Raw genomic sequence first — 57,671 nt, 5'->3', positions numbered from 1 at the left:
TAATATCTTCGAACGTTTTATAAAAGCTAGCCAGATGCTCGGCGGAAGTGTTCTTAGACATATGTGTCTTGGGATGGAGGAATACAGCTTCCAGTTGTAACGGTGTGTTCCCAATTAAACGAAGGAGCTGTGTTTCCGTTGTTTCCTTAGTCGGCATTAAATTTAAGATCGCAATTCGCAGAGGGCGAATATCCTGATGGTACGCAATGCTTTCATCCATGACGAAAATGTTCTCTCCAGCAAGAACTTCCTTCGCTGGTAAATTGTCCGGCACTTTGATCGGCAAGTTAATTCCTCCTTTTGTGCAATTAACGCAAATAAAAACGACCCCAAATGAGATAGGGTCGTGTAATGGATCGTACGCGCGCCCCTCTCATCTGTCAGAAACGTCTCCGTTTCCGCAAGATTTAGCACCGTGCGTATAATATCTACGTCGGTTGCCGGGCTTCATAGGGCTAGTCCCTCCGCCTGCTCTTGATAAGATGGCAATTTCTATTCGGTTGTTGGGTAAAACTAACCTTAATGTACCTGAAAATCAGAACTCAGTCAAGATGCGTTTAGCCTAATGTCTTTGTCATATTTTCTCCTTGAAAGGTGTAGGGGGTGAGGATTATACTTAACACGTCAATAGTGAGCAATTATCAACAATCATTCGACTATAAAGGGGGGAGCCGGACATGGAAGGCGATAAACCCAGGCCCAAGGACTATCACATGAAAAAAGCAGGATGGTATTCCGCAGTAAGGACCATTTCTTTGTCCGGCTCCTTCGGCTAAGATTTCTCTTTCCAGTGGAGAGCGTCCTGCATGAACCTGATCGGACATGCAAAGGAGCGAATCCCAATGAAAATTAGATGGGTTAACAATGGTGTATTTACACCAATCGAAAGCATTAATGATACTTTGATTCCGCCAAAGAACGGCTTCTATTGGATAGATGCAGACGTCGATGATCTCATTATCCTTCAGCCCCTGTTTGGTCTGCACGACCTGGCTGTTGAAGACTGTTTAACGGAGGAAGAGCAACGCCCTAAGATTGAACTTTATGAAAATCAATACTTCCTCGTTATTAACAGCATTCGCTTCGATGACGAAGAAATTTTCCTTCGCGCCTTGAATATTTTCCTCGGGCGTCATTATTTAATTACGGTAACCCGTCAGAAGATTAACGAGCTCCGCAGCGTCAAACCCATATTGTGGGAGCTTGAAGTTAACACATCGGACCGATTTCTTTATCATCTTGTCGACATCGTTGTCGACAATTACATTTCCGTTGGAGATCGAATCGAAGCCCGAATCGAAAGCCTTGAAGAAGATATCCTCATGCATACGAAGAAATCCCACCTCACAGAGATCATTGGACTTCGAAGCGAAATTCTGTGGCTTAAAAAAGTTCTCGGACCGCAGCGCGAGCTGATTGCCACGTTGAACAAAAAAGATTTGCGACTGATTGATAATGAGCTACAAAAGTACTTCGGAGACATTCATGAGAATGCAGTTAAAATTTATGAAACCTTCGAAACCTACCGTGATCTCATGGGCAATTTACGCGAAGCTTATCAGTCCAGCGTAGCTAACCGCGCGAATGAAATTATGCGTGTTTTCACAGCCCTAACGACGATCTTCATGCCACTTACATTCATTACCGGAATATACGGAATGAATTTCGATTACATTCCAGGCATGCATTTCGGTTCTGGCTCGGTTGTCTTGATCGCTTGTATGGCCGTGATTGGATTTGGAATGTTCTACTATTTCCGTAAGAAGGATTGGTTGTGACACATACATTGCCCCCATATCATCGATAGCCCGTTTCCGAATTCGGAAACGGGCTATTTCTATTCGGGACCTTAGATCGCCGTTTGATTAACTCTTCGGTGTCTAATCCGCATCATTCGGAGCTTCTCATATTGTCTTTCCACATCTGCCTCGCTCGAGCTGACTTCACCATACACTTTGCGTAGTAATGGCTTTAGATAGCGGTCCCCCAATTGTTGGATGGCCGTCTCAATCTGAAGTGATTCTTCAGAAGTTAACTCCAGCAGCTCTATATCGACTACCGGAAGTACATCATAGCCTTCCTCATCCAAGTGCTCAATTCTCTCCAGCAGCTTACGTCGCGGACATTTCAAGTCCTCTTCCAGTTGCTCGAGTGTACGACCTTCGCGAATCCCATTCAACAGTGATCTCTTATCCTTCACAGACGCGAGTGCTTTGCCGTACTTCTCTTCCTTAATTTGAAACAGCCAAGTAGATAATTGAGCTTCGCTTATCGCAGAGGATACCCAATCATTCAACGGATAGGTATGAGTTCTCTCCACCCCTTGAAGCAATTCAGTAATATCATTACCGTACCGTTCGATTTTAACTTTCCCAAAGCCAGGAATTTGCTCTAATTCTTCAACTGTTTGCGGTAAAAATACAGCCAATAGCTGAAGCTCGCGGTTAGTCGCGATCAGGTACGCTGATTTTTTCTCCTCCACAGCTTTGGCTCTCCGCCATACCCTTAATTCTGCCACTACATTCTCAGCATCCTGCATATCCGCATAGCACTGAAGGAGCTGAGGAGCCTGACGTCGTTCCCAGAATGGCGTTTCGTCTAACATTCCATCAAACAACGGTCGAAAACCATCTCTCATCTTGCACGCTACCCCATGGCGAAAAGCAGCCAATAATTCTTCCCAGCTCATGCCTTCATACCACACATCTTCAACCTCTGAGGACTCGTTCTGAATCGCTCTCCAACCTGCCGTCCATACACCTTGTAGCTCCCCAATAAATACTTGAGCCATTTCCTCCACTTGACCTGTTGCACGTTCGAATTGATTCAGAAATACGACTTGCATCCTGATTCCTCCCTATGCCGCTTTTGCGGCTTAATTTTAGAGCGTTCAAGCCGCATAGCCGGACCAGGAAACACAAAAAAAGCACATCCCGCCGGTCGGCGATGAGGTGCTTCCTCTCGTGCAAACATGAACAATTTCAGATTAACAAAATTATCCACGTTAGGCAAGACCACTTTGTTCATTTATAATAATAGAAGCAGCGACGCCAAGGAGGATTTATCCATGAACATGAAAGATTTCGATTTCTTATCCGATACTACGGAACAAACAACGACGCGTTATGTTACTTTCATCACCCCTAGCTTGAAGCGTTTTGATCTTGCAATCTTATCTACGAATCATTTCTATGGTAAGAAGCTCGTTACAGATATGATGTTCGGAAACAGTGCTGTACTCGGTCCAGATGATCTTGAAGAGGAAGGTGTGCTTGAAAGGGTATTCCGAATTAACGAGGAAGAAGCCACTGAGCTCGCCCAATTCCTCACGCTTGTGCTCGGTGCAGTACACTTTACCGATTAACAAACGATGGAGTCGGACATTCTACTGGAGATTACCTATACCGATAGGAGGTACCCAGTATGGATCCGTTTCGCCTAGAGAGAAAACAGCCCACAACCGATCTTGCGACGGTTGAGTCCCAACGAAATGAACTCCTTCCAGAGGAATTCCCTGAAGGGCCTTATGGCTCCGATATTGTCGCTGTGAATTTAGGCAAAAGCGAGTCTTGGCGTGATGATCAGAAGCCTAAAAGCGCCTTTGCCTATGAAAATCATGAGCTGCACGCCGGATTAGATCGTGGTTATCCTGGGGATTATGATGCTCATAGTGAGAACGACGAAGCTGACCTAAAGTAACCATCAAGTAACCCCTCATCCCCCTATTGGATGAGGGGTTACTTGATTACTTAAAGCGCACACAGCCCGAACATCAAAAATCAAAGTAGTCCTTAGCATTTCGATAACAAATATTTTCTACCATACCACCCAGTAGATCCATATCGTGAGGCACTTCTCCGCGAACAACCCATTCTCCGAGCATATTGCACAGGATTCTGCGGAAATATTCATGTCTTGGATAGGAGAGGAAGCTACGGGAATCCGTCAGCATCCCCACAAATCGGCTAAGGAGTCCCACATTTGCGAGAGCGTTCATCTGCTCCAGCATACCGTCCTTCGTATCGTTGAACCACCACGCCGAGCCTAGCTGAATTTTCCCAGGCCTATTTCCATCTTGAAAACTGCCCATCATCGTACCTAGCACATAATAGTCTTTTGGATTTAACGAATAGAGGATCGTTTTTGGCAGAGAGCCTGTCGCTTCAATACCATCAAGCAGCTTCATTAATGGGTATGCAAGCTGTCCATCATGGATAGAATCATAGCCTGTATCCGGGCCCAGTTGATCAAATCGGCTACTGTTATTATTCCGTGAAGCATGAATATGCAACTGCATCGTCCAGCCTTGTTTCGTGTATTGCTCGCCCAGATGAATTAACGTATAGGTTTTATACTTCTGCTCGTCCTCCAAGCTTAACGTTTGTCCGCTCAGGGCTTTAGAGTAAATGGCCGATACCTCATCAAATGAAGCATCCGCATAATGGACTTGATCAAGGGCATGATCCGAAAGCTTACAGCCTACTTTGGCAAAGTGTTCAATTCTGTTATCTAGGGCAAACAAGAACTGTTCATAACTATCCACCGGTAAAGATGCCGCTTGTGCTAACTTTTTCACCCATGGGACGAAGGTTGTCCGGCGTATCTCCAATCCTTTGTCAGGACGAAATGAAGGAAGAACAAGACAATCGAAATCCGAAAATCCCTTAATCCCTTCATGGAATTCAAGCGTATCCGTTGGATCATCTGTCGTGCAGATTACGCGAACCTGCTGATTCCGAATGAGTTGTCTAACCGAAAATCCTTCAGACTGTAAAATCGCGTTTGCCTTTTCCCAGATCAAAGGTCCATTCTTCTCATTAATCGTCTCTTCAATGCCAAAATATCTTCGAAGCTCCAGATGCGACCAATGGTAGAGTGGGTTACCTAACGTCATAGGTACTGTTTTCACCCAAGCCATAAACCGATCATAATCGCTTACCCCTGGACCACCCGTAACTAGAGGCTCCGGTATACCGTTTGCGCGCATAGCCCGCCACTTGTAATGGTCCCCATAAAGCCATATTTCCGCTAAGTTGCTAAACCGCTTATCCTCGTAAATTTCCTGAGGGTTCAAATGGCAATGATAATCGATGATCGGCTGCTGTGCCGCAAACTCATGATACAATTGTTCAGCTACCGTATTCTGCAGCAAAAAGTTATCATCCATAAAGGTTTTCACTTTAGTGACCCGCTCCTTTAATAAAACTTCTAGACCATCAACGCAGACAGCTTGCCCCGTCCGAATAGAATAGCGCATATAAGGATAATTTAAAGCAAATGAACATTTATTTCTCCGTTTTTCCTGCTAACATTCTTCAATACTCCGCGTATCTTGCTATAATAGTAGGATTGAAAGGAGCTGTTTTGCGTTGACCCTCTTACCCGATATGATGAAATATGGCACCTTTTCAGATCCCTCCTATATCGAATACATGAAGCGGACGGCCCCATTCACTATGCCAACCCACCATTTTCATCCCTACTACGAAATCTATTACCTTCTATCTGGGGAAAGAATCTATTTTGTTAAAGACTCCACCTACAAGGTTATAGCAGGTGACATCGTCTTTATCGATAAGAATGTGGTTCACAAAACTCTCCACTCAGGAAAACCAGAGCATGATAGAATTGTTATTCATATCGATGATCGTTTTTTTACCGAAGCTTTTAAAGCGCATGTCCCGCTTCTGCTTAGACCCTTCCAGCAGCAAAGTCCGATAGTCAGATTGCCCGAGGAACATCGTGAGCATTTGGATCAGCTTATTAAAAGAGTGCTTGAAGAGCTTCATAACAAACCCACCGGGTACGAAATATATCTTAATCAGGCGATTATGGACTTGCTCCTTATTTCATCTCGCTATGTAGCAACCACGGTTCCTTCAGAGCCTGTTTACGAGTCCCCCTTGCATCGTAAAATTTCAGACGTTGTGCGTTACTTAAATGCGAATTACGCCGAACAGATCCGCATCCACGAGCTTGCCGAGCGGTTTTTCATCAGTCCTTACTATTTGAGCCGAACTTTCAAAGAAGTAACAGGCTTCACCATCATTGATTATTTAAATTTAACACGCATCCGAGAAGTACAACATCTACTTAGGGAAAGCAATCTACCGATAACAGCAGTTGCTGCACAGACTGGCTTTGATAACTTCTCCCATTTCGGTAAAACTTTCAAAAAAATAACCCGGACTTCCGCCCGGGATTATCGTAAGATACATCGTTCATCCACTCTACTTTAACATGCAGAGCTAGGGTATTGCTTCACCGGAATGACACGATTTTCTTCGCTATTTGATTGTCCGTCTATATAATCAGGAAACTGCAATTAAACGATTAACTTCTTTAACCAAACTACCAAATTCCAATTCCTCAAATAACGCATTGATCTTAACATGATCCGGTTGCCAGAAGCATTCATCCGGTGAACAGGTAACCGGTGCCTCGCAGTTGATGGTGGCTAGATCGCGGCAAAGATGAAGCATTTCAAGATCTGCTTCAATCTTCGCCTTTACACCCTTAGGCAACTGCTCAAGGTTGTCCAGAATACCTTCAATGGACTCATATTCTACAAGCAGCTTAGTCGCCGTCTTCTCACCGATCCCCTTAACTCCAGGATAGTTATCCGAAGTATCCCCAGTAAGACCTTTCAAATCTATAAACTGCTTAGCAGTCAGCTGCTTCTCTTCTAGTAGCTTCTCCGTATCGTAGACGGCATAGTTGGAAGGTCCCTTTTTCATAATAATGACCTTCACACGCTCTGCAACAAGCTGTAGCATGTCGTGATCTCCGGTCAGCACGCAAACTTCCATATGCTCGCTTAGCTGCTTTGACAAGGTGCCGATACAATCGTCAGCTTCATACCCTGGAAAGCTGATGTTCGGAATATTCAAACCCCTAACGACATCCTTCACCAGGTCAAATTGCGGAATCAGGTCGGCTGGAGCCTCGGGACGATTGCCTTTATAATCTGAAAACTTTTCCGTACGTAAAGTTTTACTCCCCAAATCCCAAGTGCATACAATATGCGTTGGATTAAAGGTTTTGCAAGCATCAAGTAAATATTTTATAAAGCCATACACTGCGTTTGTTGGCAAGCCTGCTTTGGTCTTGCGAATATATCCCCCATAGGAATTGGCGAAATATCCTCGGAATAACAAAGCCATCCCGTCAACTAACATAACTTTTGGTTCAGACATGAATTAATTGCCCCCATTCATTTCGATGGTTGTGCGGTACGGATAAAGTGACCGATCCGCCTAGCGGCTTCTAACAACAGATCTTCGTGTTCGACTAGTGCTAATCTAACGTAACCTTCACCTAACTGACCGAATGCGTTACCTGGAATGGAAGCAACACCTGTTGATGTAAGTAACGACTGTGAGAATGCTCGGGATGACCAGCCTTCAGGAACTGCGGCCCATAAGAACATCGTCGCTTGTGGAGATGGAACAATCCAACCTTGCTCCCGGAGAGCTCTAACGAATACATTCCTGCGTCCCTCATATAAACCAGCAATCGGTTTCGGAGCATGGATATCCATCTCAAGCGCAGCTATTCCAGCTTCCTGTGCTCCTAGGAATACACCAAAATCAATATTGTTCTTTAATGCGCGTAATGAAGTCAGCACTTCCCGATTACCGACAGCGAAGCCAAGTCGTGTACCTGCTAAGTGATAGGATTTAGAAAGGGAATGGAATTCAATCGCGATATCCGAAGCATTGGGTATCTCAAGGACGCTTGGAGGTCGTATACCATCGAATGCCATCTCGCTATATGCATTATCATGAACGAGAAGTACACCGTGCTTACGCGCGGTATAAACCGCTCGTTCGAAGAAATCCAAATCAGCTGTAGCCGATAACGGATTACTTGGGTAATTCAAAATCATAAACTTAACCTTGTCCCAGACTGATTGGGGGATCGCCTCGAAATCAGGCAAATAACCGTTCTCCTCTAGCAAAGGCAATGGAATTGCCTCGACCCCGGCGACAGCTAGTCCTGCTCCGTATACTGGGTATCCCGGATCAGGCAGCAGCGCTGCATCCCCAGGATTACTAATCGCCAGCGGTAAGTGAGCGAGACCATCCTGCGTTCCCATAAGGGATAACACTTCTGTGCGTGGATCAAGCTCAACCTGGAAGCGATGGTAAAACCACTTCGCAACCGTCTGTCTGAATGTAAGAGTGCCTTCGGTTCCTGGATAACGATATAGATCTGGGCGTAAGCAGGCATCTGCCAAAGCCGCACGGAGCGACTCAACGGGAGGCTGATCTGGGCTTCCGATATCGAGATTGATTACAGATAGCCCCTTACCGATCGCTTGTTGTTTCCACCCCGACACTTCGGCGAAGATCGCCGAGCCAAGCCGATCGAGTCGATCAGATCGAAACTGAAGTCTACTCATGAATTGTACCACATCGGACCGAAATCCTGTTCCCGGAAACCAATGGATACTTTATTTCCATTTGTTACGATTGGTCGTTTAATCAGCATGCCGTTGGTGGAAAGCAGTTGTATCTTCTCCTCATCCGTCATGGTCGATAGCTTGTCCTTCAGTCCCATTTCCCGATATACCTCGCCAGATACATTAAACCATTTCCCGATCGCTAATCCACTCAGCGGAATAAGCTTGCTAAGCTCCTCCTCAGTAGGCGGAGTCGTTCTAATATCCTGCAATTCCAATTCATATCCTTGCTGCTTCAATGCTTTGATGGCACTTTTACAAGTACTGCAGGTTGGTAAATGATAAACCTTCAACTGTTCCGCCACGTCATGATTACTCCTTACTATTTATGATCAGATAGCTTGATAACTCTTGTTCCAACTGCTGCATATCATCCGGCAACGCGGCTTCCAGCTTCATATCCTCACCCGTAATTGGATGCTTAAAGCCTAATCGGAATGCATGCAATGCCTGCCGGTTAATGACTGCGGATAACTGCTTGGTCATATCGGACGATAGCCATTTCTCCTCTGAATAATAGTTGTCGCCAATAATCGGACAGCCAATCGAGGTCATATGAACTCTAATCTGATGTGTTCTCCCTGTACCCAATCGAATATTAACCGCACTAGCTTGATTAAGATATGTTTCAGTCACTTTATAGAACGTTTGTGAAGGTGCTCCATCCTCTCGAACAACTCGCCGATGCGGATCCTCTGTCTGCCTACCGATAGGAGCATTAATTTCTCCTTCATTCTCAGGAGGACAGCCATAAACAAAAGTACGATATTCCTTTAGAACCGTTCCTTCCATCATTTGAGCGGATAATTGCTGTTGGGCTAATGAGTGCTTGGCAATGACAACTAAGCCTGATGTATGCTCATCCAATCGATGCACCGGACGAAACCGAATTCGCTCCCCGCGTTCCTGCCAATAATGCATCACCCCATTGGCGAGTGTGTTCAAATAGTGACCTGTAGTCGGATGAACAATAACACCCGCTGGCTTATTTAGTACGAGAAGGTGTTCATCCTCGAAGACGATATCCAAATCCATAGGCTGAGGAAGTATCGTCTCTGAGCTTTCTGTTTCCATGCGCAAACGAATAACGTCCCCCTCGGAAATCTTGTGATTCGGCCATACTTTCTCACCATTCACAGATAGTCCTTCTTCGGAAGATTTCAAGCGCACCATTAGTCTTCGTGAGATCCCAATTCGCTTTCGAAGAATATCCCTTAATTGACGTCCTTCATCGGAAGCATTGGCGATAAATTCTATTGGAGCATAGTAGCTAGTGCTACTAGTATCTTCAGATGTCATGGGTTAAGACCTCCGGTGAAACACATCCGCGCTTCGCTCATACTCCACATCAAGTAGCTCAAGACGGGCATTCGCCGCGCGAGCCATTGTGAACAATAAATCGGACAGACGATTTAAGTATTTACGCACTTCATCCGGACAAGCTTGCTCCCCTGATAGGGTCACGACTCTTCTTTCCGCACGGCGACACACCGTTCTACACACATGCAGTAAAGATGCTGCTTCGCTACCGCCCGGCAATATAAACTTCGTAATCGGTGGCGTCTGTGCCTCATACAGATCGATCCAGCTTTCCAGACGTTCCGTCATCTCAGCCGTAACCTTCATCTTCTGAGGATCTGGAATGGCATAACAAAGGTCTGAGCCACAATCAAACAATTCATGCTGAATAATCGTAAGATGCTCCTGAAAATCCTTCCAATCGGCGGTCGTTTCTCTAGCGAGCACCGATCCCACTTGTCCAACAAAGCAATTCAATTCATCTATTGTTCCGTAAGCTTCTACACGGTTATCATCCTTCATCACGCGTGCGCCAATGACAGATGTCTTTCCTTCATCACCGGTCCGAGTATATATTTTCATCGGTTACCTTCCCCCTCTTCAATCGATAGCCCTTCACTTCAGTTGCCATTCCGGCCGTCATTCGGTATAGGGTAGTACTTATATCCAACAGCTTTCGGTTCGCAGATGCCAGCCTGAATGCATATCCCTGTTCTTGCAAGCTCATCGATAATCCTGCAGTAATATCCTCCGTAACGACAATCATCTTTCCTTGAAAAGAAGTAATAGACGCGATCACTTCCTGCCACGCCGCATCGATCCGAGCTTCCTCATCCGGATTATCCGCCTCTGCTCGATGATACATACACCGAAGCCAACCAGATAAGCTATCTAGAACGATAACACGACGATCCGCTCGGAAAATATTAGATTCCAAATTGATCGCATTCAGCTTATTCGCCAAAGTATCATCCGCATCCATAAATACCCAAGGAAAATGTTCGCGGCCATCCTTGTCCTCTTGTTGATCTAAAGTATTCCACTGAGGAAAGGAAGGACAAGACAACCGAATACCTTCGCGACCTACAGAACGGGCCAGTTCATCGGCAAAAGCCGATTTGCCACTGCAGATTCCTCCGGTAATTAACCAAAGCATTGCTCGCCCTCCCCTCTTCCTATCGTATGATAAATATAGCATAAACACGATAACAAAAAAGAGGCCGGTGAACGTATCACCGAACCTCCTCCCGACTTACGTGAACCTGCTTCATATATTCGTTGATTTTCAGATCCAGCTGTCGGCTTAGCTCCATGACTGAATCGGCAACAAATGAATGCTCTTGTAGGAAAGTTTTAGTCATTGCCATACGTAATCTATCGATTTCTTCCACCAAATCCGTCACCTGGTTCGGATAATTAGAGATGTCGAGTGCATCGGCATTCAACGACGACATGGATATTGAATTATGTTCTGCCGTGGCCATGTACATTCCCCTTCTCCTGACGAAAATCGAAGCTTAGCGGGTTGAAACCATGGTTATTATAGCAAAACATTTAATCATTGAACATCTTTTTTGAACATTTTCAATTTTTATCCAAATTTCTAAGGAATACATGAATTCGTTCAAGAGCCTCTGTCAGTTGAGTAACTGAAGTCGCATAGCAGCAGCGAAGGAACCCTTCCCCACCTTTACCAAATACATGACCAGGAACCGCGGCCACTTTTCCATCGAGAAGCAACTTCTCGGCAAATTGCGCTGAGGTAAGCCCTGTCGACTTAATGGAAGGAAACGCATAAAATGCGCCTTGTGGCTCATGGCATTCCAATCCCATGTCACGGAAGCCTTGCACGACTAAACGGCGTCTTTGATTATAAGATTCCATCATTCGATCCTTCTCTTCCAAGCCGCCTTGAGTCAAGGCTTCCAATGCAGCAACCTGCCCCATAGTCGATGCGCACATAATCGTGTATTGGTGGATTTTGAGCATCGCGCTAATCAGATCTGGATGACCACATGCATATCCCATCCGCCAACCTGTCATCGCAAACGCTTTAGAGAAGCCACTTACCAAAATCGTACGATCCTTCATCCCTGGTAAAGCTGCGAAGCTCGTATGAACACCATTAAAAGTCAGCTCTGCATAAATTTCATCGGAGATTACGATCAAATCGTTTTCTTCGACAATTTTTGCGATTGGCAGCATTTCTTCATAGGTCATAATCGCTCCCGTTGGATTACTTGGGTAGCAAAGCACAAGGATTTTGGATTTCGGAGTGATTGCCGCCTGCAAGCTTGCCGCAGTTAACTTGAACTCATCCTCTGCGAATGTCTCGATCCCCACTGATACGCCACCACTTAATGATGTAATCGGTGAATACGAAATATAACTCGGTTCCGGTACGAGGATCTCATCGCCAGGCTCGATCAAGGCACGCAACGCAAGGTCGATTCCTTCACTGCCTCCTACTGTAACGATCATTTCGTTAGCTGGATCGTAGGTAAGATGAAATTGATTATATAAGTACTGCCCAATTGCTTCGCGTAGCTCTATCATCCCTGCGTTAGGCGTATACTGTGTTTTCCCTTTCTCAAGAGAATACACAGCAGCATCCCTTACCCGCCAAGGGGTCACGAAGTCAGGCTCACCAACCCCCAGAGAGATGATGTCTTTATCTTTGCTGGCACTAACCAGATCAAAGAAGCGTCGGATTCCCGACGGTGGAATCGCACGCGCATGCGCGGCTAAATAATGCTGCATTCCGCCGCTATGTGTTTTTTCATTCTGCTGAATTTGCGGCTTTTCCTCATCTTTTATCATGGGGCATTCGCTTCCTTTTCAATTAACTACAATATTATGGAGATACGAGCAGACGGTGATCATCTTCGAATTCTTCAAAAATAATGCCGTTCTGTTTGTATTTTTTTAGAATAAAGAAACTTTTCGTCGAGATAACGGATTCTATCGTGGATAACTTATTAGAGACAAAGGAGGCAACCTCTTTCAGATTTTTCCCTTCAATCTCAACGAGTAAATCATAGGCTCCTGACATCAAATATACCGACTTCACTTCCGGATATAAATAAATGCGTTCCGCGATGTTCTCAAAGCCGCGGCCTCTCTCAGGCGTACATTCGACCTCAATAAGTGCTGTTACTTTCTCATCGTCTACCTTGCTCCAGTTAACAATAGCCGCATACTTAACGATGACATGATCCTGCTCCATTTCCGCTATTGCGGCGGAAACGTCCTCTTGTTCTGCCCCTAACATCGTAGCAATTGTTGCAGCAGACAATCGGGCGTCTTCCTTGAGCAGATCCAAGATGCTTAATTTGAATTCGTTCATCATGATCCCTCCTGAATTACTCTTCATCATACATCAAAGGGAGGTTGCCTGAAAAGGTTAAATCCGTTGAAACTTAAAATTCCCCGTTCGGTATCCTACACCGAACGGGGAAAGGTGCATACTCATAAGAATACCGGAAGCTAATCGCTATTGATAAGCTGGCATTGTCGGGTTAGCAGACGCACTCGGAGGAATTTGCGACTGAGCGGATTGCGTTTGCTGTACGAACTGGTTTGTTTTTTGTTGCGTTTGCTGATACTGCTGCAATTGCTTATCGACTTCCTGTTTCATAACTGGAGAAGAGGCATTATACATATTATTTTGCTGCATAACCGTATAGAGCTCACCTTGCAGCGTTAGTGTGCTGTTTAACATTTGAGTAAACATTTGTCTGATATCAGGGCACACACTTTCCGTTGCGGCTGTCGCATATTCTCGGGTTACTCTTTTGAGGTCAGAAAGTATCGTATAAGCCATATCCTCGTCAGGCAAACTGGGTTTGTTGAACATACTTTTCCTCCTTAGGATTGCGGTTGAGTAGGAGCCATAGACTGATGCTGCTGGATTGCGCTTAACAACGTTCCGTAATGTTGCGTGTGCACGCTAATCATATGGGCGCATGCTTGCTGTACTTGCACGTTAGTGATCGAAGCTGCGGCTACCGCGCACTGCTTAATCAACAAATCTTCGTTGGACATGGAATCGGCGATATATTCCAGTTCTTTGGCGGTCATGGCTTGCATCATGTACGAAATTCCCTCCTGTACAATCATTTAGACATCAAGTGATAGTCTGTCATGATGGAGTTAAGGTTATGCACAGCCGTACATATCAAAAAAAACATTCACGTAAGCACGCGAATGTTTTTCAGATATTCATTCATTTCCTATTTAGAAAATTTCCATACTCAAATATCGCTCACCCGTATCTGGGGCAATACACAATACTCGTTTCCCTGGTCCTAGACGACGTGCAATCTGTAATGCTGCCCATACGGATGCCCCCGAGGAAGGACCCACCAATAATCCTTCTTCGCGTGCCAGCCTCCTCGTCGTTTCAAGCGCGTCCTCATCTTTTACTTGGATGATTTCATCATACACGGATGTATTCAGAATTTGCGGTACGAATCCAGGGCTTGTACCCACGAGTTTATGAGGACCAGGCTGCCCACCAGATAATACGGGTGATCCTGCTGGTTCAACAACTGCGATATGCAATTGTGGGAGCTTCTCTCTTAATACTTCACCCGTGCCTGTAATTGTACCACCAGTACCTGCAGTCGCAACAAAAGCGTCGAGAAGTCCACCTGTTTGTTCGATAATCTCTATTGCCGTGGTTGTACGATGAATATTCGGATTGGCACTATTCTCAAATTGGTTGGGCATGTAGCTTCCCTTATGATCCGCAATGATTTCACGCGCTTTGGCAAGAGCACCAGACATCCGCTCGGCCGCAGGAGTCAGTACGACTTCTGCACCATATGCTCGTAGCAGCGATATACGTTCAGCCGTCATATTATCCGGCATTACGAGTATAAGCTTATAACCTTTGGCTGCAGCATACATGGCTAGCCCAATTCCAGTATTGCCGCTAGTTGGTTCTACGATAGTACTTCCTGGACTAATCAATCCACGAGCTTCTGCATCCATCATTAAGCCTAACGCAGCCCGATCCTTGACGCTACCGCTCGGATTCATTTTCTCCAGCTTGACGAATACTTGGGCATCCTCAGGACCGGTTAAACGTTGTAATTGAACGGCAGGAGTGTTTCCGATCAATTCAATGACAGATTGGACGATCCGACTCATGCTTCATTCCCCTTCTTATGAAGAACTGTAGGCTCTTGACTTAAACGTCGAACAATTTCTTGACGATGCGAATCTCCAAGGAAGGATTGCACTGTAAAACAAGATGGACAAACATACATTGTTAGTGTAAATGGGGCATCGATTAAAGCTTCTCCCAGCACCACTGATACTCTTGGCTTGAATTGATCTGCAGAGATGATCTGTTCCCCGGATTCCACCATAAATTCACGACAAACGGGGCACTCCGGTACGAGCTCTTGCTCATTAAGCAATTGTTCAACCGTCTCCTCGAATTGTTGTAATTCATCGTCCTCCTCCATTAATTGTTCATCATCCACCCAACTGATATCTTCATCGATAGAGATTAAGGGAGCGTCCTGATTGTCAGCCTGATCCTCGACGTCTTCTTCATACTCTTCTTCCTCATCACCAATATCAAGCTTTAAAGTTCGATAGCCATCCATCTCATTATCGCAAACCGGGCATATTTTATCAGGCTCTTGGCCCTCTTCCTGCATAACTTCACTTTGACACCAAGGACATATTGCAACAGACATAATGGACTAAGCCTCCTTCATCATATAAATAACACCAACAACAATAAATAATACAGCTAATGCTAAAAGCGTACCCCATAAATATTTCATAATCTCTTTATTCCTCCGATTAAATGACAGCAGCGCCAATAATATAGGACAGCGATACTGACAATATCATTGCAAGAAAACCAACAGCACGGTTGTCTTTCCCGATTTCATCGTCTATCCGGAATACAGGAGTAAAAAACTCGAATAGAAAATAAGCAACAAGCAGCAACACAAAACCGACAGCGGCCCAAGTTAGGCTTTCATATATCGTATCATTTGCTTGGATCGAGAATCGAAAAATATTACAAATCCCAAACATCTTTCCCCCTGTCGCCATTGCAACAGATAAGTTACCTTTACGAATTTCGTCCCAGCTCTCGTATTTGGTCACCCATTCGAAACAAGATAAAAACACGATGAGGGCAAGTATACCTACCGAAAAATAAGCCAGAACAGCCAGAAAAGGATGAGACATTAAGGAATCTACCATCTCCTGCACGACCAACGACCTCCCGTTAATGAAGCTCAGCTACGGAAACACCCGCGCCGCCTTCCCCGAATTGGCCCAACCGGTAGCTTTTCACGTGTTTATGGCGACGCAGAAATTCTTGAACGCCGGTGCGCAAGGCTCCAGTTCCCTTACCATGGATAATATAGACCTGCCCTAAATTGGACAGAAAAGCCTCATCCAGAAACTGATCCACTTCCATAATCGCCTCATCCAACATCATTCCACGCAAATCCAGCTCCGAGCGAATATTCTCATCACGTGAACGTTTTACGATCGTCGCTTGTACAGGCGCTTTGTTCGAAGCCGTTTTGCGAACAGGCTCAAGATCAACGAGCTGAACCTTCATCTTCAATATGCCAAGCTGCACGACAGCTTCAGAGTTGCTAGTTAATTCGACAACATGCCCTTTTTGTCCATTTAAGCTATGAACCTTCACTTCGTCCCCAAGCTCAATCTTAACCTGCTTCGCTCCTGAAGCTCTGTTCGGCTTCGCGACCTGAGCAGGAATCGCATCCTCAAGGCGGCGGCGCGCTTCAATAAGCTTGTGCTCCTTAAATGAAGCTCCTTCTTCCATCGCGATACGACGCAAGTCAGAGATAATTTCCTCAGCTTCTCTTTTGGCTTTCGAGATCGCACTACGTGCTTCCTCCCGAGCCGACTCCAACAGCTTAGCCTTCTGCTCTTGGAATTTAAAGCGCTCATCCTGTAGTTCCTTCTGGAGCTTTTCTATGTCCCGGCGCAATTTTTCAGCATTATGTCTTTCAGCCTGTGCATGGAGGCGATCTTCTTCTAAGGAAGCAATCATGGAATCAACTTTCAGCTCGTCTTCGCTAACCTCTCCTCTAGCATGGTCGATAATGCTTGTCGGAAGCCCCAGCCTCTGTGCAATGGCAAATGCATTACTACGGCCTGGAACACCAACAAGTAATCGGTAAGTTGGTCGAAGTGTAGCAACGTCAAACTCCATGCTTGCATTAATAATACCATTCCGATTATATGCATATGCCTTGAGCTCGCTATAATGCGTCGTTGCGATTAAGCGACAGCCAAGCTTCTGCAAATGCTCCAATATCGCAATCGCCAGCGCAGACCCTTCCGCAGGGTCAGTTCCAGCACCAAGCTCATCAAGAAGAACAAGGCTTCGATCCGTAACTTGGCCAAGCATTGAAATCAAATTTGTCATATGGCTGGAAAAAGTACTCAAGCTTTGTTCTATGCTCTGCTCGTCGCCGATGTCCGCATAAATCCCGTCAAAGACACATAATTGACTACCATCTTCAGCAGGAATAAATAAGCCTGACATCGCCATAAAGCTAAGTAAACCAATCGTCTTCAGAGAAACGGTTTTACCGCCTGTATTTGGCCCAGTCACAATAATCGACGTGTACTCTACTCCCAGCTCGATATCAATAGGAACCGCTTGTTTAATATCAATTAAGGGATGACGAGCTTTGCGTAAATGAAACCGACCCTCATCATTCATTTCGGGAAGTGTCGCCGATAATGCATTCGCTAATGAGGCTTTGGCGAAAATAAAATCGATTTGCCCTAGAATTTCCGCGTCTCCAGTTAACAGATCAGCACGTTCACCGGTCTGTTCGCTAAGCATGCGCAATATTCTTTCAACTTCGTTCTGCTCCTTGATCTTTAATTCCCGAAGCTTGTTGTTCATCTGAACTACTGCTTCCGGCTCAATGAACAAGGTCGCACCACTACCAGATTGATCATGCACAATGCCGCCAAAATGGGAACGGTATTCCTGCTTGACCGGTATAACATATCGATCATTTCGCATTGTAATTAATACGTCCTGAAGCATCTTCTGAATCGAGCTAGAGCGAATTAAGCTATCCAGCTTTTCCTTCGCGCGTCCGGCATTAATTCGAATGTCCCGACGCACAGAAGCAAGCTCAGGACTCGCGGAATCCAACACTTCCCCCTGCTCATCGATACACCTGCGGATTTCATCCTCAAGTGACTTAAAGTCGGTTAACGGTTCGCATAGATCACTAAGCAATGGAAGCTCTGTTTCTTCTCCCGCTAAGGAAATGTATCGAATCAAACGTCGAGAGCCCATAATAAACTGTGCTACTTCCATTAATTCAGGGGGTTGGAGTATACCTTGCAGCTTCGCTCTGTACAACGAGGAACGAATATCTGTAATCCCCCCGAATGGAGGTACTCCTTTGAACATAACCGATCGTACAGCTTCATCCGTCGCAGCCAGTCGGCGCTCAACAATGGGAAGCTCGCGGGAAGGCTGGAGCTTCTCAGCTTCCTCTCGACCAAGGCTAGTCGAGGTTAGCCCGGTAAGACGATTGATGATTTTTTCGTATTCTAATGTATGTAAGGCCTTGTTATTCACGGCGTAATTCATCTCCTTAGCCTATATTATATCCGAATCGACCGTTCTTGCGAAACCTTACACTCATATTGCTTGAAACAAAGGACACACTAAGGACAAAGGAGGTCGAAAAGATGAATTTTCTTGGAACAGTCGTTCGCTTTATCGTTTCTGCCATCGTACTGATGGTAGTCGGATGGCTCGTCCCTCAATTTACGGTAGGTGGCTTCTGGAGCGCTCTTATGCTCGCAGTCGTCATAGCCGTATTAGGATGGGTCATTGAAGGTATTTTCGGCAAAAAAGTTACCCCTTTCGGCAGGGGAATTGTCGGATTTCTGGCGAGCGCGCTCGTCATCTGGTTAGCACAATTTGTCGTAGGTAATCTTCACGTTACTGTAATCGGTGCTTTGCTAGCTGCATTGGTAATCGGGATCATTGACCTATTCATTCCTGTCGCTACTCCGTATGAAGCCGTTCATCACAGAAATCGAGACTAAGCCAAAGCAACTTGGAAATGTTCATGAATCGACAAAGGCGAATTTCCAATGGAAATTCGCCTTTGTTCTATGTTCATTTGTCCATTAGTTTCTAGGTCACTCCTATCCGAACCGGAGGATTATTGCTTAATAATAGGATAAATGTCATTGATCAGACATGTGTGATGTGGTTTGGGCATTCTTGCCTATGTTACACTAATCGTCGAGCGGGGATTGTTCAAAGAGAAATAGAGAGTCAATGATCTCAGCAAATTGATAAGTATGGAGGGTAAAATCATGCACAAAAAAATCGCTTATATTCTTACACTTACTGCTTTGGTGCTCGCACTCTCAGCTTGTGGCGGAAACAAGAATGAAGCCGCTAATAATTCGAAGCCTTCGTCTGAAGCTGCTGCTTCACAGGAAGTTATTATCAAAGCTAAAAATTGGGAATTCGACAAGACCGAATACTCCATCCCTAAAGATACACCTATTAAGCTAACTTTAGAAAATGAGAGTGGCGCGCACGGTATTGAAATTGTTGGTCAAGATATCAAAATTAGAGGTAACAAATCAGAAGTTATCACATTACCAGCAGGTACTTATGATATCAAATGTAACATCGCTTGTGGTACCGGTCATGGTAAAATGATAACGAAGCTTGTCGTTAGCTAAGTTATTAACAAAACCAATCTATAAAGGCTATTTTCCTGAACATTCAGGAAAATAGCCTTTTTTGTAATCTTAAGTTAACTGATTATTCTTGCTCAAGTAGGTCGATCCACTCGTTATACTCCATCTTCAGCTTCGCATACTCATTGCTCAGTTCAAAATGCTCCTGCTTGACCATTTCCAGCTCAGCTTGTAAGCGATCGCCACGTTCTGTCTGCTCGAGCAGTTCATCCATTGAAACGGTTAGATCCGGATCCATAATCGGTGCGGCAGCAGCTTCAGCAAGTGCCGCCCTCAATTCACGTTCCGCACGCGCGGCAGCTTCACGCAGACCTTCTTCTGCTAAACTAAGCTGAGTGACTCGGGCTTCTAGCTCCTCCGCTCGCTTCAATGCTTCACGTAAACCTTCCTCCACTTTGCTTAGTTCAGCGACTCGAGCCTCAAGTTTCTCCGTGCGTTCTACCGCTCCACGAAGACCTTCTTCCACTACGTTAAGCTCAGAGACTCGGGCTTCCAGCTCCTCCGTACGTATCGTTGCTTCAAGTAGTTCCTCTTCCACTGTGCTAAGCTCGGCTACTCGAGCTTCCAGCTCCTTCGCTCGCTCTACCGCTCCTCGAAGACCCTGTTCCGCTTCGCTAAGCTCGGCTACTCGGGCTTCCAGCTCATCCGCTCGCTCTACCGCTCCACGAAGACCCTGTTCCGCTTCGCTAAGCTCGACTACTCGGGCTTCCAGCTCATCCGCTCGCTCTACCGCTCCACGAAGACCCTGTTCCGCTTCGCTAAGCTCGGCTACTCGGGCTTCCAGCTCATCCGCTCGCTCTACCGCTCCACGAAGACCCTGTTCCGCTTCGCTAAGCTCGGCTACTCGGGCTTCCAGCTCATCTGCTCGCAATGCAGCTTCAAGTAATTCCTCTTCCACTGCGTTAAGCTTAGCTACTTGTGCTTCCAGTTCCTTCGCTCGCTCAATCGCTTCACGTAAGCCCTCTTCTGCTACGCTAAGCTCAGCTACTCGTGCTTCTAGTTCCTCCGCACGCTCCTTAGCAATGCGCTCCTCTTGTTGCGCAGAACCATATTTCTCCTGAAGCTCCTTCATCGAATCGCTCCATGCTTTCTCCCACTCATCTCGCTCGCTCAACTGACGTGCAAGCTCATCTCTCTCCTGTTCAATCTTCCCAAGCAGCAAAGCTTGTGAACGTTGGCGCTCAGAGGACTGGGCTTCAACCTCCTGCAGCATTTCCTGCTGCTCCATCACTGTCCGACGCTGATCTTCGACTTCCGTAGTGCGTTGTTCGACTTCCGCAGTCCGCTGTTCGACTTCCGCAGTCCGTTGTTCGACATCATTTTGCAGTTGAACGCGTACTTGTTCCCAATCCTGCTCTTTGACCTGCCACTTATCAAGCTCGCCAGTCAAGCTCTCCAGCTCCATTTTCACAAGCTCAAGCTCTTCTGTATAGATCGCTTCAATATCTCTGATCTCTGACGCCAGGTTATCCTTAATCGTCTGAATCTCAGCTTCCTTCTCATTCTCAAATGCTTTGATTTCAGCGCTTCGTTTGCTCTCGATAGCTTCTATTTCAGCATTTCTTCTACCCTCTAATGCCTCTATTTCAGATCGTCTCGTATTTTCTAATTGTTCCAGCTCAGCAGTGTACCTCGCGGACTGCTCTTCCATTTCCACATCATGTTTATTTGTTAACTCTTCAAGCTGAGTAGAATATTTAAGCTTCATAGCTTCAATTTCTGTAGTAAATCCATTCTTGAGCTCGGATTGCTTGGTGAACCAAGCCGCTTTCTCCGTTGCAAGCTGATTCGCAAGTGTGGACACTTCAGCCTTAGCGCTTTCAACCTCCTGCTCGGCTTCCGTCTTCACACGATTAAGCTCTTCAGTCGCTTGTGCCTTGGCAGCTTCTATCTCCTGTGCAGCTTGAGCCTTCGCTTTCTGGAACACTTGTCCTGCTTCGGATTTCACCCTTTGCAATTCCAATGCAGCTTGGGCTTTCGAGCTTTCAAGCTCATTCGACAATTCCGTTTGTAAGCGATCATATTCTTTCGAGTTTATCGCCTTCACACTCTCAAGCTCTTGCTCTGCCTGAATCTTGGCTTGCTCCAGCTCTAGCTCTGCAGTGACTCTAGCATGTTCAAGCTCTTCCGCAGCTTGAGCCTTCACCGACTCTAGCCGCTCTGACGATTCAGTCTTCAGAAGCTCTAATTCTCCACTCAACTGCGCTTGCTGTGACTCTAACACCGCGGCAGCCTTTTCTATATCCAATGCTGCTTGTTCTCTTACGTTTTCTAACTCCGAGGCAGCTTGTTCCCTTGCTCGTTTTAACTCCGCAGCTGTCTGCTCTCTTACGCTCTCTAAATCAGCAGTCGCCTGTACGACTACACTCTCTAGCTCAGCAGCGGACCTTGCTTTCAAGCTCTCAAGCTCTTCCGCCTTCTCTGTCTTAACAATCTCAAGCTCCTCCGCGACATGCTCCTTCACGAATGCAAGCTCTTGAGCTGTTTCTACATTTAGACTTTCAAGCTCTTCTATCTTACGTTTGAATAACGGCTCATCTCTGAGTAGCTGTTCGTTCTCCCTACGCAAGCGCATAAGCTCATCGCCAATATTTACAGCGGTAAGTACGGCTAATTTCGGTAAATCCAAACGAGGTGAACCGAGATTCATTTTACTCATCTGCTCGTTGACCAGAGCAGCAACTCTTACCATATGATCCGAACTTGTATGACCCGTTAGCGTATACTGTGTTCCATATATGTCAACGGTCACACGCGGTTTATCATCCATATTCACAGCGTGATCCTCCCATTGCGTCCAAAGTTATGTAGTTTATCCAAATCTAACAAAAGCAGCGAACCATCTCACGCCAATCGGCGTCTAGATGTATTCGCTGCCCGCCTTACTGTTTCCTGCCTGTTCCCGACCTATTTCCGAAGTTCTGCACCAAAAGATTGTTCCAATTGTGCCAATACTAGGGCATGAGTTTCGGTAACTTCCTCATCCGTCAATGTTCGTTCACCATGTCGGTATACGAGAGCCAATGCTACGCTTTTCTTATCACTGCTAACCCGATCTCCAGTGTACACGTCGAACACCTTCACTGATTCCAGTAATTCACCTGCCGATGCGATAATCGCCTCCGTTAAAGCACCACCAAATACGTTGCGATCTACTACAACAGCGATATCTCTTTCCATTGCTGGATAGCGCGGAAGAACACGATATTCGATATGACGATTTGCATATTCGTAAATCGGAGCAAGCTCTAATTCAGCTACATAGGTATCAGATAGATCAAATTCACGTTGTAGCTCAGGGTGTAATTGGCCTACATAACCGATGGTTTCGATTCCACGATCTGTACGGATCGTGATCGCCGCAGTCCTACCTGGGTGAAACCCTTCCGGTTGGGCAGCCACATATGCGATCTTCTTACCTAAGCCTAACCGCTCAAGCACTTTCTCCAGAATGCCTTTGGCATCATAGAAATCGACAGCTTCAGCGGAACGATTCCAGCCAGCAGAACGTCTATTTCCACTTAGTAGAAGTGCCGCACGCGGCTTCTCTTGAGGCAGGCGCGTCAACACATCCTCATCGGAATGATACACATTCCCTATTTCAAACAATGCCAAATCATTGTTTTTCCGAGTGATGTTATAAGAAGCCGCTTCAAGCAAGCTAGGTATTAAGGTCGTCCGCAGAACGCTGCGCTCTTCGCTCATCGGCATAGCAAGCGGAATAGGTTTCGTTTCGCCGGACAGCTCCTTGAACAATGTCGTTCTTTGCAGGGATGTAACCGAGTAGCATATCGCCTCGTGCAAGCCCGCCCCCGTCATAATTGAACGTAATTCTCTGCGAATCGCCTGTGGCTTCGTCAATGCTCCCGCCGTAGTTTGACCATCGATCAGCGTCGTCGGAATTTCGTCATAGCCGTGTAAGCGAGCAACCTCTTCGACCAAATCAACATCGTGGGTAATATCCCCACGTCGGGATGGAATAGATACATTCCATACGCCATCTCCGCTTACTTCAGCTACGAAATGCAAACGAGAGAGAATGGTCTTGATTTCAAGCGAGGACAACTCGGTTCCTAGCATGCCATTAATTCGACTAAGAGAAAGTTCAACCTTTACCGGTTCCTTAGTGGATACTTCTGCTTCCGCGATACCTTCTGTGACAAGGCCTTCCGCGTAGCGCGCAATCAAGCTAGCTGCGCGATCAAGTGCATCTCTAACACGAGCCGGATCAACTTCTTTCTCGAAACGTGCGGAAGCTTCCGAGCGCAAGCCTAATTGCCGTGATGTGCGGCGTACCGTGCCTCCGTCGAACTTAGCAGATTCGAGAATAATATCCGTCGTTTCCAAGGTTACTTCGGAATTCGCTCCACCCATAACTCCAGCAAGAGCGATCGCTTTTTCAGCATCCGCGATGACGAGCATTTGTGGCTCAAGCTTACGTTCTTGATCGTCCAACGTGACAAGTACTTCGCCAGGCTGAGCCAAACGAACATCGATTCGACCACCTGCAACTTTAGCAGCGTCGAACGCATGAAGAGGTTGACCATATTCCAGCATGACATAATTCGTAATATCAACGATGTTATTAATTGGGCGAACGCCAGCAGCGATCAAGCGATTTTGTATCCATTGAGGAGCTGGAGCTATCTTTACGCCTTTAATATATCTTGCTGTATACAATGAGCATTGCTCAGTCGCCTTAATCGATACGCGCACGAAATCCGAAGTCTTATCGGAGGACAGATACAAGTCCTTGCTCGGCTCGGGAAGCTCCAAAGGACGACCTGTCAGTGCCGCTACTTCATAAGCAACACCAAGCATACTCAGACAATCTGAACGGTTAGGCGTCAAATCCAGCTCCATGATGGAGTCGTTTAGCGCAAGCACATCCAGAATATCGCGACCGACTTCTGTGTCAGTAGGCAGGATAAGAATTCCCTCTTGCTGTTCTTTAGGTAGCAGCTTATCATTTATGCCTAGCTCTTTAGCTGAGCAGATCATTCCCTGTGATTCCACACCGCGTAGCTTAGCACGCTTGATGTCCAGTCCTCCGGGTAGCTTAGCACCGACCATAGCAACAGGAACCTTCATGTCTGCACCAATGTTTGCTGCGCCACATACGATTTGCAGGTCCTCACCGGTACCTACGTCTAGCGTACATACGCTTAGCTTATCGGCATCAGGATGCTTCTCCCGCGTTTTCACATAACCAACGACAACCCCGCTCACTCCTGCATTACGCGATGGAACAGAATCGATTTCGATTCCTCCGCGTGTCATCATCTCCGCCAATTCCTGTGCCGTAATGCCGCTCAGGTCGATATAATCGGATAACCACCGATAAGATACGTTCATGGGAAACTCCCCTCGTTTTTCATAAAGTAATTGCCATCTAACGCTTTAACTTCGGTCTATATTGCTGCGAACATCACATCTTCGCAAATTGGCTCAAAAACTTCGTGTCATTCGTGTATAAATGGCGAATATCGTCAATTCCATATTTCAACAGGGCAATTCGTTCTACGCCCATTCCGAAAGCAAAGCCCGTTACTTCATTTGGATCATAACCGCCGTGCTCTAGCACTTTAGGATGCACCATGCCACAGCCAAGAATCTCGATCCAGCCTGTGTGCTTACACATCCGACAGCCGCTACCACCACATTGCGCACAAGTAACATCCACTTCGGCACTCGGCTCAGTAAACGGGAAGAAGCTAGGGCGAAGTCGAATTTGCATTTGTGAGCCATACATTTCCTGCACGAATTGCAGCAATGTCCCCTTCAAATCGCTCATCCTGATGTTAGGTCCAATAACTAAACCTTCAATCTGGTGGAACATGAAGGAATGCGTCGCATCATCATCATCACGGCGGTAAACTCTACCTGGACAGATGACTTTAACCGGGGTTTTACCGTTCATCTCTTTCATCGTCCGAATTTGTACGGGTGACGTCTGAGTACGCAACAAGATTTCTTCGGTGATGTAGAAGGAATCCTGCATATCGCGAGCAGGGTGATTTTTCGGCAAATTCAACGCTTCAAAGTTGAAAAAATCCGTCTCCACCTCAGGTCCTTCCGCGATCGTATAACCCATACCGATAAAAATATCTTCAATCTCTTGGGTCACTTTATTCAGTGGGTGAACCGAACCGACTCCAACTGCTTTTCCAGGCAGTGTAACGTCAATGGTTTCGGCTTGTAGACGGTGGGCTGTAGCGGCACGGTCGAATCCCTCTTGTTTTTCCGAGATAACCGTTTCAATAGCTGCTCGAACCTCATTACCTACTTGCCCAATAATGGGACGTTCTTCGGCGCTAAGCGCCCCCATTCCGCGCAATATCTCAGTTAATAGCCCCTTCTTACCCAGATATTGAACACGAAGGTCGTTTAAGGCAGTGGCATCCGCCACACCCTGAAGCTGCTCAAGCGCATCTTTCCGCAGAGCCTCTAATCGTTCTTTCATCCCAATTCTCTCCTTATCGCATTAAAATAGAAAAAGGCCTTCTCTCCCGTAAGGGACGAAAAGACCGTGGTACCACCCTTTGTTGAAATGTCGCTGCTTCTCCTGCGAGCCGCAGAGCGCCCGCTAAATGCGCCATGAACATTTCCTCATCATACGGCGTAACGGGCCGTGTGCCGGTTCTTCCTACTTGTCGGCGGACCGACCGTTCAGAGGACAGCTCCAGAGCGAACTTCAACAGCCTGATTTCTTAGGAACGCTCTCAGTCTAAAGGCGCTCCCTCCCTGAAAGAAGGCACTGCTTACTTGTCTCCATCATTGCTTTTGTACATTTGTAGATCATTATAAGTTAAGCGCGCTCCGCAAGCAAGCCGTACTATACTATTCCTGAACCAACCTGTGCACTTAAATCGCTTTGGCGGGCTCATACAGGATTGTAGATACGGGAGTATGCTCATAACCATGAGCTTCCGCCACCGCTTTGTAGGTCACTTTTCCATGAGCGACATTAATTCCTTGTGCCAGAGCCCGATTCTCAGTGGCTGCGCGTTTAATATTCTTGTTCGCAATCTGTAGCCCGTAAGGAGTCGTCACATTCGTAAGGGCAATCGTTGAGGTACGGGCGACAGCTCCAGGCATATTGGCCACAGAATAATGAATAACGCCGAATTTCTCATAGGTCGGATTCTCGTGTGTCGTTATTCTGTCGATTGTCTCAATGGAGCCGCCTTGATCTATCGCCACATCGACAATAACTGAGCCGGGACTCATGGACCTAACCATCTCTTCAGTAACAAGTTGGGGGGCTCTGGCTCCAGGAATGAGCACCGCTCCAATAACTAAATCCGCTTGCTTAACTGCTTCGGCGATGTAATGCGGATTAGACATAATCGTCTTTACACGTCCTTGGAATAGGTCGTCCAAATAGCGAAGGCGATCCGGGCTAATGTCCAGTATACTCACATCAGCTCCAAGACCGACAGCCATCTTTGCCGCATTCGTTCCTACAATGCCGCCACCTACGATCGTCACCTTAGCCGGCAATACCCCGGGAACTCCGCTAAGCAACAATCCCTTACCTCCGTTTGCCTTCTCGAGAAAGTGAGCACCGATTTGAATCGACATTCTTCCCGCTACTTCACTCATAGGTGTCAGTAGTGGCAGACTGCCATTTTCTAACTGAATCGTTTCATAAGCAATTGCTGTTACTTTATTGTCGACCAGCGCCTGTGTCAGCTCCAACTCGGGGGCTAGATGTAAGTATGCATAAATAATAAGCCCTTCACGGAAGTATTGATATTCGCTAGGAAGCGGTTCCTTGACTTTAACAACCATATCAGCCGTCCATGCTTCCTTGGCGCTGTTCACGATAGTCGCTCCATAAGCTACATAATCTTCATCCGTGAATCCGATGGCATAACCTGCACCAGTCTCCAACACTACCTCGTGGCCCATGCGACAATAATCAGCAACTGAACCGGGTGTCATCCCAACTCGGTATTCATTGTTTTTGATCTCCTTAGGCACTCCTATACGAATACTGTTCACCCTCTTATTTGATTAATAACTGCCTTTAAAGTAAGCACAATGAATTCCAAATCTTCATCTGTAGTGACTAATGGAGGAGAAATCGTGAGGACATTGTTATACCCAGCCACTGTATCTCCGTTCTTGCCTATAATCAAATGGCGTGCTTTACATTCAGCAATGATCCTCGTCACGACGGGCAGAGGCAACGGTTCCTTCGTAGTCTTGTCCTTAACGAGCTCGATACCCATTAAGAAGCCAAAGCTGCGGATGTCCCCTACCAGAGGATGATCGAGAAGATCCTTCATTCCGTCATACAGTCTTTCTCCGAGAATCCGTGACCGCTCTATCAGTCCCTCACGCTCAAGAATTTCAAGATTTTTTAATGCTAGAGCGCAAGGTGCCGGAGAACCTCCAAACGTATTCACATGCCTGAAGTGACTATAGGGCTGTCGATCCTTGAAAGCTTCGAATATTTCTCTGCGTACCGCCGTCGCGGAAAGCGGCAAATACCCGCTAGTTAATCCTTTAGCCATCGTAACAATATCCGGTTTCACGTTGTAATTCATATGTCCGAACTTACGACCCGACCTACCGAAACCGCAAATCACTTCATCGATAATGAGCAGTACCTGATGCTCTCGACAAATCCGTTGTACTTCATCGAAGTAAATCTGGTGGGGAACGATCATTCCTCCTCCCGTAATAACGGGCTCCATAATCACTCCTGCAATCGTTTCTTTCCCTTCCCACAAAATCATTTCTTCAATATCGCGAGCACACTGTACATTGAATTGCTCCAGGGTCATTCCTTCAGGTCGACGGTAACCATCCGGTGGGCGCACATGTAAAAAGCCAGATCCAAGCGGCTCATATTTATACTTGCGTTGAGCCTGCCCAGTCGCCGCCAATGCCCCCATAGAATTGCCATGATAGGCCCGATAACGAGATATGAACTTGCTGCGATTAGGCCGTTCAGTCTGATTGTAGTATTGTCTGGCTATCTTAAAGGCCGTCTCGTTAGCGTCTGAGCCGCTGTTTGAGAAGAAGATCACATAATCCCCTTCCAGCCACTCATTGATCTTCTCTGCTAACTGAATCGCTGGAAGATGGCTCTGAGTCAAAGGATAATAGGGCATTACCGTTAATTGATCATATGCAGCCTTCGCCAATTCTTCCCTGCCATAACCTGCATTCACACACCATAAGCCAGACATTCCGTCCAAATATCGGTTACCGCTAATATCCGTGATCCATGAGCCTTCTCCCGATGTCACGATCATAGACGGTACTTCCTCTTGATAAGGTGACATGGCATGCCACAAGTATTGGCGGTCTTTCTCCTGCATTTCCTTTATGTTCAAATCCATAATATCCTTAGACATTGACTTCTTCACCTACTCCCCTCTATATATACCGTGCAGTCAGCATCTTTTTCCGCGTATAAAACTCGACTCCGTCCTTACCGTTCGCATGCAGATCACCATAAAATGATTTCTTATATCCGGAGAAAGGGAAAAAGGCCATTGGAGCAGGAACACCCAGATTAACACCTAACATCCCTGCATCGATCTCTTCGCGGAACTGGCGAATCGCCTTGGCGCTATCACTGTACAGACAGGCACCATTGGCAAATTCGGATTGATTAGAGATTTCAATCGCTTCAGCCAAAGTTGCGACTCGGACAATGGAAAGCACGGGAGCGAATAGCTCCTCACACCAGATGGTCATCCCAGGCTTTACATGATCAAACACAGTTGGGCCTATGAAGAAGCCATTGGAGCTTACAGCTTCATCCTTGCGACCATCTCTGGCCAATACGGCGCCTTCCTTTACCCCAACTTCAATGTAATTAAAGGTTCGGCTCTTATTCTCTTCCCGAATAACGGGTCCAAGGAAGACGCCCTCCTCCATTCCATTTCCGATCTTAATGGCATTAGCAGCTGCCACCAACCGCTCAACCAGCAAGTCTGCAATGTCACCTACAGCAACGACAACTGCTGCGGCCATGCAGCGTTCACCTGCGGAACCAAATGCAGCACTTATAATATTACTCACAGCATTGTCCATGTCTGCATCTGGCAGCACGATGGAATGATTCTTAGCACCAGCTAATGCCTGAACACGCTTGCCATTGTTCGCGGCTGCCCGATATACATATTCAGCGACCGGCTGCGAGCCGACGAAAGAAATGGCTTTAACCACCGGGTGCTCTAGAAGCCCATTCACGACATCTCGGGAACCGTGTACGATATTCAGCACGCCATCTGGAAGCCCCGCTTCCTGGAACAGCTCCGCTAGGCGATTAGCCAGCAGCGGTGTACGCTCCGACGGTTTGAGAACAAACGTATTACCACAAGCGATCGCAAGCGGGAACATCCAGCAAGGAACCATCATAGGGAAGTTAAACGGGGTAATGCCACCAACGACACCAATTGGGTATCTATACATCCCGGATTCTATCCCCGTCGCAATATCAGGAAGCTGTTCGCCCATCATCAGTGTTGGCGCGCCAGCTGCGAACTCCACACATTCTATTCCGCGTTGTACTTCACCATAAGCTTCCACATAGCTTTTTCCATTTTCTGTTGTAACAATAGTCGCTAATTGTTCCCAGTGCTCAACCAGCAATTGCTGATATCGAAACAGGATTCTTGCTCGTCTGGGAACGGGAGTGTTCCGCCAGCTCTCATAAGACTTCTGCGCCGCTTCTACAGCTAAATCCACATCAGCCTTTGTTGATAGTGGAACGTTTGCGATGATAAGTCCCGTAGCGGGATTCGGCACATCCTCATAAACTGTGCTTTGTGAGCTTATCCACTGTCCACCAATGAAATTTTTGATTTCTAACCCCTCATTAATCATCCCGTCACCTCACATCGTAATCACTCGTGTTCTCTGATCCATCACCTTTGAAACTTATTACGCTTCAGGAATTGTCCGCTACCTTCGCTGCCAACAAACTTTTTGTCCTTGATGATGAGCTGTCCACGGCTGAATACCGATACAACCTCCCCCGTGACCTTTAGACCTTCAAAAGGATTGTAGTCTACCGCCATATGATGCGTTTGGACCGAGATCGTACGCTCCGCATTCGGATTGAATAGGACAAGATCGGCATCGCTCCCAATTGCAATCGTCCCTTTCTTAGGGAATAAACCGAACAGCTTGGCGCTCTGTGTCGCGGTCATATCGACAAATTGATTCAGCGTTATCCGTCCCTTACTTACACCCTCCGAATATAGAATACTGATGCGGTCTTCAATCATCGGTCCGCCGTTCGGAATTTTCGTGAAATCCCCACGTCCCAAATCCTTCTGTCCTTTGAAATCAAAGGAGCATTGATCTGATCCAATCGTCTGCAATTGTCCTGTTCTAAGTGCATTCCATAGAACATCCTGGTTCCATTTCTCACGTAGTGGGGGAGACCAGACGTACTTAGCACCCTCAAAATCTGGCTTTTCCAAATATGACTGATCAAGAACCAAATATTGCGGACATGTTTCACCATACACTCGGAAGCCTTTACTACGAGCTTCTTCAATCTTCCTGACGGCTTCCGCGCTTGTGACATGTACGACATAGAGCTGCGAGTCGGCTAGTGCTGACAAATAAGCTGCTCGACCTGTAGCTTCACCTTCAAGCTCCGGGGGTCGCGTTAACGCGTGATAGATCGGGTCCGTATTGCCATTAGCAAGTGCTTGCTTCGTTAAATATTCGATCACATCGCCGTTCTCCGCATGAACCATAACTAAAGCACCATGCTCCTTTGCAAGCAGCAAAGTTCGGAACAAGGTTTCATCATCGGATTGAAACTGGTTCTTATAAGCCATGAATACCTTTAATGAGCTTATGCCTTCATCCTCAATCATTCGCGGAAGCTCTTCAAGCACCTCATCGGTTATCTCCGACACCATAAGGTGAAAGCTGTAATCAATAACCGACTTCCCCCGAGCCTTCTCATGCCACGTATCAATTGCTTCCTTCAATGAACGCCCCTTAGTTGTGAGGCAGAAATCAATAATCGTCGTTGTTCCTCCGAAGGCCGCTGCTTTCGTACCGCTAATAAAATCATCCTTGGTTGTGGTTCCCCCGAAGGGCATATCGAGATGCGTATGAGGATCGATCCCTCCAGGAAACACATACATGCCCTCTGCAGACACCACTTCTGCGTCGTTCTCTTGCAAATTAGAACCTATGGACACAATTTTATCCTGATGGATCAGAATATCTGCTGTATAAATATCGCAGGCAGTGACAATTGTGCCTCCCTTGATCAGCCGCTTCATCCTACCACTCCCCCTATCAGACTCCTGAGACACTGGTCATCCTCTTCACCGTTCGATATAACAGCTCCACGCCAAGCTCGATATCCTCCATAGCGGCAAATTCTGCAGGGTTATGGCTGATTCCTTCCTTACAGCGAACGAAGATCATCCCATAATCACAGTGGTATGACATGACTAATGCATCATGAAATGGACCACTCATCAGCTCTGGAGGTTGCATCCCCATATCCGCAGCGCTATTGCTCATTACCTTCTTGATCCGATCCGTACAATAACGTGGATCGCTCCTCGTATCCTCGGTTATTGTGTAAGTTAAGCCACCTTCCAGGGCGACTCGATGAATCATATCGTATAGCTCCGCCTCTAGTCGGTTTCTACGTTCAAGATCGATATCCCTTAGATCTACCGTAAACACAACTCGCTCAGGAATGATGTTGCGAGAATCTGGGAAGACAGCAACTGAACCAACCGTGGAGACAGTCGGTGCTCCTTCCACACGGGAAGCTAACTCATTCAAGCCCGTGATAACCTTGGCAGCGCCTAGCATAGCGTCTTTACGCAGCTTCATAGGCACAGAGCCTGCATGTCCGGCGAAACCGCTGAATTCTACGGTTAACCATATCGGTCCAGAAATACCAGTGACGATCCCAATAGGCTCCTTCATCTCCTCTAATAAAGGACCTTGCTCGATATGAAGCTCCAAATAGGCACTCACTTGACCTTCGCGATAGCTAGAAGCGATTAATTGATCTAGATCGCAGCCGAATTCCTGCAACGCTTGTCTCCTGGTTACACCATTTTTATCTACCCTGTCGAGTTCCCCTTCCTCTAGCTGTCCCCAAATTCCACGAACCCCGAACAGTCCCTTATTGAAACGGCAGCCTTCCTCGTCAGCGAAAGCAGTAATCTCAATCGACATGTCCGGAATCCAGCCCTCTTCTATTAACGTCTGCACAGCTTCCAAGGCGCCCAACACACCAATTGTTCCATCGAATTGTCCTCCATATGGCTGACTATCGATATGGGATCCCAGCATAAGTACCGGAGCCTCTGGATTTCGCCCTTGCCATCTTCCAATCAGATTACCGAATGCATCGATTCGCGCTTCTAGACCTGCCGCTTCAAACCAGCTCTTAACCAGCTCTACCGCCTGTCTGTCCTCTGGGGAGTGAGCTAATCGACATACCCCCGTTTCACCAATTTGTCCGATTCTTGCTAATTCCTGAATTCGGTTAGCCAGCCTACTTGAATGAATACTTAAGCTCATACCAGCCAATCTCCTCCTCTATGACTTGGATTTAGCCTTCGCCCGTGCCGCGTAAATAGCAAGGGCAATAATCGTAAGCAAGTAAGGGACGACACGCGTCAACTCACTTGGGATATTGATCAATTGCAGGTTATTGGATAGCGCATCAGCGAATCCGAACAACAACGAGGCAAGGAAGGATAAGAACGGATTACTCATTCCCATTGCTTCCGCAGCAAGAGCGATAAATCCGCGTCCAGCAATCATATCCTTCGTAAACATGGATAAGTACGCCATCGACATGAAGGCTCCGCCAAGACCTGCCAAGCCACCGCTTATTAGCAGCGCCGTTTGGCGAATATTATTGACGGATTTACCAGCGGTTGCAACAGCCTCCGGACTTTCACCAACCGCTCGGATGTAAGTACCCGTCCTCGTCTTACGAAGGAAAATATGCAGAGCTATTACAGATATTACCGCCGCATAGGTCAGGAAATTTTGTCCGGATATGATTTTTCCCAGTACAGGAATATCCTCAATAAACGGGATGTTGATATTAGGAAGCACTTTACTTGCCAGCTTGGTAGAAACCCCCTTGTCACCCGTGAGCATGAACAAGAGGAACACCGTAAAACCACTTGAAAAGAGATTGAGTGCAATCCCAGTCAGAATAACATCTGTCTTCAGGCGTAAATGAAAGAATGCGAGCAAGTAGGAGAACGCTACACCCGAAATGACGGCAATGAGCAAGCCTAGCCATGCGCTTCCCGTGTAAGAGCTGCCAACGACACCCATTAGTGCACTAAAGAGCATCGTCCCCTCTATACTTATGTTTAGAACTCCTGCACGGCTAGATACGAGTACTGCCATCGTTGCTAACAAGATCGGAGTCGTTACACGGATCACTGAGCTTATAAAGTCGGTTGTAAAAATAAGACTAACTAGGGTTTCCATTAGCGATAGTCTCCTTTACAACAAGCTTGTGTTTCAGCTTTCCTAGTAAGGCTTGAGCGGTTATCAACATGATCATAATGGATTGGATAATAATAATGAGCTCACTTGGAACGTCAGTCACTCGTGCCATAATGCCTGAGCCGATACGAAGATAAGCAAGGAAGAATGCAGCAAGGGGTACATATTGAGGTTTATTGCGTGCAAGTATCGCTATGATAACCCCATCCCAGCCATATCCCGGAAGAGATGTCCATTGGAAGCGATCATACATGCCCAACAATTCAACAGAACCGCCAAGCCCAGCGACAGCGCCGCCAATCATTTGTGAAGAAACAATCGCCCCGCCGACTCCAATCCCGGAGTAGTGGGCGAACTTAGCATTCTGACCTAACGTTCGGATCGAATAACCGCTCTTCGTTTTGTAGAGGAATAGGTAGGTTACAATGACAAGCACGACAGCAATGAATAAGCCGGCGTGTATTCTTGTTTTCGGGATAAAGTGTATAAGCTTCGATCCATCTGGTAGGGGAAAGGATGCGAGCATACCGAAGCTCGGATCACGCAAGAAGAAGTTAAGGATAAACAAGCCGAGAAATAAGACGACATAATTGAGCATCAAAGAGGAAACCATCTCGCTAGCGTTAAATCTTGCCTTGAGGATAGCTGGAATCGCGCATACGAATGCTCCGGCAACTGCGCCTACTAGAAGACAGACCATGATGCTTAATACTGGTGGCAAAGAAAGCTTCGTCGCAACAGCGGCAGCAGCAACTGCCCCCATGAAAAATGAACCCTCAGATGCCAGATTGAATTGTGCCGCTTGAAACATGATCGACACGGCAAGTCCAGTGAACGTAATTGGAATCATCATTTCAATAACAGTGCCAAAATTACGCATGGATGATAAGGGTCCGAGCAACAACGAATGGATAGCCTCCATTGGCTGATCGCTTACAATGAAAATAATGATAAAAGCGATTAACAAGGAGATCACGATTGCCATTGCTGTTGTAATTACATTAAAAAGGCCTGATTTACTTCGTATGGTAAGCCCTCCCTATGTCTGAAGCGCTCTGCTTATTGACACCTAGCATATAGTGTCCAAGCTCAATTTCGCTCACAGCTGATACGTTCTCGATGTAGGCGGATATTTGCCCGTTATGAAGAACAATGATGCTGTCTGAAAGCTTAGTCAGCTCGTCCAGGTCCGCAGATACAAGCAGCACTCCGCATCCGCTATCACGAAGCTCAACCAGCTTATTGTGGATGAATTCCGCAGCGCCGACATCTATGCCACGGGTAGGCTGCTCAGCAATGATCAGGCGGGCGTTCTGGGTAAACTCACGAGCAACGACTACCTTCTGAATGTTGCCTCCAGATAGCATACTTACCTCGGTTTTGGAGGAACCACACTTAATTCTAAAATCGGACACGAGCTTTGCGCTTAACTGAGCAATCTTAGAAGCACTAAGGAGCTTGCCCGAATAAATGGATGGATCATTGATTTTTGTCGATATTAGGTTATTTTCTATACTCATACTAGTCGCGACACCAAGTGTCATCCTATCGCTAGGAATATAGGACATTCCCCGCTCTCGCAGAGAACTGATTTCCTCATTTTTAATAGAGCTTCCGAACATTTGAATCTCTCCACTGTCATATCGCTTTAAGCCGGTAATCATCTCGATAAGCTCATCTTGACCATTACCCTCTACACCTGCAATACCAACAATTTCGCCAGCTCTAACGGAGAACGTGACACCGTTCACAACAGGAACGCTGTTCCTGTCTTTCCACTTAACATCTTTAATCTCCACAAGGTTTTCCTTAGGCACAGCAGGAGACTTAACGATATGGCCTGAGTATCCTCCACCAATCATCATCGAGGATATTTCTTCCTCACTTACGTCCTCCGTGTTCACGGAAGCAACCAGCTCACCTCGACGCATTACACTAACTCGATCTGTCAACTGCTTAATCTCGCGCAGCTTATGGGAGATGAAGATCACTGTAAAGCCTTTCTCCTTCAAAGCTTTCAATTGAATAAAGAGCTCAACCGTTTCTTGAGGGGTTAGAACTGCAGTCGGCTCGTCGAGAATCAGAATTCTCGCACCGCGATATAGCGCCTTTAAAATTTCTACCTTCTGCTTAATCCCTACTGCAAGCTTACTAGCAGGCATATCGAGATCAATCTTCAAATCAAACGTATCTGAAAGCTCCTGTACCTTTTTTCTAGCTGTCTTACGGTCGATAAAAGCTTTTCCCATAGGCTCAAAGCCCAAAGTAACATTCTCAGTAACGGACAACGAAGGGACTAGCATAAAGTGTTGATGTACCATCCCGATTCCAATAGCCATGGCATCCTGCGGAGATTGAAAGGATACAGGTGTACCCTTCACAATAATCTGACCGCTATCCGGTTTCTCCAGTCCGAACAGTACCTTCATCAGAGTACTTTTTCCCGCACCATTCTCACCTACCAGAGCATGGATTTCCCCCTCACAGACGGAGAAGTTAACACGCCGATTGGCATATATTCCATTTCCATACACCTTGGAGATTTCATTCATCTGTAATATATCCATCCGATTTCCTCCATTCCGCGGCGGCAGTCATTCAATCCTCTCCTCCAGTGCCATGAGATAGAGAGAATACTGAGATTGAAGAAACAGAGAGGGAGATCACGACACGATTCCCTCTCTGTTCTGAGATTCTATCTAAACTACGGTTTTACGGAATTCTTGAGAGCATTGAACTCTTCCGGCTTAAGCGTAAAAGCGGAAAGGACCGCTGTCTCACCATTTTCTATCTTTGCTTGAAGCTCTATAATCTTATCTCTCATCGCCTGCGGAATAACGGACTGATAGATTTCGTTGTCAGCCAGACCCACAGCTTTTTCTTTAATCCCTAGTACATCAACCTCGCCGTACTTCAGCGTGCCCGCAATATGCATTTCAATGGAACGGAGCAGCACGTTATCAATATTTTTCAAGACGGATGTAACGATAAGCTTAGCTGTATCGGGATTAGTAGCCTGCATAGACATAGCCTGATCCGCATCTACACCTATTGCATAGACATTAGAAGTTTTCGCTGCATCGATCAGCCCTAAACCAGCTTGTGCTGCTACATTAAAGCCTACGCTTGAACCCATCTTGAACTGTGCGAGAGCAAGCTCCTTAGCTTTAGCTGTATCGTTAAAGTCATTAACATACGATATGGCAACCTTAACATCCGGCACCACATCCTTGGCACCTTGGATATATCCTGCCAAGAAGTCATTAATTACAGGGATATCCATACCTGCTACAGCACTGATAAGCTTTTTCCCATTGCTGTTAGGAAGCTCAGTCGTACTCGCAACAGAGGCAGCCAATGCACCTGCAAGATAGCTCGCTTCATTCTGCTTAAACGTGATGGAGTATACATTTTTAAGATCGCCTTTGCTGTAATCCACAGCGGAATCAAAAATAATATATTTCTTATCCGGATATTGAGGTGCAACTCTCTGAAGGATTTCCTGCATCTGCCATGTGCCTACGATGATGACATCGTAATCCTGATCAGAAATATCTAGAAGCGTAGGCTCCCATTTTGTATTATCAAAACCCATTTCGATAACCTTAGTTTCACTACCTATCTGATCTTGGACGAGCTTCATACCATTGTTAGCCGAATCGAAAAATGATTTATCACCGAGGTTACCGTTAAGCAAAGCCACGACCTTAGGAAGGTCTTTCCCCTTATCCGCAGCAGCAGGCGAGCTCTTACTTTCCTGTGGGGCTGTGGAGCCTGTTGTAGCAGCTGGGGTGTCGTTCGAACCGCAAGCAGTAAGTGCGACAAGCATCAGAACAATTGCAATAACGGTTAAACGAATCTTTTTCATTGTTTTTCCCCCTGATTTTAATTAGCACATTCGGTTAATTTTTTGATATATATGGTTTTTTCATGTGCTCAGCAATCATGTCCACGAATTTTTCACGGTCTACCTTCATGGAAATATAGCAGTTCGGCTCATTACCTGTAATCCCCCACAGATCAGCAACCGTTTCACCCAGAGTAAGCGGATCGTTAACCGAAATATCCAGGAACACCTTCTGAAATTCGACTAGGCTTTCATCTATTAATACCCCTATGCATAGCGCATCATGGATCGGACAAGCTCTAAATCCAAAATGCTTGACATGCGTATCCGCAAAGAAATCCAAAAGCCTCGCTACGATATCTGAAACCTTATCCCCCTGTGCTCTTACACGTTCAATATCTTCCTCATAGAACACGGCTTTCATAGAGATATCTAGCGTATTCAGATAAATATTACATCCGCTTGCAAACACAATCTTCGCTGCTTCAGGATCCACGTAGATGTTAAACTCAGCAGCGGAGGTGATATTACCTGGATCGACAACCGCACCGCCCATAATGACGATTTTTTCAATTTTATCTTTAATATCCGGAGCCTTAATCAGTGCCATTGCGATATTAGTGAGCGGGCCTGTTGGAACCAGAATAATTTTCTCTTCTGCTTGACGAAGAGTTCGGATAATAAAATCTACCCCGTGTTCTTGCTCGATAGGCGTTACCGGATCAGGAAGCGTAGGACCACCAAGACCATCCTCACCATGAATAATTGCACCTGTAAGTCTGTAAAGATCACGCATCATCGGAGTGGAACACCCAGCGTACACCGGAACATCGAAAATATCCGCATAATCCAATATTTTTCTAGCATTTCTAGATGTGTTTTCTAGCTCGCTGTTTCCGGCAACGGTTGTGACACCCAGAATCTTTATTTGATCAGATCTTGATGCGAGCAACAACGCAATTGCGTCGTCATGACCTGGATCACAATCCATAATAATTTGTTTCATTTTTAATAACCTCCAGTTAGTTGTTAGCGCTTGCAATTAAGGAAGCAAGCTACTAATTCAAGTTGTTAAAGTTGTAAGAAGATTTGGCAAGTAGTTGCTTCTGCTGGGGAGTAATGAATATCTTCCCCCTACTGATACCTATCATTTTCTCAGCTTTAAGTCGGGTTAAGCATCTGTTTATCGTTCTTACACTCACTCCGCAGGTTTCGGCTAACTCTTGACGGGTCATAGCCAGACGACCGCATTCTTCGGAATGAATAAGCGTTGCGATACGTACGATCGCATCATATTGCATATACTCGCTAACTTCCATTGATGCATCGCGGAGCTTCTTCGCAAGTACCAGAACCATAATTCGGCAAGCTGCATGATCTGAATCTATCCATTCTACAAAAGCATTTCTTGAAAGGACGAACACATCACAAGAGGTATAAGCGCGTGCACTATACTTCATGGTGTTCTCATGAGAACACGCTTCCATTTCTCCGATAGTGTTTCCCGCACCAACAAACACAACCCTAGCTTCGTTGCCGCTTGCATGATGACTTGATATAACTGCAGTACCTTTGCAGAGGATGTACACGTGTGTAACGTTAACCCCATGCTCGAATATTTGTTCCCCCCTTTTCAGATTTATCATTTTTGAACCGGCCCATATATTCTCCGGCATTCCAGCAATTAGATCTGCAATGATCGGATAGCGGCTCATTATTTCGGACTTGTTTTCCATATCCAAAAATCACAACCCTTTCATAATCCGTCACATTTCTCTTTTTTTCTTTCCATTTTTAATAATTACAAAATATGTATTATTTATTAAATAATTCAATTTCTTATTTCTGAAATCATCATACCACAGTCCTTTTACTGAAAAAAAGGACGTTTGTCCTCTTTTTAAATTTAAGTAAAAATATTAAATAAAGTTGATAATATTACACAAATAAACTTAAATAATGTTGATCATATTACACAAATAAACAAAGAAAGAAACCGCACGGAGTGTTGTACTCGCATGCGGTTTCTTTTGGAGTTCCGAAAATTTTATTGCTGTTTCAGCAACAATCCCTTATGCCCGTTTACGGAATAAAGCAATCAATAACGCAAGCACACCTGCTACTAAGCCTGCAATAGCGAAGGACAGCGTCAACGTATCACGCCCACCATCGTTATCAGCTTCTTCTTCAGCAGCTCCGCTAGTCGCTCCATGACCATCTCCAGCACCTGTTGCCGCAGTTACCTTCGTAACAGATGCAGGCTTATCGGCATCTGCTGCTCCTGTCCATTCCACAACTTCGCCGTCCGAGTAAGTTTGATAGGCTTTCCATAGAAGCTCCTTAGCATCATCTGCTACTTTGCCTTGCATCCGGAATTCACCAAATTCTGTTGCGCTAAGACCTTTGCCTGTAGCTTTCCATGTCACAGTCGTGATTTTGCCATCTGCATTTTTCTCAACCTCGTAAGCCCAATCGAACTTAGGCTCGAAGCGACTTACGTTTACATTGTCAGGGATCGTAACTTTAACTTGTGTAGTTCCAGACTCTTTCTCCGTCGGCACGCGAACTGTGAACACTTGATAAGATCCAGCAGGCACTTCTGATGGCTGAACGCTTACGTGAGCACTAGCCAGTCCTCCGAAGCCAATGGACAGTATAAGGGCAAGCACTAGCATTAAACTTTTCTTCATGGGATATTTTCCGACCTTTCTCGTTCAATAGTTGATAACATCCCCAAGTATAACTTGAACTAACATTTTACGAATGACTCGAAAGAGCCATCTTGAATGATTCTATGTGACAAAATGTTGGCAATCTGATGTCTTAGCTGCAAATTGGCTACAGTCGCGTACCAGATATCTCTAGTCCTTCATCCCCGCTTCACCAATTCAACGACCGTTCGGTCTCCCCTGCGTTCAGCTAAGAATGTCCATCCTATTGATTTCGCACGATCGCGAACCATGCGGAGGCCGAATCGGCCAGTCACAGCCCATGGATCACCATTGAATCCTATTCCATCATCCTCAACCGTACAACGGAAGCCGCCTGTTCCATCTGACTCTCCAAGAACGTACACATGAGATGCATTAGCATGCTTGCGGACATTGATTAGAGCCTCTCTCACACAGGCATGAAGCTCTACCTTTTCCTTATCTGATAAGCTTCCATCCGGAATACTCCAGCTAAATTCTGCATGTGCTTCTGTCAGCTCTGCAGTCTCGCCAAGCAGTTCACGCAAGGGGACGACCCAGGCAGCCGTTATGGGGGAAGGAGGCTGACGAAGATTAGCAATCGCTTGCCTAACATCGTCGTGTATGACTCTTACCGTTCCTCTTAAGCCTGCTGCTAGCTCTTTCACTGGCCCCTCACTTTTCATTCCATCTAACTGGTCAAGCTTCACCGCGAGCAGGAATAACGATTGTGAGATCCCATCATGAAGCTCTCTTGCCAAGCTTTCTCTTTCCTCCAAAGCGGCGTTAGCTCCCTTTTCCCTCTGCAAAGCTTGTTGAGATTGCTCCAGTCGGGAAAAGAGGCTTCTCACTAACGTCAAGGTTACCGCGAGCACGATAAAAGGAGCGAGTAAATTTCCTAGCTCCATAGATAGATATGGGAGCAGGAATGCATGACGAACATATTCCCACAAGCCAATTGTAAGCGTAGGAATGAGCAGAATTAGCCATTTGATTTTTCGGTCCTTCTTCTGGTTATCCATAGTCATGCCTCTCCCTAGTTAGTAAATCCGATAAGTTGTTTCCACGACCCTCTCCGTATCTTCGGAGTCCGTTACCCTAATTTGAGCCATCCACTCACCAGCGAAAGGAAGATAGGGTCCTTTCACACGATAAGTCGATTTCGTATAGTCTGGGAATCCATCCTGATCCTCGTCCTGATAGGCTTCCAATGGGACATCTATGAAGCCCATTCCTTCTTTATCGAGCGGCAGCATTCGCAATTGTACGATTTTCGGCTTACCCTCACCCGTTTTTTCCGGCAGCCATATTTTCAAGTTAAACTGGTTATCTCCTGGGGTGTTAGGTGTCACTCTTAATGTTACGTGCATTTCTGTCCCCATTTTATGAAAATTCAACGGGTTGTTCGCGGGTAGAGGGCTTTGGTAAGTTAGGACTCCAACACTTATCACAATGGCAAGGAGCAAGCCGACATCGACCTTCAGAAGACTTCCACGAGGGAGATCGCCCTTCCTGAGACGAAGCCGGATCAAGAACGCAGTGACCCCGACGAGTAGAGATAGAGTCGCTTTGGCAATTAGCCATTTGCCCCAGTTTGTGTAGAACAAATACTCTAAGGAAGGTAAGAAGTTCAGCGTCGATAATATTCCTGTTACCCACAATGCGATGAATGAAATGAGCGCCCACTTCGAGAACACGAGCGCGAATCTTCCCGCTTCAGGTCTATCCTTATACCAAATGGCGAGTAGAAGTACTAGCCCTCCACTCCATAGGGCAGCAGCTAACAGATGCAGGAAGTCTAAGCTTATCGTATAGGATATCGGATCGAATGCTGCCGCATGACCGGACCATGCTTCTAAGAATAGGGCGACAACGACCCAGAACAGGCGGGCGATCGAACCAAGTGAAGCCAGCATGGGTGCGACAATGGCTAGCAATAGTCCAGCTGCATATAGCTTACCAATTGTTGTCTCCATCAGGATGCGCCCCCACTCGGAGAGCGGCTCCCCTTGACCCAGATCCCGTAAACTAAAAAATACATAAGCCATCGTAGCGAGCAATGCAAATTTACCTGCTAGCGCTAAGGAACGCTTGTGCACCTCACTGAAAATCGGTGAAGCTTGACGCAATAACCCCCACAACGCAAGTCCCGCAACCGAAAGAAGTCCCGCATAATATAAAATCCTTGCCGCGTAGAGGAGGAAAGCTTGCTGATCCAAGCCTGCTCCCCCATGGTTATGAGAATGTCCGATCTGCTGATGGGGATCCAACTGACTGGCATCAGGTAATGGATCCGGATTCCCAACAGTAAATACGTAGGCTCCGGATATCGGGTGACCATCCGCGGATATGACCGAATAGGAGACGGTATAATGACCCTCCCCTAGCTTTGGCAACTCCATTCTTATTCCTTTATTTTCGTTAAACATTTCGAGTTTTCCCTTGGCAACATTACGCGAAGACTCGTTTAATACGAGGAGCTTCGAACCCCCAGTATCTAGTCTCTCGTTGAACAAGACTTCAATCATTGGCGGGCTAGTATCCAATTGGCTGTTCGCGGGCGGCGTCGTTTGCTCCAATACCGCATGGGCTTCAGCCTGTCCAACAACGCCTACTATAGAAAATAAGCCTAAAATAAGCAATAGTGTCAAACGCGCCATTTTCCTACCCCATTGCGCTCTGGAAAAGGGGTGAATCTTACTTGAATATGTCATTAAAGCGACCTCCTGCTATATCTATTAAACGATTGCCTCGTGATCTGGACTGCTACACTATCGTACCTGATCACGACTACCTCTTCAACTCTACCGAAGCTGAGTCGTCTTCGTACGGTTGCCCACGCGTGATTTGGCCCTCTGAGATAGTATGCTGGACCCTGTTACTGCATTCGATCTTATATGCTACCTGCGAGATGACCATCTATAACAATAAAGAGGAGCTAACTCCCAGATCTGTATAGATCTTCAGAGTTAGCCCCTCTTCATTGCTTAATCGGTTGCCGCTGCATCCTTCTTCGTCTTATCTATTTCGAACAATTCAAGAAACTTAACCGGTGAAACGGGCTTGGAGTAAAAGTAACCTTGTGCCTCCTGACATTTCAATCCCTTCAGGAAGGCCACTTGGCCAGCACTTTCTACCCCTTCTGCCGTTACAGGCAAATTCAAATTACTTGCCATCGCTAGAATGCCGGATACAATCGCTGCATCATTGCGATCTGTTAACACATCGTTCACGAATGAGCGATCAATCTTCAGCTTGTCGATGGGGAACCGCTTCAAGTAATAAAGCGAGCTGTATCCCGTACCGAAGTCATCAATGCTGATCCGAACGCCGAGCTTCTTAAGTCTCTCAAGCATTTCCGTCGCGAACTTTACGTCTGCCATAATGCTTTCCGTTATTTCGAGCTCTAGCCATTGCGGTTCCAAGCGAGTTTCCTCTAGCACCTTAGCGATACGTTCACACAGATCATGCTGGCGGAATTGGCGAATGGATAAGTTAACCGACAATATGATAGGAGAATAACCTTTATCCTGCCAAGCTTTCATTTGAAGGCATGCGTTACGAAGCACCCATTCACCAAGCGGTAAAATAAATCCGTTTTCTTCACTCAGTGGTATAAATTCAGATGGTGGAATTTCCCCTCTATGGGGATGGCTCCACCTTAATAAGGCTTCAGCTCCGATAAGCTGCTCATGCTCTAAATCTATAAGTGGCTGATAAGCCAGATGGAATTGCCCCAGCTCAAGTGCGATACGTAAATCGTTTTCTAGCAGTAGCTTCTCCTTCGCCTTCAAGTTCATTTCAAGCTCGTATCTCTGCCAGCTATTACGAGTCTCTTTGGCACTATACATAGCTGTATCCGCATTTTGTAGCAAAATATCTAGAGAATTTCCGTCATCTGGGAAAAGGGCCATCCCAACACTCGTTGAAATGTGGAAGGAGGAAGCTCCGACCTTAATAGGCTCTTCAAAGAGATCTACTAACCGCTGAGCAGTTTCCTCTGCTTCCTTTTCCCCTCTGATGTCACTAATAATAACTGTAAACTCATCTCCACCTAGCCTGAAGACATTTTCCGGCTTGTCCGCAAATTTTAATAAACGTTCAGCAACCGCAACAAGCATTCGATCACCAAAGGAATGCCCCAGTGAGTCGTTAATCGTTTTGAAACGGTCCAAGTCCAGCCACAACAAAGCAAACCTGCTATTTCTAAGCTGAGCACGCCCCATCTCCGCTCTCACTCGATCAGAAAATAAGCGACGATTCGGCAAAGCTGTAAGCTCGTCATGATAGGCTAAATAATTCATGCGAGCTTCTGTTTTCTTATGTCGTCTATAGGGTGCTTCAATAAGTACAAAATAAATTCCTTTAAGTAAATAATAGTACCCAACGATCTTAAAACCATCAGCGAATAGATTTTCTACTGAGCCTTGCCCCGGTCCTAATATCTCTTCAATTTTAGCCAATAACAGCCAAATGATTCCCTGCACGATTGTAAGCATCGACTCAGGTCGTTCAATCCGATTACGATACAGGATAATACTTATTGTAGCTATGTATAGAAGCAGTGTTGTTATCTGTTGAATAGGCTCAATCATCTCAATGACGGAATGATTCCATTGCTCTGCATGAAATACAAACCATGAAACGACTGAAACTAAAAAAATAACGGGTACAATCGCATAGACTCGGATACGAGGCTTGACGATCTGATTTTTTAAGGAGAAGACGACGAGGAGACCAAGTGCTCCCAAGCACTGGGCTGCGCAATGTAACAGAACGCTTGGCGTATCACCAACTGAAGAGTCATATAAGGGCATACCTGGGGAACTTAGCATATGTAATAAATCTAGTAGTCCTACCACAGCGAACAAAGCCGCAGTCATAAGCCGTTGTCTGCATAGCGTAGGAACGAAAACCATCCAGCCAAGAATGACTAGAGCAAAGCAGATCGCAAATCCGAATACCTCCAAAACGGTTTGTAAGACAACAAGATTAATAGGAACAAAAGCTTGTTCAAACCACTCATATCCTATGTGTAGGCTACTAAATACGATAGCAGCAGCAATAATTACCCCTATTGTTTTCATTTCGGCACGATTGGTCAACATGAAATTGCCTCCGACAAAATACCTATTCTAGGTAGAAAGACTCTTCTTATTATTCCACATGAATAGTTGGTTTCCTGCTTCCGAAACGCTGATTACGACAATATTTCGACAAAATTCGTCCGTAATAAACCCAATTTCTGGGTATCTGTCGTCATTTTCTGCTACTATTAGCACGGTTTCGCAACTTAGTTTGCAAACTTTTTCACTATAACGGTACAATTACTACAGAAGTAAGGGAGGAATAGATCAACATGGAAACATACGACTTGGCTGAGCTCGTCATTGCACAAGCCCCTCAATCTTGGAGCCTCGCATTCTCAAGTGCCAAACTCATGATCATTAAAGATCACGGTACACTGCAATGGTTTATTGATATCGATGGAGTTGTTGATGTGGAGCTTCTACATAACTTTGCGTTGTCAGATCACATTGGAATTGAAATGAGAGCGATAGCAATCGGCGGGCTTCAGTTGGAGGGTAAAGGACATTTTCATCCCAATCCCCAGCATAACGCTGCCGCTATTCGTGGAGATGGGCCATTAGAAGGGTATGCGCTTTAGCGGAGGTGGTCATGTTTCGTGGAAAAATGGATAGGTTGGATAGTTAAGCTACGCTGGATTATTATTTTGGGCTGGCTCACGATGGCTTCTCTCTCCTTCTTTGTTTTACCGGATCTACAGTCTATTGTAAGGAAAACGGAACAGAGATTTTTGCCACCAGAAGCCGAATCTGTGCAAGCGACACAGCTGCTACAGCAAATCAACCCATCCGCTCATTCTCTTACAAGCGCTGTAATCGTGCTCTTCCGAAAGGAAATGCTGCTGGATAGGGATAAAGAATGGCTAGAGCATCTTCTTAGGGACATCGATAACCGCAAACAAGAGCTTAATATCACTAGCGTGCAGTCCGCTCAAACACAACCAGAGCTTGCCGACAGATTGTTAAGCAAAGATGGCTCGACGTTAATTGCCATCGTTAATCTGCCTCATGCTGACTTTGACGATGCGACAAAAACAACTTTAAATAAACTCAAGCTTTTACTCCATGACGCTCCAGAAGGATCCACAGCCGTATTAACTGGGAACGCCCCGCTATCTCAGGATTTTCAAATATCCTCCGAAAGTGGTTTGCGACGCACCGAGGTCATTACGATCGGATTAGTCCTTCTTATCTTACTAATCCTGTTCCGCTCACCTGTCACTCCGATCATTCCCTTATTAACGATTGGGATTAGCTTTATTCTATCGCGAGGTTTAATTGGGTTGTCCGCTAGCTTTGGTGTGCCTGTATCCCATTTTACAGAATCATTCTTGATCGCTGTACTATTCGGAGCTGGCACAGACTATTGCATCCTTATGATCCAACGATATCGCGAGGAGCTCCGAGCCGATAATCAAACACAGGCTGCGATGGCCCGAATGATGAATGGAGTAGGAAAAACAATTATATACTCCGCAAGCACCGTCTTTACTGCCTTCCTACTCATTGGCTTGGCAGAGTTCGGCTTATTTCGGTCTGCGGTCGGTGTATCTATCGGCATGTTAGTCACTGTCGTTGCGGCGTTAACGCTTGTTCCTGCCCTGTTGCTAGTATTTGGCAAAGCGATTTGCTGGCCTAATCGTCTAGGAAGATCAAAGGAGCATGACGACAAACGATTATGGGGGAAGTTCGCTTCGATAACCTCAAAGCGGTCACTCATTATCCTGCTCACCGCTATGATCCTACTCGCTCCATTAACTTTGCTCTTCCAAGGAAAACGCTCGTTCGATGATATCTCTGAAATCAACCCTCAACTAGGGTCTGTCATCGGCTTCCGTCAGGTGGAGAAGGCGTTTAGCTCAGGAGAAGTGTTTCCTGTTACTGTAGCCATCACTTCTACTCAATCCATGCGTACGAAATCGGGACTTGCGGCTCTAGAGCAGGCTAGCTCCGAGCTTACGAGGACGGATCAGGTTAGAGAGGTTCGCAGCGCGACTCGACCACTCGGGCACAAGCCAGAGAAGCTGACGATTCCTGGACAGCTAAAGCAGCCAAATATCGATATTGGGGACATTATCAAATCGATTATTAACGAACAACAGTCACTGATTGAAGGGTTAAAAACAATCGCGCTCGGTGCAGCACCATTAAGTCAAGGTCTCGTCGGAATCGTCCCCTCTATCCGGCTATTGGAAGATGGTTTTAGTAAGATCATAGCTTCACAGCTTAGCAATCTGATTCGAGTCACTAATCCAGATGAGGGAGTCTCGGAAAACGGGACTGCTGCAGAGTCTTCGAACACTAGCTTATCGCAACAAGCTTTGGACTTTTACATTTCACCAGATGGGTTAACGACGAGGTTCGAGCTTATTCTAGAATCCAACCCTTATTCCGATCAAGCCATGGATTCCATTCCGATGATTACGCAGCAACTGAGAAAAAGTTTAAACGCAACATCACTTGCTTATCCGGAAGTTTATAGTACAGGTGTGTCAGCCAAATACAATGAGCTTCGTGGAATATCTTCCCGAGACTTTATCCGCACGGTTATTTTTGTACTCGTAGGGATTGCCATCGTGCTCATGCTGTTGCTTCGCTCTATTATTGCCCCCCTATATGTGTTGATCTCGCTCGGATTCAATTACCTGATTACAATGGGGATTACGGAGTTTATGTTTGTGAGGATAATGGGTTACCCCGGTCTTTCGTGGACGGTTTCTTTCTTTATTTTCCTGATCATCGTTGCTCTGGGCGTTGATTATAGCATCTTCTTGATGGCCCGCTTCAAAGAAGAGCATCGCACCGGAGAAGTTAAATTAGCTATGACCAAAGCAATGAGAACGACCGGAGGCGTGATTAGCTCTGCAGCAGTCATTATGGCAGGCACCTTCGGTGCGCTCAGTTTTTCAGGTGTTGACACCCTTGTGCAAATCGGAGTAGGTGCTGTCATTGGTTTACTTCTATATGCTACGCTGTTCATGGCATTCATCGTTCCGGCATTTGCATTCCTGCTTGGAGAAGCGAACTGGTGGCCTTGGTCTGCTCGTCACAAAGAATAATAGGGACTAACTTCGATTGCCTACAACAATTCTACCCTCGATAAATCGCATGAGCGCCTCAAGCTCCATATGCTGAATGTGCTCAAGCAAGCCACGGGGATGCCCTTCGTCGATATAATTTTCTTGAATGGCAACTGCATTTATAAATAAGTAAGGATTCCAGCTTCCCTGTGAGGACATTTTGTCGAATACATCCCTTAAGGGTCCTTGAGAAATCTTTTGTTCCCTTAAGAACCTTGTCGTTCTTATTTGGAGGCTGTGGAATGCAGGATGATCACCTGCATGATGAAACCAATATTTCGCGTTGTCATAGTCGCCTTCTCGCCGGTGTATGATCCCATGCAATGCTGATCCAGTTGAAGTCATTAAGTGCTCTACGAGAACATGCGCCGCACTCAAGCTGTCATTCCATAGATGGAGCGCAGCTTTCCACGCTCGCGCCGACTGGTAGCCATCAGGGAGCCCATCTCCCAGCTCCGCTTCTGACAATGCTGCAATTTCTACATCCAAGCCGGGATGCCAGATATGCTCTGGAGTTAATGGCGGCAATCGTTTACGGTTTTCCAATTGAGAAATCAACACTTAACCCCCTCCAGATCTACCACCATTTTACAAAACAATAGCCCACAGAGCGAATTTTGTCGAGTAATAGTTTCCAGATGTTGCTATATAAAGTCAATTCGTCAATTTCCACATGCAAAAGGAGCTAGCCCAGTCACAATGACTTTAAGGCTAGCTCCTTACTATTGGTGTAATTATTTCTTATTTATATACTTCCGGAGTCGTCATCTTGTCATAAAATTCAGTGAACAGATCACGTTTATCCGAAGCACGCCAGCCCATAGCCGAACGTGGATGCTCATCTAATGTTCCTGTAATCATATCAGGGATGAGATAACCCCATTCTTCCTTCTCACGTAGCTTGATCATATGCTTCTCGATCATGCCAAGCACTGGACGCAAGCTGTAATCGGGACGAGTAAGCTTAGCAAGCAATAGCTCAGTAGGAGTGTTCCCAGCAGCACGACCCATTCCATAGACAGAAGCATCCAACAATTCAACACCCAACTGAGCAGCAGCTAACGTGTTAGCAAATGCCAATTGCAAGTTGTTATGCGTATGAACGCCTAGTCTTTTGTTCTTAAGGGTACGGCGGAATTTCTCTACCAAGAAGCGCATATCATCAGGATCCAAGCTTCCGAAGGAATCTACGATGTATACGACATCAATTGGACTATCATTGATCATGGCTAACGCTTCATTTAACTCATTGTCCATAACGCTGGACAGAGCCATGATGTTAATCGTCGTCTCGTAGCCACGTTCGTGGAACAAGGTTCCAAGCTCGATTGCCTTAGCCGTATCACGCGCGTAAGTAGCCACACGAATCAAATCCAACATGGAATCGCTACGTAGTAGTACGTCAGCTTCGTCTACACGACCTACATCAACAAGTGCAGAAAGCTTCGTATTTTTCTTTTCTTTAATTACTGTGCGCAGGAAATCATCATCTAGAAATCTCCAAGGGCCTTCTGTACCTTCGCTCTTCAGAAGTCTAGAAGAATTCTTGTAGCCAATCTCCATGTACTCCACACCCGAGGCATTTAATGATTCGTACAAATCCTGTACGAACTCCACGCTGAAATCCCAATTGTTAACGAGTCCTCCGTCGCGGATCGTGCAATCCACGATTTTACAATGGTTCGTCTGGTTATGTACCGTCATTTCCGTTGAATCTCCTTTTCAAAAGTGCTTGTGTCAGTTCGAAACATAATGATTACTAGTTTACATCAAACTGTATCTCTGCGCTACCATCAATAGTGGATCTTTGTGGCAATTATGCAAAATGAAATTCGATATCTTCACCGTCGCTATCAATCTTCAGGCTCTTGCCCTCGAGAAACCAAACATCTTTGTTTTCCATATAAAATGTAACAAAGTCAGTGACTGTAATAACCGCAGCATCATGTGGGGTGTCTCTCGTAATCCCGAAGGCAAAGGGTGCTTCTCCGCCACTCACATACCGAACGAATACACGAATCATTTCACCTTCAGTAAATCCCCATTTCCCTTTGAAGCATGACAGCGCGGAAGGCGTTACAATCAGTTCCATATCCAACACCTCATCTTTCAATTTTGGGTACTATTCTATTTTACACCAAATTAAGGCATTTCGCTTCCGCGTGATGTTATGTATAGATGATACCATTCTTCACGAGTCAAGGTAACCTTGCCGACTTCGCCGCAGGCAATAATCCGTTCCGGATTAACCGTTCCAATCACTGGTTGAATATTGGACGGATGACGCATCAGGAACGCAAGCACAATGGCTTCTCTTGTCGTATCTTTTTCCTCAGCCAAGCGAGCGACTAACGCAGCTGTTTCCTTAATCTGAGTGCTTTCCTGAGACAAGTCCTTGCCACTAAATAGTCCTTTTGCAAGCGGGCTCCAGGCTTGAAGCTGCACCTTATTCAAGCGGCAATATTCAATCGTCCCCTCGGGAAACGAGGATTTCTTGCCCGCTTCTTGGTTCACATGAACGACAGAATCCAACCAATCCAGCTTAAGCAAGCTAAGCTCCAATTGATTCGCGACAAGCGGCTCGTCCAAGTAAGCTTGCAGCAGCTTCATTTGTCCCTCGCTCATATTGGATACGCCTAAACTTCCAACCTTACCTGACGCTTTAAGCTGATGGAAAGCTTCTGCCACCTCCTCCGGCTCCGCCAAAGGGTCTGGTCTGTGCAATAACAAGATGTCTAGCTTCTCGATTCCCAATCGGGCGAGGATATCGTCTACGCTAGAGAGGATATGCTCCTTCGAGAAATCGAAGCGCGTACGAGGGTAATCATCCGTTCCTTGTCTAATCCCACATTTAGATTGTATAACAATCGTATCTCTGAGCTCCGGGCGCTCCTTCAGCACTTGTCCGAAAATTTTCTCCGCTTTACCCACTTTATATATATTGGCATGATCAAACATATTAATTCCGATTGATAGCGCTGCATCTACGGCTTCATGCGCTTGCTTCAGATGCTCTGCAGTGAGTGGATCCTTGTTCCAGGCTCCGCCTAGACCCATGCAGCCCAATACGAGCTGACTTGCCGTAAATCCATGTTGACTTAAAGGCAGTATTTTACTCATCTTATCGTACCTCCCGGAATGTTCACTTATGATGACTCCTCATCATTATATCGAATCGAATGCATAAGCAAAAGAAGAATACCTAGGCATTTATATGGCCGAGACGATTTGAAATGTTGAAATCCACCTCCAGAACGTAAATTCGAAGCCAACAGGCTATCCCGTCAAGAAAGCAGCAATTGACCAAGGCTAAAAAAAGTTGGCATAGGAATGGACCCTCCTGCACCAACTTTTTTCATTTTTGGACAACCCCTAATGGTATTCATCATTAAATTAAAGCCGCTAATCCTATATTAATTCGAGGCTTCTACTTAGTCTCATCTATCTCCTACCGGATAGCCTAACCGATGAGTGAAAGATGATGATGTGACGGATGACTTGACTCTATCCTTATTCCCGGATGCCGTTACCTTCGACAAGGTTTGGGATAGCTCCGTAAACCACTGCTCATCCCTTGTGGCTAAAGCAAGGTCAATCAAGCTTTGAATTGCCTCGGCATCGTCCAGCGAATACGTAGGAAGCTTCCTCAACCAACGGTCTCGCACAACGACAGATTTTCCCACCGACTCGACGTTATCTGACTTCACAACAAACACCGTCGCCACTCCTTGTTGATCATCAATGGCATCTACAAAGCCTTGTATTAATTCCCCATTTTTTGTTTTGGCCATTACCCACTCGCTCATTTCAACTTTCATCTTCTACACCACCTGTCCGGAAATTTGGTTTCAATATAACTGTAATAAAAAACTTTACAGTTTGGTTAAAAAAATGGACGATATGCATGATTACCTGCTGTCGTCCAATTCCAAACCCTTACTGTAATAATATGCGTTACAGTTAGTTTTGTCAACTTGCTGTAATAACTAAGCTTGAGATTTATAATAAATCGACTGGAAATCCCGTGAGGATTTCCAGCCACTTTGGGATGGAGTAGACCATTGTAGGTTTTGATTCTTATGAAGTTACTTTACCTCTAGCAGCCGCAAAATAATCACGATCGCTTCTGCCCGCGAAGCTTCCGCCTCAGGCGCGAACTTGCCATCGCTACGTCCTTGCAACGCACCCGACTGTCTGAGCGCTTCCACCGCGCCTCTCGCCCAAGTCGGAATACTCGCATCGTCAGCAAAACCGGATGCCGTTGTAATCGGCTTGATCCCGAATGCTCTTGCGACCATAACCGCCAGCTCCGCGCGAGTAATGTGCTCATTCGGCCGGAAGCTGCCGTCTGAATACCCGTTGACGATACCCGCATCCGCAGCTCGCGAGATGGCTAGCTTCGCCCAAGCACCGAAGCCGTCAGCATCGGTGAAGCTATTTTGTCCTTCGCCTCTCCCTTCCGTTCCGATCGCCTTCATGAGCAGCACGACGAACTCCGCCCGCGTCACCGGAGCATCAGGTCGGAATGTACCGTCCGCATAGCCATTAACGATGTTGATCTTCGCCGCTTGCTGGATCAGCTTCTGTGCCCAATGTCCGGCAATGTCACTGAACAAGTCAGACACGGGTTTCGGTTCAGAGGGTGCAGCTTCACGTGTAACGACGATGTGGTACGTTTTGATCGTGCCATCCTCTGCTTTGACAGCAATCTCAATGTCATTCTCTCCGACTTTAAGCCCGATAGATTCACTAGCTTTGTCATTAGACAGAGGCTTTCCATTCACCCCTATAGCAGAACGGGAATCCTGTCCTTTCGTCGTAAAGGTGATTTGGTCGACGTCATGACCTACCTGAACGGAATATAGCGTCACCGCGGGCGAGAACGCGGGCGATAGCTCTCCTACCGATAAGACTAAGCCGCTTAGAGAATTGTTGCCTGACTTAGAATATCCACTGGAACCGCCGCCAGGTCTCTCAGCCGCAGCACGCGTTATCGTCACCGCATACATACTCGTTGTACCGTCTTGCGCGGTGACCGTTACTTCGATCCGATTATTCCCCACGCTAATCGGTAGCACTTGCGACTCCACTCCACTCCTCAGTGGAATCGGACCTAGTACAAGCTCGCCTCTGACACCATATACACTCGCCGCCACACTGGCGTTACTTTCCGCTACCGTCGGCGTGACCGTCAATGATACTACACCATTTCCTAGGCTTGTCCCATAGCCGAATGTATCAGGTTCGAAGAGCAAAGTTCCCTCAGATAGCAACAACCCGCTTAATCTCGCGTTGCCACTGCCTGCACGATTCACCGTCACTGCATAGGTGCTCGTCGTCATTCCGTCTTGCGCGGTGACCGTTACTTCGATCCGGTTATTCCCCACACTAATGGGTATCAATGGTGACTCTATTCCACTCGCTAGTGGAATAGGACCTAGTACAAGCTCGCCGCCGCCATATACACTCGCCGCCACACTGGCGTTACTTTCCGCTACAGTCGGTGTAACCGTCAACGACGCTACCCCATTTCCCACGCTTGTCGTGTAGCCGAGTGTACCAGGTACGAAGGCAAGCGTTCCCTCCGATAGCACCAACCCGCTTAACTCCACATTACCACTTCCTGCACGCGTTACCGTCACCGCATACATTCTCGTCGTACCATCCTGCGCAGTGACCGTTACTTCGATCCGATTATTCCCCACGCTAATCGGTAGCAACTGTGACTCTATTCCACTCGCTAGTGGAATAGGACCTAGTACGAGATTGCCGCCGCCTCCATATACACTCGCCGCTACACTCGCGTTACTTTCCGCCACCGTCGGTGTAACCGTTAGCGATGTTACACCATTGCCCATGCTTGTCGTATAGCCGAATGTACCAGGTACGAAGGCAAGCGCTCCCTCCGATAGCACCAAGCCACTTAATCCCGCGTTGCTACTTTCCGCCCTAGTTACCGTCACCGTATAGGTCTGTTTCGGTGTTCCACCTTGATCGGCGATCATCACCTCAATCGGGTTATCTCCTACATTGAGCGAAAGTGGGCTGCTCATCTGGCCGCTAGTTACAGACTCCGCCGCACCGCCATTAACCCTCACGGTCACGATGGCAGTCGGATCAAACACCGTTGGTGTAACCTTTATGTTCTCCACACTGTTTGCGACACTCGCCGTATAGGTGGTTGTGTTTGATGTGAATAGAGGGTTCAAGCCACTTGTCGAGAGGTTGAGATCCCATAAATTATAGTTATTTAACGAGCTCTGTATCGGTGTTGAAATCTGATCGCCTGAAGTACCGTTCCCGAGTTGACCAAATCTATTAAATCCCCAAGCCCAAAACGTTCCATCACTTTTTACCGCTACATTGTATTCGTTTCCTGCGGCTATCGCGTTGATTCCACTCAACCCTGTTACTTGTACAGGGGTACTCCGATCACTTGTTGTACCGTTCCCGAGTTGACCATAATAATTATATCCCCAAGCCCAAACCGTTCCGTCGCTTTTTAACGCTACACTGTGAAGTTCTCCTGCAGCAATCGCAGTGACTTCACTCAACCCTGTTACTTGTACAGGGGTTACCTGAGCATATGCTGTGCCGCCGTTCCCGAGTTGACCAAATCTATTAAATCCCCAAGCCCAAACCGTTCCGTCACTTTTTAACGCTACACTATGAGAAGTTGCCTCAATAGCTTGGACTCCATTCAGTCCTATTACTTGTACAGGGGTCCTCCGATTAATTTCAGTGCCGTCCCCGAGTTGACCATATTCATTATATCCCCAAGCCCAAACCGTTCCGTCACTTTTTAACGCCATACTTTGAGAACGTCCTCCCTCAATAGCTTGGACTCCATTCAGTCCTATTACTTGTACAGGGGTACTCCGATCAATTTCAGTGTCGTCCCCGAGTTGACCAACTTCATTAGATCCCCAAGCCCAAACCGTTCCATCGCTTTTTAACGCCATACTATGAGAAAATCCTGCGGCAATCGCGGTGACTCCACTCAACCCTGTTACTTGTACAGGGGTACTCCGATTAATTCCAGTGTCGTCCCCTAGTTGACCATAATTATTATTTCCCCAAGCCCAAACCGTTCCATCGCTTTTTAACGCTAGACTGTGAGTATTTCCTGCGGCAATCTTGGTGACTCCACTCAGCCCTGTTACTTGTATAGGGGTACTCCGATCAATTTCAGTGTCGTCCCCGAGCTGACCAAAAGCATTACCTCCCCAGGCCAAAACCGTTCCGTCGCTTTTTAACGCTAGACTGTGATAACCTCCTGCAACAACTTGAGTACTAGGAACGAGTGCAGTCGCGCCCGCCTGTTTCAAGGGAGTCAGCGTCCACACTATCACCAAACCTAATAGGATCTTTAATGCCCTCTTTAATACCCGATGCATAACATCAACTTCCTCTATATCCCATATTTACGACAATTATTTAACTATAACTTACTTTTCTTGTTTCCGAACCCAACTAAAGTTGGTATTTAAACAGAAAGAAGGCCGAGAACCTTATCCTCCGGGCTCCTAGCCTTCCTACTATAATAGATTCCATTCCTTCGCCCGCGACACGGCCTGTACACGGTTCTTAGCCTGCAGCTTCCCGTAAAGCTGATGGATATACTTCTTGACCGTCCCCGAGGAAATATACAGCTGCCCAGCAATTTCTTCATTGGATAAGCCTTCCGCTATTTTCTGTAGTATTTCCTTCTCCCTACTGGTCAGCATGTCAGTGGAAGGATTCCCTCCCGACCCACGATCACTCAATCCCGATGATCCGCTCGCTTCCATCAACGTCAGCAATTTCTTCGCATAGGTTACTAAGCCGTCATCCTCAATCGAATGATCCGTCAGCCAACGGGAGAGTAGCTCCGCAAGCGGTTGCCCTTCATCAAGAAACAATCGGATGAAGTCCTCCGGTTCCGCCAACCGACAAGCTTGCTCCAGTGTCCGCATCGCCCGGGTCCAATCTGCTTGTCCCTGATAACAAATCGAGAGCAAGAGCAGAATCTCAATTCGACTCGCTAGTCGATCCGTTCTTTCCGCTTCATTCCCCAGTCGGATCAGCCACGAGACAGCTTGCTTTCGCTTTCTCTGCGCCATAAGAATACGAGCCAAAGTAAGATGCTCAAATTCTCTCGCCACGCTTGGTTGGTCCGTAATCCGCACATGACGCTGCCCAGCCCACTCTGCTGCCGAATGAATATCCCCTTGAGCAAGCTGCATTCTGGCTTGTTGGGCTTCCAAGAGCAATTGCCAACGCGGAGATTGGCTTGTCTGCATCTCACCAATCGCCCTTAGGACAATTTCCTTCGCTTGTTCTTCCAGTCCCTCGGCTTGCTTGATCTTGGAAAGTAAAATATACGCGGGCACAAGAACAGATGGATTGTTTGCAAAATGTCCACTATAAAGCACTTTCTCCACAGCTTGCTGCGCTTCAGGTATCCGATTCCACTCATATAATAAATCTGCTAAGAGGATAAACCCGTTACCCCCGAGGCTTGCGTGTAAGATTCGCGATAGCTTCTCATCGGCAGACACCTTAGCAGATAGATAAGCAATCTTACGCAGTCTGCCGCCAAACCCAATAGGTCCTCTGTATAGAAGCGCATCCCCCAAATTTACCACGTTAGCAATTGAACCGTGCTTTTCCAATAGGTGTAGGTTATTGGCCGATTGCATCATAAAGGAGTCGATATCCCCTGTGTAATAAGCGATTGAATTGCGGTATAGACGTATTTTCTCTTGCACGGTCTGAACGATATCCGCTGAAAATAACTCCGGCTGAGATTTCAATAACTGCTCAGCTCGATCCAAGTATTGCTGCGCTTCTGCCGTACGACCACGGGCAACCTTATTCCCTTCCTGGAAGAAGAACAAGTTAGGATGACGGATGACGCTTTGCAAAGGCATGTCCTCCAACCATTGCAGCAAGTTGGTTTGTTCG

General features: G+C 46.4%; 51 protein-coding genes, 1 riboswitch and 1 other annotated feature (2 of these 53 cut by a window edge). Of the genes, 8 read left to right on the top strand and 43 right to left on the bottom strand.

Annotated features, from left to right (window positions below; all coding sequences use genetic code 11):
• Window positions 1-286: the start of a homoserine O-acetyltransferase MetA gene (gene metA / locus M1K58_RS20925; RefSeq protein WP_256760827.1), read on the bottom strand. Its footprint begins 647 nt before the window's first position; 286 of the gene's 933 nt are visible here — the first part of the coding sequence; its start codon is at window positions 284-286; its stop codon lies off the left edge, out of view.
• An 84-nt stretch (window positions 287-370) separates the two neighbouring features.
• A riboswitch (SAM riboswitch) is annotated at window positions 371-484 on the bottom strand.
• A 358-nt stretch (window positions 485-842) separates the two neighbouring features.
• Here metA and corA point away from each other — a divergent pair.
• Window positions 843-1,778 carry a magnesium/cobalt transporter CorA gene (corA, locus tag M1K58_RS20920; protein WP_256760826.1) on the top strand — a complete coding sequence of 312 codons (936 nt, stop codon included), beginning with the start codon at window positions 843-845 and terminating at the stop codon, window positions 1,776-1,778.
• 71 nt (window positions 1,779-1,849) lie between these two features.
• On the opposite strand, the gene M1K58_RS20915 is transcribed toward corA, so the two are convergent.
• Entirely contained in the window at window positions 1,850-2,845 is a 996-nt protein-coding gene (locus tag M1K58_RS20915; RefSeq protein ID WP_256760825.1) for an HRDC domain-containing protein, read from the bottom strand.
• A gap of 222 nt (window positions 2,846-3,067) precedes the next feature.
• Between M1K58_RS20915 and M1K58_RS20910 the strand changes: the two genes are divergently transcribed.
• Both M1K58_RS20910 and M1K58_RS20905 read left to right on the top strand, forming a co-directional pair.
• Window positions 3,068-3,364: a DUF3055 domain-containing protein gene (locus M1K58_RS20910; protein ID WP_256760824.1), complete on the top strand. Its 297-nt coding sequence runs from the start codon at window positions 3,068-3,070 to the stop codon at window positions 3,362-3,364.
• Window positions 3,365-3,423: 59 nt separating this feature from the next.
• The gene (locus tag M1K58_RS20905) at window positions 3,424-3,699 is read left to right on the top strand and encodes a hypothetical protein (RefSeq protein WP_256760823.1); all 276 of its coding nucleotides are present in this window, start codon (window positions 3,424-3,426) and stop codon (window positions 3,697-3,699) included.
• A 73-nt stretch (window positions 3,700-3,772) separates the two neighbouring features.
• On the opposite strand, the gene uxaC is transcribed toward M1K58_RS20905, so the two are convergent.
• Window positions 3,773-5,179 carry a glucuronate isomerase gene (gene uxaC / locus M1K58_RS20900; protein WP_256760822.1) on the bottom strand — a complete coding sequence of 469 codons (1,407 nt, stop codon included), beginning with the start codon at window positions 5,177-5,179 and terminating at the stop codon, window positions 3,773-3,775.
• A gap of 190 nt (window positions 5,180-5,369) precedes the next feature.
• Between uxaC and M1K58_RS20895 the strand changes: the two genes are divergently transcribed.
• Window positions 5,370-6,239, top strand: a complete 870-nt coding sequence (locus M1K58_RS20895) for an AraC family transcriptional regulator (RefSeq protein ID WP_256760821.1) — start codon at window positions 5,370-5,372, stop codon at window positions 6,237-6,239.
• 72 nt (window positions 6,240-6,311) lie between these two features.
• On the opposite strand, the gene M1K58_RS20890 is transcribed toward M1K58_RS20895, so the two are convergent.
• From M1K58_RS20890 to M1K58_RS20820, 15 genes are all read right to left on the bottom strand, one after another.
• Window positions 6,312-7,196 (bottom strand): 5'-3' exonuclease, encoded by an 885-nt coding sequence (locus M1K58_RS20890; RefSeq protein WP_256760820.1) that lies wholly within the window; start codon window positions 7,194-7,196, stop codon window positions 6,312-6,314.
• A 17-nt stretch (window positions 7,197-7,213) separates the two neighbouring features.
• Complete coding sequence (locus M1K58_RS20885) at window positions 7,214-8,404, bottom strand: aminotransferase class I/II-fold pyridoxal phosphate-dependent enzyme (RefSeq protein ID WP_256760819.1); 1,191 nt, start codon at window positions 8,402-8,404, stop codon at window positions 7,214-7,216.
• Window positions 8,401-8,769, bottom strand: a complete 369-nt coding sequence (locus tag M1K58_RS20880; protein ID WP_256760818.1) for an arsenate reductase family protein — start codon at window positions 8,767-8,769, stop codon at window positions 8,401-8,403. Before M1K58_RS20880 ends, M1K58_RS20885 begins: the two co-directional genes overlap by 4 nt.
• A 7-nt stretch (window positions 8,770-8,776) precedes the next feature.
• The gene (locus tag M1K58_RS20875; RefSeq protein WP_256760817.1) at window positions 8,777-9,763 is read right to left on the bottom strand and encodes an RluA family pseudouridine synthase; all 987 of its coding nucleotides are present in this window, start codon (window positions 9,761-9,763) and stop codon (window positions 8,777-8,779) included.
• 3 nt (window positions 9,764-9,766) lie between these two features.
• A complete protein-coding gene (locus tag M1K58_RS20870) occupies window positions 9,767-10,345 on the bottom strand; it encodes a cob(I)yrinic acid a,c-diamide adenosyltransferase (protein ID WP_256760816.1) in 579 nt (192 codons plus the stop codon).
• The gene (locus M1K58_RS20865) at window positions 10,320-10,919 is read right to left on the bottom strand and encodes a bifunctional adenosylcobinamide kinase/adenosylcobinamide-phosphate guanylyltransferase (protein WP_256760815.1); all 600 of its coding nucleotides are present in this window, start codon (window positions 10,917-10,919) and stop codon (window positions 10,320-10,322) included. Before M1K58_RS20865 ends, M1K58_RS20870 begins: the two co-directional genes overlap by 26 nt.
• 76 nt (window positions 10,920-10,995) lie before the next feature.
• Window positions 10,996-11,253 carry an aspartyl-phosphate phosphatase Spo0E family protein gene (locus M1K58_RS20860; protein ID WP_256760814.1) on the bottom strand — a complete coding sequence of 86 codons (258 nt, stop codon included), beginning with the start codon at window positions 11,251-11,253 and terminating at the stop codon, window positions 10,996-10,998.
• A gap of 94 nt (window positions 11,254-11,347) precedes the next feature.
• Window positions 11,348-12,583 carry an aminotransferase class I/II-fold pyridoxal phosphate-dependent enzyme gene (locus M1K58_RS20855; RefSeq protein WP_306220609.1) on the bottom strand — a complete coding sequence of 412 codons (1,236 nt, stop codon included), beginning with the start codon at window positions 12,581-12,583 and terminating at the stop codon, window positions 11,348-11,350.
• Window positions 12,584-12,617: 34 nt separating this feature from the next.
• Window positions 12,618-13,109: an Lrp/AsnC family transcriptional regulator gene (locus M1K58_RS20850; protein WP_256760996.1), complete on the bottom strand. Its 492-nt coding sequence runs from the start codon at window positions 13,107-13,109 to the stop codon at window positions 12,618-12,620.
• A 147-nt stretch (window positions 13,110-13,256) separates the two neighbouring features.
• Window positions 13,257-13,619, bottom strand: a complete 363-nt coding sequence (locus tag M1K58_RS20845) for a spore coat protein (RefSeq protein ID WP_256760813.1) — start codon at window positions 13,617-13,619, stop codon at window positions 13,257-13,259.
• Window positions 13,620-13,630: 11 nt separating this feature from the next.
• Window positions 13,631-13,855, bottom strand: coding sequence for a hypothetical protein (locus tag M1K58_RS20840; protein ID WP_256760812.1), 225 nt, complete (start codon window positions 13,853-13,855; stop codon window positions 13,631-13,633).
• A 144-nt stretch (window positions 13,856-13,999) separates the two neighbouring features.
• Window positions 14,000-14,917: a cysteine synthase A gene (gene cysK / locus M1K58_RS20835; RefSeq protein ID WP_256760811.1), complete on the bottom strand. Its 918-nt coding sequence runs from the start codon at window positions 14,915-14,917 to the stop codon at window positions 14,000-14,002.
• Window positions 14,914-15,474, bottom strand: coding sequence for a hypothetical protein (locus tag M1K58_RS20830; RefSeq protein ID WP_256760810.1), 561 nt, complete (start codon window positions 15,472-15,474; stop codon window positions 14,914-14,916). Before M1K58_RS20830 ends, cysK begins: the two co-directional genes overlap by 4 nt.
• A 109-nt stretch (window positions 15,475-15,583) precedes the next feature.
• On the bottom strand, window positions 15,584-15,994 hold the full coding sequence (locus M1K58_RS20825) for a DUF350 domain-containing protein (RefSeq protein ID WP_306220621.1): 411 nt from the start codon (window positions 15,992-15,994) through the stop codon (window positions 15,584-15,586).
• 25 nt (window positions 15,995-16,019) lie between these two features.
• On the bottom strand, window positions 16,020-18,380 hold the full coding sequence (locus M1K58_RS20820; RefSeq protein WP_256760808.1) for an endonuclease MutS2: 2,361 nt from the start codon (window positions 18,378-18,380) through the stop codon (window positions 16,020-16,022).
• Window positions 18,381-18,493: 113 nt separating this feature from the next.
• Between M1K58_RS20820 and M1K58_RS20815 the strand changes: the two genes are divergently transcribed.
• Together M1K58_RS20815 and M1K58_RS20810 are read left to right on the top strand one after the other, a co-directional pair.
• On the top strand, window positions 18,494-18,856 hold the full coding sequence (locus tag M1K58_RS20815; RefSeq protein WP_256760807.1) for a phage holin family protein: 363 nt from the start codon (window positions 18,494-18,496) through the stop codon (window positions 18,854-18,856).
• 276 nt (window positions 18,857-19,132) lie between these two features.
• Window positions 19,133-19,510, top strand: a complete 378-nt coding sequence (locus M1K58_RS20810) for a cupredoxin domain-containing protein (protein ID WP_256760806.1) — start codon at window positions 19,133-19,135, stop codon at window positions 19,508-19,510.
• Window positions 19,511-19,592: 82 nt separating this feature from the next.
• On the opposite strand, the gene zapA is transcribed toward M1K58_RS20810, so the two are convergent.
• The 18 genes from zapA to M1K58_RS20720 all read right to left on the bottom strand — a co-directional run bounded on the left by zapA (window position 19,593) and on the right by M1K58_RS20720 (window position 45,666).
• The gene (gene zapA / locus M1K58_RS29540) at window positions 19,593-22,298 is read right to left on the bottom strand and encodes a cell division protein ZapA (RefSeq protein WP_372339193.1); all 2,706 of its coding nucleotides are present in this window, start codon (window positions 22,296-22,298) and stop codon (window positions 19,593-19,595) included.
• A gap of 137 nt (window positions 22,299-22,435) precedes the next feature.
• Window positions 22,436-24,883 (bottom strand): phenylalanine--tRNA ligase subunit beta, encoded by a 2,448-nt coding sequence (gene pheT, locus M1K58_RS20800; RefSeq protein ID WP_256760805.1) that lies wholly within the window; start codon window positions 24,881-24,883, stop codon window positions 22,436-22,438.
• Between the two features lie 73 nt (window positions 24,884-24,956).
• Complete coding sequence (gene pheS / locus M1K58_RS20795) at window positions 24,957-25,991, bottom strand: phenylalanine--tRNA ligase subunit alpha (RefSeq protein ID WP_256760804.1); 1,035 nt, start codon at window positions 25,989-25,991, stop codon at window positions 24,957-24,959.
• 48 nt (window positions 25,992-26,039) lie between these two features.
• Window positions 26,040-26,315, bottom strand: a binding site (T-box leader).
• A 77-nt stretch (window positions 26,316-26,392) separates the two neighbouring features.
• Window positions 26,393-27,526 carry an alanine dehydrogenase gene (ald, locus tag M1K58_RS20790; protein WP_256760995.1) on the bottom strand — a complete coding sequence of 378 codons (1,134 nt, stop codon included), beginning with the start codon at window positions 27,524-27,526 and terminating at the stop codon, window positions 26,393-26,395.
• Window positions 27,527-27,531: 5 nt separating this feature from the next.
• The gene (locus M1K58_RS20785) at window positions 27,532-28,884 is read right to left on the bottom strand and encodes an aspartate aminotransferase family protein (RefSeq protein WP_256760994.1); all 1,353 of its coding nucleotides are present in this window, start codon (window positions 28,882-28,884) and stop codon (window positions 27,532-27,534) included.
• A 37-nt stretch (window positions 28,885-28,921) separates the two neighbouring features.
• Complete coding sequence (locus M1K58_RS20780) at window positions 28,922-30,379, bottom strand: CoA-acylating methylmalonate-semialdehyde dehydrogenase (RefSeq protein ID WP_306220606.1); 1,458 nt, start codon at window positions 30,377-30,379, stop codon at window positions 28,922-28,924.
• Window positions 30,380-30,420: 41 nt separating this feature from the next.
• Window positions 30,421-31,803, bottom strand: a complete 1,383-nt coding sequence (hydA, locus tag M1K58_RS20775) for a dihydropyrimidinase (RefSeq protein WP_256760803.1) — start codon at window positions 31,801-31,803, stop codon at window positions 30,421-30,423.
• Window positions 31,804-31,819: 16 nt separating this feature from the next.
• Window positions 31,820-33,070, bottom strand: coding sequence for a M20 family metallo-hydrolase (locus M1K58_RS20770; protein ID WP_256760802.1), 1,251 nt, complete (start codon window positions 33,068-33,070; stop codon window positions 31,820-31,822).
• A gap of 18 nt (window positions 33,071-33,088) precedes the next feature.
• Entirely contained in the window at window positions 33,089-34,003 is a 915-nt protein-coding gene (locus tag M1K58_RS20765) for an ABC transporter permease (RefSeq protein ID WP_256760801.1), read from the bottom strand.
• On the bottom strand, window positions 33,987-35,006 hold the full coding sequence (locus M1K58_RS20760; RefSeq protein WP_256760800.1) for an ABC transporter permease: 1,020 nt from the start codon (window positions 35,004-35,006) through the stop codon (window positions 33,987-33,989). The genes M1K58_RS20765 and M1K58_RS20760 overlap by 17 nt, the downstream gene beginning before the upstream one ends.
• Before the next feature lie 31 nt (window positions 35,007-35,037).
• A complete protein-coding gene (locus M1K58_RS20755; protein ID WP_256760799.1) occupies window positions 35,038-36,588 on the bottom strand; it encodes an ABC transporter ATP-binding protein in 1,551 nt (516 codons plus the stop codon).
• A 137-nt stretch (window positions 36,589-36,725) separates the two neighbouring features.
• Entirely contained in the window at window positions 36,726-37,889 is a 1,164-nt protein-coding gene (locus M1K58_RS20750) for a BMP family ABC transporter substrate-binding protein (RefSeq protein ID WP_256760798.1), read from the bottom strand.
• Between the two features lie 34 nt (window positions 37,890-37,923).
• Window positions 37,924-38,874 carry a nucleoside hydrolase gene (locus M1K58_RS20745; RefSeq protein WP_256760797.1) on the bottom strand — a complete coding sequence of 317 codons (951 nt, stop codon included), beginning with the start codon at window positions 38,872-38,874 and terminating at the stop codon, window positions 37,924-37,926.
• 52 nt (window positions 38,875-38,926) lie between these two features.
• A complete protein-coding gene (locus tag M1K58_RS20740; RefSeq protein ID WP_256760796.1) occupies window positions 38,927-39,604 on the bottom strand; it encodes a Crp/Fnr family transcriptional regulator in 678 nt (225 codons plus the stop codon).
• A gap of 336 nt (window positions 39,605-39,940) precedes the next feature.
• Window positions 39,941-40,558, bottom strand: coding sequence for a YcnI family copper-binding membrane protein (locus M1K58_RS20735; protein WP_256760795.1), 618 nt, complete (start codon window positions 40,556-40,558; stop codon window positions 39,941-39,943).
• A 179-nt stretch (window positions 40,559-40,737) separates the two neighbouring features.
• On the bottom strand, window positions 40,738-41,580 hold the full coding sequence (locus M1K58_RS20730; protein WP_256760794.1) for a sensor histidine kinase: 843 nt from the start codon (window positions 41,578-41,580) through the stop codon (window positions 40,738-40,740).
• 18 nt (window positions 41,581-41,598) lie between these two features.
• Window positions 41,599-43,272: a copper resistance CopC/CopD family protein gene (locus M1K58_RS20725; protein WP_256760793.1), complete on the bottom strand. Its 1,674-nt coding sequence runs from the start codon at window positions 43,270-43,272 to the stop codon at window positions 41,599-41,601.
• Window positions 43,273-43,545: 273 nt separating this feature from the next.
• On the bottom strand, window positions 43,546-45,666 hold the full coding sequence (locus tag M1K58_RS20720; RefSeq protein WP_256760792.1) for a putative bifunctional diguanylate cyclase/phosphodiesterase: 2,121 nt from the start codon (window positions 45,664-45,666) through the stop codon (window positions 43,546-43,548).
• A gap of 251 nt (window positions 45,667-45,917) precedes the next feature.
• Here M1K58_RS20720 and M1K58_RS20715 point away from each other — a divergent pair, with 251 nt between their 5' ends.
• Together M1K58_RS20715 and M1K58_RS20710 are read left to right on the top strand one after the other, a co-directional pair.
• Window positions 45,918-46,226 carry a hypothetical protein gene (locus tag M1K58_RS20715; protein ID WP_256760791.1) on the top strand — a complete coding sequence of 103 codons (309 nt, stop codon included), beginning with the start codon at window positions 45,918-45,920 and terminating at the stop codon, window positions 46,224-46,226.
• Between the two features lie 18 nt (window positions 46,227-46,244).
• Window positions 46,245-48,704, top strand: a complete 2,460-nt coding sequence (locus M1K58_RS20710; RefSeq protein ID WP_256760790.1) for an MMPL family transporter — start codon at window positions 46,245-46,247, stop codon at window positions 48,702-48,704.
• A gap of 6 nt (window positions 48,705-48,710) precedes the next feature.
• Here the strand turns inward: M1K58_RS20710 and M1K58_RS20705 are convergent, their stop codons facing one another.
• From M1K58_RS20705 to M1K58_RS20675, 7 genes are all read right to left on the bottom strand, one after another.
• Window positions 48,711-49,286, bottom strand: coding sequence for a hypothetical protein (locus M1K58_RS20705; RefSeq protein ID WP_256760789.1), 576 nt, complete (start codon window positions 49,284-49,286; stop codon window positions 48,711-48,713).
• Between the two features lie 180 nt (window positions 49,287-49,466).
• The gene (locus tag M1K58_RS20700) at window positions 49,467-50,429 is read right to left on the bottom strand and encodes an aldolase catalytic domain-containing protein (RefSeq protein WP_256760788.1); all 963 of its coding nucleotides are present in this window, start codon (window positions 50,427-50,429) and stop codon (window positions 49,467-49,469) included.
• Between the two features lie 112 nt (window positions 50,430-50,541).
• Window positions 50,542-50,817 carry a HesB/YadR/YfhF family protein gene (locus M1K58_RS20695; RefSeq protein WP_256760787.1) on the bottom strand — a complete coding sequence of 92 codons (276 nt, stop codon included), beginning with the start codon at window positions 50,815-50,817 and terminating at the stop codon, window positions 50,542-50,544.
• A 50-nt stretch (window positions 50,818-50,867) separates the two neighbouring features.
• Window positions 50,868-51,845, bottom strand: a complete 978-nt coding sequence (locus tag M1K58_RS20690) for an aldo/keto reductase (RefSeq protein ID WP_256760786.1) — start codon at window positions 51,843-51,845, stop codon at window positions 50,868-50,870.
• Between the two features lie 317 nt (window positions 51,846-52,162).
• The gene (locus M1K58_RS20685; protein ID WP_256760785.1) at window positions 52,163-52,543 is read right to left on the bottom strand and encodes an IDEAL domain-containing protein; all 381 of its coding nucleotides are present in this window, start codon (window positions 52,541-52,543) and stop codon (window positions 52,163-52,165) included.
• A gap of 267 nt (window positions 52,544-52,810) precedes the next feature.
• Window positions 52,811-56,122, bottom strand: coding sequence for an RCC1 domain-containing protein (locus tag M1K58_RS20680; protein WP_256760784.1), 3,312 nt, complete (start codon window positions 56,120-56,122; stop codon window positions 52,811-52,813).
• A 141-nt stretch (window positions 56,123-56,263) separates the two neighbouring features.
• Window positions 56,264-57,671: the 3' portion of a winged helix-turn-helix domain-containing protein gene (locus tag M1K58_RS20675; RefSeq protein WP_256760783.1), read on the bottom strand. Its footprint extends 1,223 nt past the window's final position; only the last 1,408 of its 2,631 coding nucleotides appear in the window; its start codon lies beyond the right edge, outside the window; it ends in the stop codon at window positions 56,264-56,266.

Source organism: Cohnella sp. WQ 127256 (assembly GCF_024519285.1).
Taxonomy (GTDB): Bacteria; Bacillota; Bacilli; order Paenibacillales; family Paenibacillaceae; genus Cohnella.
This window is presented reverse-complemented; position numbering and strand designations above follow the sequence as displayed.

Excerpts from the sequence above, each read along its gene's own strand:
- corA (WP_256760826.1), top strand. The coding sequence starts at position 843 with ATGAAAATTAGATGGGTTAACAATGGTGTATTTACACCAATCGAAAGC.
- M1K58_RS20915 (WP_256760825.1), bottom strand. The coding sequence starts at position 2,845 with ATGCAAGTCGTATTTCTGAATCAATTCGAACGTGCAACAGGTCAAGTG.
- M1K58_RS20910 (WP_256760824.1), top strand. The coding sequence starts at position 3,068 with ATGAACATGAAAGATTTCGATTTCTTATCCGATACTACGGAACAAACA.
- M1K58_RS20905 (WP_256760823.1), top strand. The coding sequence starts at position 3,424 with ATGGATCCGTTTCGCCTAGAGAGAAAACAGCCCACAACCGATCTTGCG.
- M1K58_RS20890 (WP_256760820.1), bottom strand. The coding sequence starts at position 7,196 with ATGTCTGAACCAAAAGTTATGTTAGTTGACGGGATGGCTTTGTTATTC.
- M1K58_RS20885 (WP_256760819.1), bottom strand. The coding sequence starts at position 8,404 with ATGAGTAGACTTCAGTTTCGATCTGATCGACTCGATCGGCTTGGCTCG.
- M1K58_RS20875 (WP_256760817.1), bottom strand. The coding sequence starts at position 9,763 with ATGACATCTGAAGATACTAGTAGCACTAGCTACTATGCTCCAATAGAA.
- M1K58_RS20870 (WP_256760816.1), bottom strand. The coding sequence starts at position 10,345 with ATGAAAATATATACTCGGACCGGTGATGAAGGAAAGACATCTGTCATT.
- M1K58_RS20865 (WP_256760815.1), bottom strand. The coding sequence starts at position 10,919 with ATGCTTTGGTTAATTACCGGAGGAATCTGCAGTGGCAAATCGGCTTTT.
- M1K58_RS20860 (WP_256760814.1), bottom strand. The coding sequence starts at position 11,253 with ATGTACATGGCCACGGCAGAACATAATTCAATATCCATGTCGTCGTTG.
- M1K58_RS20855 (WP_306220609.1), bottom strand. The coding sequence starts at position 12,583 with ATGATAAAAGATGAGGAAAAGCCGCAAATTCAGCAGAATGAAAAAACA.
- M1K58_RS20850 (WP_256760996.1), bottom strand. The coding sequence starts at position 13,109 with ATGAACGAATTCAAATTAAGCATCTTGGATCTGCTCAAGGAAGACGCC.
- M1K58_RS20845 (WP_256760813.1), bottom strand. The coding sequence starts at position 13,619 with ATGTTCAACAAACCCAGTTTGCCTGACGAGGATATGGCTTATACGATA.
- M1K58_RS20840 (WP_256760812.1), bottom strand. The coding sequence starts at position 13,855 with ATGATGCAAGCCATGACCGCCAAAGAACTGGAATATATCGCCGATTCC.
- cysK (WP_256760811.1), bottom strand. The coding sequence starts at position 14,917 with ATGAGTCGGATCGTCCAATCTGTCATTGAATTGATCGGAAACACTCCT.
- M1K58_RS20830 (WP_256760810.1), bottom strand. The coding sequence starts at position 15,474 with ATGTCTGTTGCAATATGTCCTTGGTGTCAAAGTGAAGTTATGCAGGAA.
- M1K58_RS20825 (WP_306220621.1), bottom strand. The coding sequence starts at position 15,994 with ATGGTAGATTCCTTAATGTCTCATCCTTTTCTGGCTGTTCTGGCTTAT.
- M1K58_RS20815 (WP_256760807.1), top strand. The coding sequence starts at position 18,494 with ATGAATTTTCTTGGAACAGTCGTTCGCTTTATCGTTTCTGCCATCGTA.
- M1K58_RS20810 (WP_256760806.1), top strand. The coding sequence starts at position 19,133 with ATGCACAAAAAAATCGCTTATATTCTTACACTTACTGCTTTGGTGCTC.
- zapA (WP_372339193.1), bottom strand. The coding sequence starts at position 22,298 with ATGGATGATAAACCGCGTGTGACCGTTGACATATATGGAACACAGTAT.
- pheT (WP_256760805.1), bottom strand. The coding sequence starts at position 24,883 with ATGAACGTATCTTATCGGTGGTTATCCGATTATATCGACCTGAGCGGC.
- pheS (WP_256760804.1), bottom strand. The coding sequence starts at position 25,991 with ATGAAAGAACGATTAGAGGCTCTGCGGAAAGATGCGCTTGAGCAGCTT.
- M1K58_RS20785 (WP_256760994.1), bottom strand. The coding sequence starts at position 28,884 with ATGGATTTGAACATAAAGGAAATGCAGGAGAAAGACCGCCAATACTTG.
- M1K58_RS20780 (WP_306220606.1), bottom strand. The coding sequence starts at position 30,379 with ATGATTAATGAGGGGTTAGAAATCAAAAATTTCATTGGTGGACAGTGG.
- hydA (WP_256760803.1), bottom strand. The coding sequence starts at position 31,803 with ATGAAGCGGCTGATCAAGGGAGGCACAATTGTCACTGCCTGCGATATT.
- M1K58_RS20770 (WP_256760802.1), bottom strand. The coding sequence starts at position 33,070 with ATGAGCTTAAGTATTCATTCAAGTAGGCTGGCTAACCGAATTCAGGAA.
- M1K58_RS20765 (WP_256760801.1), bottom strand. The coding sequence starts at position 34,003 with ATGGAAACCCTAGTTAGTCTTATTTTTACAACCGACTTTATAAGCTCA.
- M1K58_RS20760 (WP_256760800.1), bottom strand. The coding sequence starts at position 35,006 with ATGGCAATCGTGATCTCCTTGTTAATCGCTTTTATCATTATTTTCATT.
- M1K58_RS20755 (WP_256760799.1), bottom strand. The coding sequence starts at position 36,588 with ATGGATATATTACAGATGAATGAAATCTCCAAGGTGTATGGAAATGGA.
- M1K58_RS20750 (WP_256760798.1), bottom strand. The coding sequence starts at position 37,889 with ATGAAAAAGATTCGTTTAACCGTTATTGCAATTGTTCTGATGCTTGTC.
- M1K58_RS20745 (WP_256760797.1), bottom strand. The coding sequence starts at position 38,874 with ATGAAACAAATTATTATGGATTGTGATCCAGGTCATGACGACGCAATT.
- M1K58_RS20740 (WP_256760796.1), bottom strand. The coding sequence starts at position 39,604 with ATGGAAAACAAGTCCGAAATAATGAGCCGCTATCCGATCATTGCAGAT.
- M1K58_RS20735 (WP_256760795.1), bottom strand. The coding sequence starts at position 40,558 with ATGAAGAAAAGTTTAATGCTAGTGCTTGCCCTTATACTGTCCATTGGC.
- M1K58_RS20730 (WP_256760794.1), bottom strand. The coding sequence starts at position 41,580 with ATGGATAACCAGAAGAAGGACCGAAAAATCAAATGGCTAATTCTGCTC.
- M1K58_RS20725 (WP_256760793.1), bottom strand. The coding sequence starts at position 43,272 with ATGACATATTCAAGTAAGATTCACCCCTTTTCCAGAGCGCAATGGGGT.
- M1K58_RS20720 (WP_256760792.1), bottom strand. The coding sequence starts at position 45,666 with ATGTTGACCAATCGTGCCGAAATGAAAACAATAGGGGTAATTATTGCT.
- M1K58_RS20715 (WP_256760791.1), top strand. The coding sequence starts at position 45,918 with ATGGAAACATACGACTTGGCTGAGCTCGTCATTGCACAAGCCCCTCAA.
- M1K58_RS20700 (WP_256760788.1), bottom strand. The coding sequence starts at position 50,429 with ATGACGGTACATAACCAGACGAACCATTGTAAAATCGTGGATTGCACG.
- M1K58_RS20695 (WP_256760787.1), bottom strand. The coding sequence starts at position 50,817 with ATGGAACTGATTGTAACGCCTTCCGCGCTGTCATGCTTCAAAGGGAAA.
- M1K58_RS20690 (WP_256760786.1), bottom strand. The coding sequence starts at position 51,845 with ATGAGTAAAATACTGCCTTTAAGTCAACATGGATTTACGGCAAGTCAG.
- M1K58_RS20685 (WP_256760785.1), bottom strand. The coding sequence starts at position 52,543 with ATGAAAGTTGAAATGAGCGAGTGGGTAATGGCCAAAACAAAAAATGGG.
- M1K58_RS20680 (WP_256760784.1), bottom strand. The coding sequence starts at position 56,122 with ATGCATCGGGTATTAAAGAGGGCATTAAAGATCCTATTAGGTTTGGTG.